The 56,550-nt window shown below is 71.4% G+C and carries 55 protein-coding genes (2 of these 55 running past the window's edge); 17 read left to right on the top strand and 38 right to left on the bottom strand.

Annotated features, from left to right (window positions below):
- The 3 genes in view from dhaK to dhaM are tightly spaced (at most 2 nt apart) and all read left to right on the top strand, a layout consistent with a single transcriptional unit that may run on beyond the window.
- Positions 1-531 carry the 3' portion of a dihydroxyacetone kinase subunit DhaK gene (dhaK, locus tag E4K62_RS05815; protein WP_135064765.1) on the top strand. It extends 462 nt beyond the left edge of the window, so 531 of the gene's 993 nt are visible here — the last part of the coding sequence; its start codon lies off the left edge, out of view; it ends in the stop codon at positions 529-531.
- A gap of 2 nt (positions 532-533) precedes the next feature.
- A complete protein-coding gene (gene dhaL, locus E4K62_RS05810) occupies positions 534-1,172 on the top strand; it encodes a dihydroxyacetone kinase subunit DhaL (RefSeq protein WP_135064762.1) in 639 nt (212 codons plus the stop codon).
- The gene (dhaM, locus tag E4K62_RS05805) at positions 1,169-1,909 is read left to right on the top strand and encodes a dihydroxyacetone kinase phosphoryl donor subunit DhaM (RefSeq protein WP_135064759.1); all 741 of its coding nucleotides are present in this window, start codon (positions 1,169-1,171) and stop codon (positions 1,907-1,909) included. The genes dhaL and dhaM overlap by 4 nt, the downstream gene beginning before the upstream one ends.
- A 9-nt stretch (positions 1,910-1,918) precedes the next feature.
- On the opposite strand, the gene E4K62_RS05800 is transcribed toward dhaM, so the two are convergent.
- Positions 1,919-2,887 (bottom strand): sugar-binding transcriptional regulator, encoded by a 969-nt coding sequence (locus E4K62_RS05800; RefSeq protein ID WP_135064756.1) that lies wholly within the window; start codon positions 2,885-2,887, stop codon positions 1,919-1,921.
- 107 nt (positions 2,888-2,994) lie between these two features.
- Between E4K62_RS05800 and E4K62_RS05795 the strand changes: the two genes are divergently transcribed.
- The 3 genes from E4K62_RS05795 (at position 2,995) to glpK (ending at position 7,180) form a co-directional block, all read left to right on the top strand.
- Complete coding sequence (locus E4K62_RS05795) at positions 2,995-4,719, top strand: glycerol-3-phosphate dehydrogenase/oxidase (protein ID WP_135064753.1); 1,725 nt, start codon at positions 2,995-2,997, stop codon at positions 4,717-4,719.
- A gap of 117 nt (positions 4,720-4,836) precedes the next feature.
- Positions 4,837-5,589, top strand: a complete 753-nt coding sequence (locus tag E4K62_RS05790) for an MIP/aquaporin family protein (RefSeq protein ID WP_135064750.1) — start codon at positions 4,837-4,839, stop codon at positions 5,587-5,589.
- 76 nt (positions 5,590-5,665) lie between these two features.
- Entirely contained in the window at positions 5,666-7,180 is a 1,515-nt protein-coding gene (gene glpK, locus E4K62_RS05785) for a glycerol kinase GlpK (RefSeq protein WP_135064747.1), read from the top strand.
- Positions 7,181-7,307: 127 nt separating this feature from the next.
- On the opposite strand, the gene E4K62_RS05780 is transcribed toward glpK, so the two are convergent.
- A complete protein-coding gene (locus tag E4K62_RS05780) occupies positions 7,308-7,775 on the bottom strand; it encodes an OsmC family protein (RefSeq protein WP_135064744.1) in 468 nt (155 codons plus the stop codon).
- A gap of 62 nt (positions 7,776-7,837) precedes the next feature.
- Between E4K62_RS05780 and E4K62_RS05775 the strand changes: the two genes are divergently transcribed.
- Entirely contained in the window at positions 7,838-8,821 is a 984-nt protein-coding gene (locus E4K62_RS05775; RefSeq protein ID WP_135064741.1) for an asparaginase, read from the top strand.
- 36 nt (positions 8,822-8,857) lie between these two features.
- Positions 8,858-9,973 (top strand): alanine dehydrogenase, encoded by a 1,116-nt coding sequence (gene ald, locus E4K62_RS05770; protein WP_135064738.1) that lies wholly within the window; start codon positions 8,858-8,860, stop codon positions 9,971-9,973.
- Between the two features lie 195 nt (positions 9,974-10,168).
- On the opposite strand, the gene E4K62_RS05765 is transcribed toward ald, so the two are convergent.
- From E4K62_RS05765 to prmC, 19 genes are all read right to left on the bottom strand, one after another.
- A complete protein-coding gene (locus tag E4K62_RS05765; RefSeq protein ID WP_135064735.1) occupies positions 10,169-11,389 on the bottom strand; it encodes a saccharopine dehydrogenase family protein in 1,221 nt (406 codons plus the stop codon).
- A 3-nt stretch (positions 11,390-11,392) separates the two neighbouring features.
- Positions 11,393-12,925, bottom strand: coding sequence for an APC family permease (locus tag E4K62_RS05760; RefSeq protein ID WP_135064732.1), 1,533 nt, complete (start codon positions 12,923-12,925; stop codon positions 11,393-11,395).
- 38 nt (positions 12,926-12,963) lie between these two features.
- The gene (locus tag E4K62_RS05755) at positions 12,964-15,753 is read right to left on the bottom strand and encodes an FtsK/SpoIIIE domain-containing protein (RefSeq protein WP_135064729.1); all 2,790 of its coding nucleotides are present in this window, start codon (positions 15,751-15,753) and stop codon (positions 12,964-12,966) included.
- A gap of 92 nt (positions 15,754-15,845) precedes the next feature.
- Entirely contained in the window at positions 15,846-16,619 is a 774-nt protein-coding gene (locus E4K62_RS05750; protein ID WP_135064726.1) for a PP2C family protein-serine/threonine phosphatase, read from the bottom strand.
- A 106-nt stretch (positions 16,620-16,725) separates the two neighbouring features.
- A complete protein-coding gene (locus tag E4K62_RS05745) occupies positions 16,726-17,703 on the bottom strand; it encodes an aldo/keto reductase (RefSeq protein ID WP_135064723.1) in 978 nt (325 codons plus the stop codon).
- A gap of 64 nt (positions 17,704-17,767) precedes the next feature.
- A complete protein-coding gene (locus E4K62_RS18655; protein WP_167747743.1) occupies positions 17,768-18,541 on the bottom strand; it encodes a DUF5684 domain-containing protein in 774 nt (257 codons plus the stop codon).
- Positions 18,542-18,658: 117 nt separating this feature from the next.
- The gene (locus tag E4K62_RS05735; RefSeq protein ID WP_135064720.1) at positions 18,659-19,408 is read right to left on the bottom strand and encodes a YaaA family protein; all 750 of its coding nucleotides are present in this window, start codon (positions 19,406-19,408) and stop codon (positions 18,659-18,661) included.
- Positions 19,409-19,508: 100 nt separating this feature from the next.
- Positions 19,509-19,769 carry a F0F1 ATP synthase subunit epsilon gene (locus tag E4K62_RS05730; RefSeq protein WP_135064717.1) on the bottom strand — a complete coding sequence of 87 codons (261 nt, stop codon included), beginning with the start codon at positions 19,767-19,769 and terminating at the stop codon, positions 19,509-19,511.
- Position 19,770: 1 nt separating this feature from the next.
- Positions 19,771-21,213: a F0F1 ATP synthase subunit beta gene (atpD, locus tag E4K62_RS05725; protein WP_135064714.1), complete on the bottom strand. Its 1,443-nt coding sequence runs from the start codon at positions 21,211-21,213 to the stop codon at positions 19,771-19,773.
- A 22-nt stretch (positions 21,214-21,235) separates the two neighbouring features.
- Entirely contained in the window at positions 21,236-22,135 is a 900-nt protein-coding gene (locus E4K62_RS05720; RefSeq protein WP_135064711.1) for a F0F1 ATP synthase subunit gamma, read from the bottom strand.
- A gap of 22 nt (positions 22,136-22,157) precedes the next feature.
- Positions 22,158-23,795, bottom strand: a complete 1,638-nt coding sequence (atpA, locus tag E4K62_RS05715) for a F0F1 ATP synthase subunit alpha (protein ID WP_135064708.1) — start codon at positions 23,793-23,795, stop codon at positions 22,158-22,160.
- A 71-nt stretch (positions 23,796-23,866) separates the two neighbouring features.
- Positions 23,867-24,658, bottom strand: a complete 792-nt coding sequence (locus E4K62_RS05710) for a F0F1 ATP synthase subunit delta (RefSeq protein WP_135064706.1) — start codon at positions 24,656-24,658, stop codon at positions 23,867-23,869.
- Positions 24,658-25,230: a F0F1 ATP synthase subunit B gene (locus E4K62_RS05705; RefSeq protein ID WP_135064703.1), complete on the bottom strand. Its 573-nt coding sequence runs from the start codon at positions 25,228-25,230 to the stop codon at positions 24,658-24,660. Before E4K62_RS05705 ends, E4K62_RS05710 begins: the two co-directional genes overlap by 1 nt.
- Positions 25,231-25,258: 28 nt before the next feature.
- The gene (atpE, locus tag E4K62_RS05700; RefSeq protein ID WP_135064700.1) at positions 25,259-25,495 is read right to left on the bottom strand and encodes an ATP synthase F0 subunit C; all 237 of its coding nucleotides are present in this window, start codon (positions 25,493-25,495) and stop codon (positions 25,259-25,261) included.
- Positions 25,496-25,541: 46 nt separating this feature from the next.
- The gene (gene atpB, locus E4K62_RS05695; protein WP_374108142.1) at positions 25,542-26,411 is read right to left on the bottom strand and encodes a F0F1 ATP synthase subunit A; all 870 of its coding nucleotides are present in this window, start codon (positions 26,409-26,411) and stop codon (positions 25,542-25,544) included.
- A gap of 69 nt (positions 26,412-26,480) precedes the next feature.
- Positions 26,481-26,951: a Cg1360 family ATP-synthase-associated protein gene (locus tag E4K62_RS05690; protein ID WP_135064695.1), complete on the bottom strand. Its 471-nt coding sequence runs from the start codon at positions 26,949-26,951 to the stop codon at positions 26,481-26,483.
- On the bottom strand, positions 26,948-28,102 hold the full coding sequence (locus tag E4K62_RS05685) for an MraY family glycosyltransferase (protein ID WP_135064692.1): 1,155 nt from the start codon (positions 28,100-28,102) through the stop codon (positions 26,948-26,950). The genes E4K62_RS05690 and E4K62_RS05685 overlap by 4 nt, the downstream gene beginning before the upstream one ends.
- A complete protein-coding gene (locus E4K62_RS05680) occupies positions 28,099-28,788 on the bottom strand; it encodes an L-threonylcarbamoyladenylate synthase (RefSeq protein ID WP_135064689.1) in 690 nt (229 codons plus the stop codon). The genes E4K62_RS05685 and E4K62_RS05680 overlap by 4 nt, the downstream gene beginning before the upstream one ends.
- Positions 28,789-28,847: 59 nt before the next feature.
- Positions 28,848-29,723 (bottom strand): peptide chain release factor N(5)-glutamine methyltransferase, encoded by an 876-nt coding sequence (prmC, locus tag E4K62_RS05675; RefSeq protein WP_135064686.1) that lies wholly within the window; start codon positions 29,721-29,723, stop codon positions 28,848-28,850.
- Between the two features lie 109 nt (positions 29,724-29,832).
- Between prmC and cysK the strand changes: the two genes are divergently transcribed.
- Genes cysK through E4K62_RS05660 form a run of 3 tightly spaced genes read left to right on the top strand, consistent with a single transcriptional unit; the run spans position 29,833 to position 32,783 of the window.
- The gene (gene cysK / locus E4K62_RS05670; protein WP_135064683.1) at positions 29,833-30,771 is read left to right on the top strand and encodes a cysteine synthase A; all 939 of its coding nucleotides are present in this window, start codon (positions 29,833-29,835) and stop codon (positions 30,769-30,771) included.
- Positions 30,772-31,341, top strand: coding sequence for a serine O-acetyltransferase EpsC (epsC, locus tag E4K62_RS05665; RefSeq protein ID WP_135064680.1), 570 nt, complete (start codon positions 30,772-30,774; stop codon positions 31,339-31,341).
- A 44-nt stretch (positions 31,342-31,385) separates the two neighbouring features.
- Complete coding sequence (locus E4K62_RS05660) at positions 31,386-32,783, top strand: amidase (RefSeq protein WP_135064677.1); 1,398 nt, start codon at positions 31,386-31,388, stop codon at positions 32,781-32,783.
- 10 nt (positions 32,784-32,793) lie between these two features.
- Here E4K62_RS05660 and prfA read toward each other — a convergent pair whose 3' ends face one another.
- From prfA to E4K62_RS05615, 9 genes are all read right to left on the bottom strand, one after another.
- Positions 32,794-33,873, bottom strand: coding sequence for a peptide chain release factor 1 (prfA, locus tag E4K62_RS05655; RefSeq protein WP_135070978.1), 1,080 nt, complete (start codon positions 33,871-33,873; stop codon positions 32,794-32,796).
- A gap of 22 nt (positions 33,874-33,895) precedes the next feature.
- Positions 33,896-35,983 (bottom strand): transcription termination factor Rho, encoded by a 2,088-nt coding sequence (rho, locus tag E4K62_RS05650; RefSeq protein ID WP_135064674.1) that lies wholly within the window; start codon positions 35,981-35,983, stop codon positions 33,896-33,898.
- A gap of 158 nt (positions 35,984-36,141) precedes the next feature.
- Positions 36,142-37,071, bottom strand: a complete 930-nt coding sequence (gene thrB / locus E4K62_RS05645; RefSeq protein WP_135064671.1) for a homoserine kinase — start codon at positions 37,069-37,071, stop codon at positions 36,142-36,144.
- Entirely contained in the window at positions 37,068-38,150 is a 1,083-nt protein-coding gene (gene thrC / locus E4K62_RS05640) for a threonine synthase (RefSeq protein WP_135064668.1), read from the bottom strand. The genes thrB and thrC overlap by 4 nt, the downstream gene beginning before the upstream one ends.
- Position 38,151: 1 nt before the next feature.
- Positions 38,152-39,516 (bottom strand): homoserine dehydrogenase, encoded by a 1,365-nt coding sequence (locus E4K62_RS05635; RefSeq protein ID WP_135064665.1) that lies wholly within the window; start codon positions 39,514-39,516, stop codon positions 38,152-38,154.
- Complete coding sequence (gene lysA / locus E4K62_RS05630) at positions 39,513-40,925, bottom strand: diaminopimelate decarboxylase (RefSeq protein WP_374108140.1); 1,413 nt, start codon at positions 40,923-40,925, stop codon at positions 39,513-39,515. The genes E4K62_RS05635 and lysA overlap by 4 nt, the downstream gene beginning before the upstream one ends.
- A gap of 128 nt (positions 40,926-41,053) precedes the next feature.
- On the bottom strand, positions 41,054-41,860 hold the full coding sequence (locus E4K62_RS05625) for an LmeA family phospholipid-binding protein (protein ID WP_240742832.1): 807 nt from the start codon (positions 41,858-41,860) through the stop codon (positions 41,054-41,056).
- A 2-nt stretch (positions 41,861-41,862) separates the two neighbouring features.
- Positions 41,863-43,530 carry an arginine--tRNA ligase gene (gene argS, locus E4K62_RS05620; RefSeq protein ID WP_135064662.1) on the bottom strand — a complete coding sequence of 556 codons (1,668 nt, stop codon included), beginning with the start codon at positions 43,528-43,530 and terminating at the stop codon, positions 41,863-41,865.
- Between the two features lie 209 nt (positions 43,531-43,739).
- On the bottom strand, positions 43,740-44,543 hold the full coding sequence (locus E4K62_RS05615; protein WP_135064659.1) for a transglutaminase-like domain-containing protein: 804 nt from the start codon (positions 44,541-44,543) through the stop codon (positions 43,740-43,742).
- 88 nt (positions 44,544-44,631) lie between these two features.
- On the opposite strand from E4K62_RS05615, the gene E4K62_RS05610 reads away from it, so the two are divergent.
- On the top strand, positions 44,632-45,459 hold the full coding sequence (locus E4K62_RS05610; RefSeq protein ID WP_240742831.1) for an SGNH/GDSL hydrolase family protein: 828 nt from the start codon (positions 44,632-44,634) through the stop codon (positions 45,457-45,459).
- Positions 45,460-45,465: 6 nt separating this feature from the next.
- On the opposite strand, the gene E4K62_RS05605 is transcribed toward E4K62_RS05610, so the two are convergent.
- From E4K62_RS05605 to E4K62_RS05595, 3 genes are read right to left on the bottom strand one after another with little or no spacing between them, the layout of a single operon-like run.
- Positions 45,466-45,876 (bottom strand): VOC family protein, encoded by a 411-nt coding sequence (locus E4K62_RS05605; protein WP_135064656.1) that lies wholly within the window; start codon positions 45,874-45,876, stop codon positions 45,466-45,468.
- A 10-nt stretch (positions 45,877-45,886) separates the two neighbouring features.
- On the bottom strand, positions 45,887-46,327 hold the full coding sequence (locus tag E4K62_RS05600; protein ID WP_135064653.1) for a helix-turn-helix transcriptional regulator: 441 nt from the start codon (positions 46,325-46,327) through the stop codon (positions 45,887-45,889).
- 40 nt (positions 46,328-46,367) lie between these two features.
- Entirely contained in the window at positions 46,368-46,526 is a 159-nt protein-coding gene (locus E4K62_RS05595) for a hypothetical protein (protein ID WP_135064650.1), read from the bottom strand.
- A 153-nt stretch (positions 46,527-46,679) separates the two neighbouring features.
- Between E4K62_RS05595 and E4K62_RS05590 the strand changes: the two genes are divergently transcribed.
- Together E4K62_RS05590 and E4K62_RS05585 are read left to right on the top strand one after the other, a co-directional pair.
- Complete coding sequence (locus E4K62_RS05590; protein ID WP_135064647.1) at positions 46,680-46,865, top strand: hypothetical protein; 186 nt, start codon at positions 46,680-46,682, stop codon at positions 46,863-46,865.
- Positions 46,862-47,047: a hypothetical protein gene (locus tag E4K62_RS05585; protein ID WP_135064644.1), complete on the top strand. Its 186-nt coding sequence runs from the start codon at positions 46,862-46,864 to the stop codon at positions 47,045-47,047. Before E4K62_RS05590 ends, E4K62_RS05585 begins: the two co-directional genes overlap by 4 nt.
- Here E4K62_RS05585 and helR read toward each other — a convergent pair.
- From helR to E4K62_RS05565, 4 genes are all read right to left on the bottom strand, one after another.
- Positions 47,039-49,228 (bottom strand): RNA polymerase recycling motor ATPase HelR, encoded by a 2,190-nt coding sequence (helR, locus tag E4K62_RS05580; protein WP_205805886.1) that lies wholly within the window; start codon positions 49,226-49,228, stop codon positions 47,039-47,041. The two genes, E4K62_RS05585 and helR, sit on opposite strands and share 9 nt — an antisense overlap.
- A 133-nt stretch (positions 49,229-49,361) precedes the next feature.
- A complete protein-coding gene (locus E4K62_RS05575) occupies positions 49,362-50,441 on the bottom strand; it encodes a DNA glycosylase AlkZ-like family protein (protein ID WP_135064638.1) in 1,080 nt (359 codons plus the stop codon).
- Between the two features lie 38 nt (positions 50,442-50,479).
- A complete protein-coding gene (locus E4K62_RS05570; protein ID WP_135064635.1) occupies positions 50,480-51,145 on the bottom strand; it encodes an SDR family oxidoreductase in 666 nt (221 codons plus the stop codon).
- Between the two features lie 60 nt (positions 51,146-51,205).
- Complete coding sequence (locus E4K62_RS05565; RefSeq protein WP_135064632.1) at positions 51,206-51,544, bottom strand: sugar ABC transporter ATPase; 339 nt, start codon at positions 51,542-51,544, stop codon at positions 51,206-51,208.
- A gap of 159 nt (positions 51,545-51,703) precedes the next feature.
- Between E4K62_RS05565 and E4K62_RS05560 the strand changes: the two genes are divergently transcribed.
- The gene (locus E4K62_RS05560) at positions 51,704-52,543 is read left to right on the top strand and encodes an SDR family oxidoreductase (protein WP_135064629.1); all 840 of its coding nucleotides are present in this window, start codon (positions 51,704-51,706) and stop codon (positions 52,541-52,543) included.
- A 47-nt stretch (positions 52,544-52,590) separates the two neighbouring features.
- On the opposite strand, the gene E4K62_RS05555 is transcribed toward E4K62_RS05560, so the two are convergent.
- On the bottom strand, positions 52,591-53,340 hold the full coding sequence (locus E4K62_RS05555) for a LuxR C-terminal-related transcriptional regulator (protein ID WP_135064626.1): 750 nt from the start codon (positions 53,338-53,340) through the stop codon (positions 52,591-52,593).
- A 335-nt stretch (positions 53,341-53,675) separates the two neighbouring features.
- Between E4K62_RS05555 and E4K62_RS05550 the strand changes: the two genes are divergently transcribed.
- Both E4K62_RS05550 and E4K62_RS05545 read left to right on the top strand, forming a co-directional pair.
- Positions 53,676-55,106 (top strand): thioester domain-containing protein, encoded by a 1,431-nt coding sequence (locus tag E4K62_RS05550; RefSeq protein ID WP_135064622.1) that lies wholly within the window; start codon positions 53,676-53,678, stop codon positions 55,104-55,106.
- An 11-nt stretch (positions 55,107-55,117) separates the two neighbouring features.
- Positions 55,118-56,550: the 5' portion of a thioester domain-containing protein gene (locus tag E4K62_RS05545; protein WP_135064619.1), read on the top strand. It continues 52 nt past the right edge of the window; only the first 1,433 of its 1,485 coding nucleotides appear in the window; it begins with the start codon at positions 55,118-55,120; its stop codon lies off the right edge, out of view.

The following is a 56,550-nucleotide window of genomic DNA, read 5'->3' as shown; positions in this document are numbered from 1 at the left end:
ATCCTGGAGAAGGTCGTCGGTGCCGCCGCCGAGGAGGGCGCCGACCTGGATGCGGTGGCGGCGCTGGCGCGGCAGGTCAGCGCGAGCGGGCGGTCGATGGGCATCGCTCTCACCAGCTGCACGGTCCCCGCCGCCGGCAAGCCCACCTTCGACCTCCCCGACGACCAGATGGAGGTGGGCGTCGGGATCCACGGCGAGCCCGGGCGCGAGCGCGTGCCGCTGGCCTCGGCGCACGACATCGCGCGCATGCTGGTGGACCCGATCCTCGCCGACTTCGACGCGGCGGGTCCGGCGATCGTGCTGCTGTCGGGCCTGGGCGGCACGCCGCTGATCGAGCTCTACCTCATGTACGGGGAGGTCGCTGCGCTGCTGACCGAGGCGGGGATCGACGTGCGTCGCTGCCTGGTGGGCGACTACATCACGAGCCTGGACATGGCGGGATGCTCCCTCACCGTCGTGAAGGCCGATGACGAGCTGATCCGCCTGTGGGATGCCCCCGTGGTGACACCGGGGCTGCGGTGGGGGGCGTGAGCATGTCGGTCACGCCAGCGGAGCTGACGGCCTGGATCACGCGTTTCGACGCCCTCATCGCCGAGCACGAGGCGGAACTCACCGCCCTGGACTCCGAGATCGGCGACGCCGACCACGGGTCGAACATGGCCCGCGGCATGAATGCCGTCGTGGCCAAGCTCTCCACCGACCCGCCGGCGACGCCGGCCGAGCTCGGCAAGACGGTCGGCATGACCCTGGTCTCCACGGTGGGCGGGGCCAGCGGACCGCTGTACGGCACGCTCTTCCTGCGCCTGGGCACCTCCGCGGGCGATCGCACCGAGCTGGACGCCGCCGAGCTGGGCGCGGCCCTGCGCGCGGGAGTGGAGGGCGTCGTGGCACGCGGCAAGGCGGAGCCCGGTGACAAGACCATGATCGACGCCCTCCTGCCCGCCGTGGATGCGTGGGATGCGGCCGTCGGCGCAGGGGCGGACGCGGCCCCTGCCGCGGCAGCCGCTCTGGAGGCGGCGGAGAAGGGGCGCGACGCCACGATCCCCCTCGTGGCGCGGAAGGGCCGGGCCAGCTACCTCGGCGAGCGCAGCGCCGGCCATATGGATCCGGGGGCGGCGTCCTCGACGCTGCTCATCGCGGCGCTGCGCGATGCGCTGGAGGCGGCGGCGTGATCGGCATCGTCGTGGTCTCCCACAGTGCGCCCCTGGCCGCGGCTGCCGTGGATCTGGCCCTGCAGATGGGGGGCGACTCCCCGCCGCCGATCGACGTGGCCGCCGGCACCGCCGATGCCGGCTTCGGCACCGACGCGGCCGAGATCGCCGCCGCCATCGACCGGGTCGCCTCCGACGACGGCGTGCTCGTGCTGATGGACCTCGGCTCCGCCATCCTCAGCGCGGAGATGGCGCGGGAGTTCGTGCAGACCGACGCGCGCATCGTGCTCAGTCCCGCCCCCTTCGTCGAGGGGCTCGTCGCCGCCGTCGTGGCCGCCGCGGCGGGGTCGCCTCTGGAGACCGTGGCGACGCAGGTGCGCGGGGCGCTGGATGCCAAGCGCGCTCAGCTGGGCGAGGACTCCGGTGCGGCGGGCGCCGAATCCGCCGCACCCGGGGGCTCCCCCGCGCCGTCCTCCGACGGCCAGGCGTCGTTCGAGGCGGTCATCCGCAACCCCTCCGGGCTGCACGCGCGCCCCGCCGCGGCCTTCGTCCGGGCCGTCGGGCGCTTCGACGCGCGCGTGCAGGTGGCCGATCTGGACGCGGGCTCGGCGCCGGCGGCCGGCGACAGCCTCCTGGCCCTCATGTCGCTGGGGGTGCGACCGGGCACACGCATCCGCGTGAGCGCCACGGGTCCGCAGGCCCAGGAGGCCGTGGACGAACTGCGGACGATGGTGGAGGACGGCTTCGGCGAGCTGTGACGCGCGCGCTCAGCGCGCCGTGCCGACTTCCAGCAGCCGCCGGGCGAGGGATTCCTCCACGACGAGTTCGGTGATCAGCCCGGCCGCCAGCGCACCGCGGAGGCTGTCGAGCTTCGACAGGCTGGACACGACGCAGAACCGCCGGGGGATGCGGCGGACCGCCTCCAGGTCGGGACCGCTGGAGCGCTCGTTCAGCTCGATGCCATCCGACGTGCCGTCCAGGCGGTAGAAGACGGTGGCGCAGTCGCCGACGACGCCGGAGCGCTCGATCGAGCGACGGTCGGCGTCGTCGAAGTAGTCCCCGGCGTACACGTGGGAGGGGACGTCGGCATGCGGGGAGCCCAGGCCGAACACGAACACGCTCACGCGCTCCTGGATCTCCAGCACGGCACGGACGGAGCGCTCGCGCCACATCGCCTGCTTGGTGAGGGGATCGTCGAACAGTGCCGGCACGGGGAACTGATGCACCGACGCCGACCACGCCGACCCGAACCGGGTGAGGATCTCACCGGCGTACGGGATGCCCGACGTGCGCACGTTCGCGGCGCCGTTCATCTGCACGACGCGCGAGTCGTGCGTGCGCTTGGTGGGAAGGTGACGGGCGACGGCGGACAGGGTCGACCCCCACGCGATCCCGACCGTCATGGCCGAATCCACGCGGCCGGTGAGGATGCGGGCGGCTGACAGCGCGGTGCGCTCGAGTCGCTCGGCCTCGCTGATGCGGTCGGGGGTGGGCACGACGTGGGCGGTGATCCCGAACCGGTCGGCCACGCGACTCTCCAGCTGGTTGCGGGCATCGTGGGGCGAGTGGATCGAGATCGTCACCAGCCCGCTGTCTCGCGCGAAGGAGAGCAGGCGTGAGACGGAGGACCGCGAGACGTGCATCTCGCTCGCGATCGCTTCCATCGTGAGGTCCTGCAGGTAATACAGCTGCGCGGCGCGCAGTGCGTCCTGCGGTCGCGTGGCTGCGGATGGCATGACGTCCTCCTCCGGACACCTCCATCCTTGCACGTTTGTGCAACTGGCTTGCAACTCCGTGCACGGCGGGCGAGGGTGGGAGGACGCACCCACGAAAGGCCGCATCCGTGACTTCGCCGACGCCGTCCTCCTCCCTTCGCCCTGACGTTCTTGCCCTCCGCGAGCGCGGGGATGTCGACATCCTCGTGGTGGGCGGCGGCATCAACGGCATCGCGACCTTCCGCGATCTCGCCCTGCAGGGCGTGGACGTCGCCCTCGTCGATCGCGCCGATTTCGTCTCCGGCGCATCGTCCGCCTCGAGCCACATGGTGCACGGCGGGATCCGGTACCTGGAGAACGGCGAGTTCCGCCTCGTGAAGGAGGCGGTCACCGAACGCAATGCGCTGCTGCGGACCGCCCCCCACTACGTCCGACCGCTGGAGACGACGATCCCGATCTTCAAGACGCTCTCGGGCATCCTCTCGGCCCCGTTCCGGCTGCTCGTGACCCACGGCCGCGGCAAGCCGCGCGAGCGCGGTGCGCTGCTGATCAAGACCGGCCTGATGATCTACGACACCTTCTCGCGCGGCGGCGGCGCCGTGCCGCGCCACCGCTTCCGCGGCCGGAAGGCGTCGCTGGCGGAGTTCCCCGACATGAACCCCGGGGTGAAGTACACCGCCACCTATTACGACGCGTCGATGTGGGATCCCGAGCGCCTCGCCCTGGATGTCCTGCACGACGGCCTGGAGGCGGGCGGACCACGCGCCACCGCCGTGAACTACGTCGGCGCCGTCGGGATGCGCGACGGCGCGGTGCAGCTGCGCGACGAGCTCAGCGGCGAGGAGTTCTCGATCCGGGCCAAGGTCGTCGTGAACGCCAGCGGCCCGTGGACCGACCTCACCAACGACGCGATGGGCATGCCCACGCGTTTCATGGGTGGCACGAAGGGCTCGCACATCGTGCTGGACCACCCCGAGCTGCTCGCGGCGACCAAGGGGCGGGAGATCTTCTTCGAGCACTCCGACGGCCGCATCGTGCTGATCTATCCGCTCAAGGGACGCGTCCTGGTGGGCACGACCGACATCGACGCCGATCCGACCGAGCAGGCGGTGTGCACGGACGAGGAGATCGACTACTTCTTCGACCTCATCGCACAGGTGTTCCCCGACATCGCGGTCGAGCGCTCGCAGATCGTCTACACGTTCTCGGGCATCCGCCCCCTCCCCCGTCACGACGACACCGCACCCGGGTTCGTCTCGCGCGACTACCGCATCGTCGACGACACCCACCAGGGCACGCCCATCCTGAGCCTCGTGGGCGGCAAGTGGACGACGTTCCGGGCGCTGGCGGAGCACCTGAGCACACGCACCATGCAGACCCTCGGTCGCCCGCACCGCCTGAGCACCGCCGGCATCCCCATCGGCGGGGGCAAGGGCTTCCCGCGCACCGACGCCGACCGCCGCCGCTGGGTCCAGGCTCACGCATCCGGTCACCCCGAGGAGCTGGTCGAGCGGATGCTGGCCCGCTACGGCACGCGTGCCACCGAGGTGCTCGCGGCCATCCCCCCGGACGCCACGCCCCTCCCGCACGCCGACGGGTACTACCGCGAGGAGCTCGCACACCTGGCGGCGACGGAGCAGGTGGTGCATCTGCTGGATGTCGTGCTGCGGCGCACGTCGCTGGCCTTCACGGGCACCGTGAGCCACCAGACCCTCCGCGAGGTCACCGACGCCATCGCCGGCGTGCTGGACTGGGACACGCAGCGGTGCGAGCACGAGCTCGCACGCACCGTGGAGATCCTCCGCAGCGCCCACCGCGTGGAGTTCGAGGAGGTCGACAGCGCGTCCCGGTGAGCTCGCGCCGACCCCCCTCGCCTGCGGCCCGTGTGATCGCTAGCCTCGCACTCACAAGGGCCCCGGCCGAGGCTTGTGGGCGCAGAGCGGGAACTTCACGGAAAGGTCGACGTCGACATGCAAGAAGTGAATCTGGGTCTGTATTTCCTGTCCGAGTTCGTCGGCACCGCAATGCTCGTCCTCCTGGGCTGCGGCGTGGTGGCCAACGTCGTCCTGGCCCGCACGAAGGGCAACGGCGGCGGCTGGCTCCTGATCAACTGGGGATGGGGTCTCGCTGTCTTCGCCGGTGTCCTGGTCTCGGCATACTCCGGCGCAATGATCAATCCGGCCGTATCGATCGCGCTGCTGATCGCCGGGAGCATCGAGTTCGTCTGGTTCCTCATCGCCGTCCTCGCGCAGCTGGTGGGCGCCTTCGTGGGCGCCGTGCTCACGTGGGTCGCGTACAAGCAGCACTTCGACGAAGAACCCGATCCCGCCCTCAAGCTCGCGGTCTTCTCGACCGGGCCGGCCATGCGCTCGTACGGATGGAACCTGGCCACCGAGGTCATCGGCACCTTCGTGCTGATGTTCGTCATCTTCGCCTTCGCCGACTACGGTGACATCGATGTCGGCGTTCCCGGCGGGCTCGGGCCGCTCACCGCTGTACCGGTCGCGCTGCTCGTGGTCGGCATCGGCGCATCGCTGGGTGGCCCCACCGGCTACGCCATCAACCCCGCCCGCGACCTCGGCCCCCGTCTCGCCCACGCCGTCCTGCCCATCAAGGGCAAGGGCTCCAGCGACTGGGCGTACTCGTGGGTCCCCGTCGTCGGCCCCCTTCTGGGCGGCGCCATCGCCGCACTCCTGGCGCCCGTGCTCCTGAGCCTGGCCTGACCCGGTGGGCGCCGCCTCGGCGGCGCCCACCACCCTCCGATATCCGAACCCTCACATATAGACAAGGAAGTCCCACATGGCCGACTACGTCCTCGCCATCGATCAAGGCACCACCTCCACCCGAGCGATGATCTTCGACCGCAACGGAAGCGTCGTCTCCGTCGGGCAGAAGGAGCACGAGCAGATCTTCCCGAAGGCGGGATGGGTCGAGCACGACCCATCCGAGATCTGGCACAACACGCAGGAAGTGATCGGTCTCGCCCTCAGCCGCGCCGACGTCACCCGCCACGACATCGCCGCCGTGGGCATCACCAACCAGCGCGAGACCGCCGTCGTGTGGGACAAGAACACCGGCGAGCCCGTGTACAACGCGATCGTGTGGCAGGACACCCGCACCCAGCCGATCGTGGACCGTCTCGCCCAGGACGGCGGCGTGGAGCGGTTCAAGGAGATCGTGGGCCTGCCGCTGGCGACGTACTTCTCCGGCACGAAGATCATGTGGATCCTCGAGAACGTCGACGGGGCGCGGGAGCGCGCCGAGGCCGGCGACCTGCTGTTCGGCACGACCGACTCCTGGGTGCTGTGGAACATCACCGGCGGACCCGACGGCGGCGTGCACGCGACCGACGTGACCAACGCCAGCCGCACGCTGTTCATGGACCTGGAGACGCTGCAGTGGCGCGACGACATCCTCGAGGTCTTCGGGGTGCCGCGCTCCATGATGCCGGAGATCCGCTCGTCCTCCGAGGTGTACGGCCACGCCGAGTCCTCCTCGCTGCTGCGCGAGACGCCGGTGGCCGGCATCCTCGGCGACCAGCAGGCGGCCACGTTCGGACAGGCCGCGTACGACCCGGGCGAGAGCAAGAACACCTACGGCACGGGCAACTTCCTCATCTTCAACACCGGCGAGGAGATCGTCCGCTCCAAGAACGGGCTGCTCACCACGCTCGGCTACAAGCTCGGGGACGGCCCGGCGCACTACGCGCTGGAGGGGTCGATCGCCGTGACCGGTTCGCTCATCCAGTGGCTGCGCGATCAGCTCGGGATCATCTCCTCCGCCCCCGAGGTGGAGCAGCTCGCCTCGGCGGTGGAGGACAACGGCGGCGTCTACTTCGTCCCGGCGTTCTCGGGTCTGTTCGCGCCGTACTGGCGCCCCGACGCGCGCGGGGCGATCGTGGGCATGACGCGCTACGTGAACCGGAACCACATCGCGCGCGCCGCACTGGAGGCCACCGCCTTCCAGACGCGCGAGGTGCTGGATGCCGTCAACGCCGACTCGGGCGTGGAGCTGGAGGAGCTCAAGGTCGACGGCGGCATGACCGCGAACGACGCGCTCATGCAGTTCCAGGCCGACATCCTGGGCGTCTCGGTGATCCGCCCGGTGGTCGCCGAGACCACCGCACTGGGTGCCGCGTACGCGGCGGGCCTCGCCGTCGGCTTCTGGGACAACCTCGACGACCTGCGCGCGAACTGGCAGGAGGACAAGCGCTGGGAGCCCGACATGGATCCCGAGGAGCGCGAGCGCCAGCTGCGCCTGTGGAAGAAGGCCGTCACCAAGTCGATGGACTGGGTCGACGACGACGTGCGCTGACCCGCCCCGCCCGCCCCATCCCACCCCCATCCGGCCTGCCCCGCCGCGAGACTGCACCGCACCGGCGAGACCGCGACATCATGTCGCGGTCTCGCCGCGTGCGTGCAGTCTCGCGGAGTGCGGAGGGTCAGGCGGCGACGACGACCGGATCGACGTGCACGGGGAAGTTCACGGAGTTGGCGATGAAGCACCACTCGTGGGCGTCCGCGTGGGCGGAGACGGCCGCATCCACCATCGCGGCCTCGGCCACCACGACCCGCGGATGCAGCACCACTTCGCGGAACGCGCCGCCGTTGCCCTCCACCACGACGGTGCCGACGGCCTGGTCCTCGTAGGCGGTCACCACGACCCCCGCCTGAACGCACGCGTACAGGTACGACAGCAGGTGGCACTCCGCCAGCGCCGCGATCAGCAGGTCCTCCGGGTTCCACTTGGCACCGTCGCCGCGGAAAGGCCGGTCGGCCGACACCGGCAGCGCCGGCTTGCCGGCCACCTCCACCGTCACCGACCGGTCGTAGTCGCGGTACCCGCTCGTGCCGGTGCCGCGATCCCCCGTCCACGTCGCCGACACCCGGTACGTGTGCTCACCCGTCATGCCGCCAGTCTCCCACCGTGCGTCGCCGCCGGCGCCGACGCCCCCGGCGTTAGTGTGGAGGGGTGCCGTTGACCTCCGCCGCATCCGTGGATCTCGCCCTCGTCGAGCGCAATGGATTCGTCGAATCACGCCACAGCGGAGCGGCTCTCGTCCTCGCCCCCGACGGCACCGTGGCCGACCGGCTCGGTGACGCGTCGGCGACGATCCTGCCGCGCTCGAGCATGAAGCCGCTGCAGGCCCTCGCGTGTCTGACCGCCGGCGCGCCGCTGGAGGGCGTGCGCCTGGCTCTCGCGACCGCCAGCCACTCCGGCACCGATCGGCACGTCGCCGTGGTCCGCGACATCCTCGCCGCCGCGGGCGTGGGCGAAGAAGCGCTGGCCTGCCCGCCCGCGTGGCCGTCGGACGCCGCCACGCGCGACGAACTGGTGCGCGACCGGGCCGAGCCTGCCCGCATCCGCATGAACTGCTCCGGCAAGCACGCCGCGATGCTGCTGACGTGCGCGACCAACGGGTGGCCCACGGACGGCTACCTCGATCCGGCCCACCCGCTCCAGACGCACATCCGCGAGCTCGTGGAGCGGCTCACGGGTGAGAAGTCCGCGGCGATGGCGGTGGACGGATGCGGCGCCCCGGTGTACGCCATGACGCTGACCGCCCTCGCCCGCGCGATCCAGCGCGTGGGCACGTCGTCGGAGCGGTCACCGTTCGCCCTGCACCGCTCCGCCGGTGCCCTCGTGGGCGCCGTGCGGCAGAATCCGTGGACCATCGATGGGCCCGGACGCCCCGACACGATCATGATCGAGCGGCTCGGCGTCTTCGCCAAGGCCGGCGCGGAGGGCGTGCAGGTCGTCGTCGCACCCGACGGCACCACGGTGGCCCTGAAGATCCTGGACGGCAGCGGCCGAGCCGCATCCGCCGTCGCCCTGCGGCTGCTCGAGCGGGTCGGCGCGCTGGCATCGGCCGATGTGGCCGAGACGATGTCACACCTTCCGCTGTCGGTGTCCGGCGGCGGAAGAGAGGTCGGGGTCATCCACCCCGCGTTCTAGAGCGCGGCCCACCCGGCTGCGCGGAGAGGTCGATCGATGAGGATCTGCGTTCCCACCGAGGTCAAAGACAACGAGTACCGCGTGGCCCTGACTCCTTCGGGGGTGCACGACCTGGTCGCGGCCGGACACGAGGTGTTCGTGCAGCGGGGTGCGGGGCTCGGTTCGTCCATGACCGACGCCGACTACGAGCACGCGGGTGCACGGCTCCTGGACGACGCCGCCGAGGTGTGGTCGCGCGCCGAGCTGCTGCTGAAGGTCAAGGAGCCGATCGCGAGCGAATACGCGTATTTCCGCGACGACCTCGTGGTCTTCACGTACCTGCACCTCGCCGCCGACCGCCCGCTCACCGACCGGCTGCTCGCCGACGGGGTCACCGCGATCGCGTACGAGACCGTGCAGCTGCCCGGCGGGAGCCTCCCGCTCCTGGCGCCGATGAGCGAGGTCGCCGGACGTCTGGCACCCACGGTCGGTGCTCACACGCTGCTGCGCTCGGAGGGCGGGCTGGGCCTGCTCATGTCGGGGGTCCCCGGCACCCGGCCCGCGCGCGTGACGGTGATCGGCGGCGGTGTGGCCGGGGCCAACGCCACCGTCATCGCGGCAGGGCTCGGTGCGGAGGTGACCGTCTTCGACACCAACGTGCAGCGGCTCCGGTATCTCGATGATCATTTCCAGGGCCGCATCCGCACCGCAGCCTCCAACCCCCTCGACTTGGAGCGCGCCGTCGTGGACTCCGACCTCGTGATCGGCGCGGTGCTGATCCCGGGCGCACGGGCCCCCAAGCTCGTCTCGAACGAGACCGTCGCGCGGATGCGGCCGGGCAGTGTGCTCGTGGACATCGCGGTGGACCAGGGCGGATGCTTCGCCGACACGCGTCCGACCACCCACGCCTCCCCCACCTTCGAGGTGCACGGGTCGGTGTTCTACTGCGTCGCGAACATGCCCGGGGCCGTGCCGAACACCTCCACGTCGGCGCTCACCAACGTCACGCTCCCCTACGTCCGCCAGATCGCCGCACGTGGGTGGCGCGAGGCGCTCCGTGCCGACGCCGCCCTCGCGGCGGGATTGAACACCGCCGGCGCCGCTGTGGTGAACGCCGGGGTGGCCACCGCGCACGGCCTGGCCGCGGCATCCCTCGCCGACGTCCTCGCCTGAGCCGCGTCGTCGGGCCGCGGGACCGGGTCGCGGCACCGGCGGCCGCGTGGCCCGGGTGGGGCACCCCTGCCGTTCAAAACTCAGGAGATCCGGGGCTGTAGAGGCCGCGCCGAGGCGTCGGTGCGGCGTGTCTCCTGAATTCTGAACGGGAGAGACCTGCCGACGACGACAAGACGGGCGCCTCGGGACGGCGGGCTACCTCTCCTGGATGCCCCACGGCGATCCGTAGCCGGCCGGTGCGGGGGCGGACAGCAGGTCGAGGAACGGCGTCGCGGGGAACGCCTCAGGGCCGAGCACCCCCGTACCCGACCACGTCCCGGCGGCCAGCAGCTCCAGGGCGATCAGGGGGTTCAGGGCCGTCTGCCACACGACGGCCTGCGAGCCGTACTCGGCCATCGTCCGCTCGTTGTCGGCGACGTGGTACAGGTAGGTCGAGCGCGGGGAGCCGTCCTTCCCGGTGCCGGTCACCCACACCCCCGCGCACGTCTTGCCGCTCATCTTGTCCCCGAGCGTCGCCGGGTCGGGCAGGCACGCGGCCACGACATCGCGCGGCGACACCTCGACGCCTCCCACGGTCACGGGATCGGTCCGGTCCAGGCCGAGCTTGGCGAGGACCTTCAGCACCTGGATGAACTCGTCCCCGAGCCCGTACTTGAACGTCACGCGCTTCGCTTTCGTCCACCGCGGCATGAGGAGCACCTCCTCGTGCTCGACGTTGACGCACTCCACGGGCCCGATGCCCTCGGGGAAGTCGAACACCTCGGGCTCGCTGAACGGCTCGGTCGTGTACCACCCGCGGTCGCGCTCGTAGACGACGGGCGGATTCAGGCACTCCTCGATCGTCGTCCAGATCGAGAACGACGGCGCGAAGCCGTACCCCGCCACCACGAGGTTCGCACCGTCGCGCACGCCCAGTTCGTCGATCTCGGCGAACAGCTCGTCCTCGGCGTAGCGCGCGAACACGTCGCTGAGCCCCGGCTCCACGCCGATCCCGACCAGCGCCAGGAGGCCGCTGCGCTCCCACGCGTCGGCACGGGCGAACTGCTCATCGCCCAGCTTCACACCCGGGAGCTCGAAGGGGCGCTCGGGATGCCGCGCCGACAGGCTCATCGCCATGTCGAGGTAGGTGACGCCCGCCGCGAAGCACCCGTCGAAGATCGGCAACACGAATCGCGGGTCCACGGCGTTCAGGACGTGCGTGATGTCGTGCGCGCGGATGAGGTCTGCCACCGACTCGGAGCTGCCCGCATCCACCTGCGCCGCGCTCAACCGCCGGTCGCCGAGCTCGGCGACGAGTGCCGCGGGGCGCGCGGCGTCGTAGTCGGCGATCACGAGCGCGTCGAAGAACGATCGGCGCACCGCGATGCGGGCCGCTGCCGAACCGACGCCGCCCGCGCCGATGATGAGGATCCGCATCCCCTACGCCAGCCCGCCGTCGACCGAGCGCACATAGTCCGCGGGGTCCTCCGGCACGAGCACGGGAGTGTCGCGGTTCAGGCTCTCACCGCGGAAGAACGGCTTGGATCCGGGGAACAGGAACCACAGGATCATCAGGACGACACCCACCGCGAGCGCCCCGATGCCGACGACGAAGGTCCCGCCGATCCCCAGCAGGACCGTGTAGCCGTAGTCGACGTCGTACATGTCGACGGCCGACTGCACGAACGCGTACGTGAGCATGAGCGCGCCCGCCAGCGGCAGGATGCCGCGGTAGACGAGGTTGCGCGCGGAGGTGAACAGGTCGCGGCGGAAGTACCACACGCACGCGTAACCCGTGATGGCGTAGTAGAACGCGATGGCAAGACCCAGCGACAGGATCGAGTCCTGCAGGATGTTGTCGCTGATGAGGGTCATGCCGACGTAGTACAGGCTCGCGACCACGCCCATGACCAGGGTGGAGAACGAGGGCGTGCGACAGCGCGGATGCACCGTCCCGAACCGCGCCGGCAGCGCCTTGTAGGCGGCCATCGCCAGCGTGCCGCGCGCAGTGGGGAGGATGGTCGTCTGCGTGGAGGACACGGCCGAGATGAGCACCGCCACCACGAGCACCCACCCGAACGGGCCGAACAGCCCGTCGCGGAGGGCCAGGAAGACATCGTCGGCGTTGGCCTCGTTCCCCAGGCCCGAGCCGGTCTCGCCCAGGCCCGCGTACATCATCGCCGCCACCGTGACCCCCACGTAGGTCAGCAGCAGGATGACGGTCGTCAGCACTGCGGCCCGCCCGGGGATGCGTGTGGGATCCCGGGTCTCCTCATTCAGCGCGAGACACGTGTCCCAGCCCCAGTAGATGAACAGCGCCAGCAGCACGGCCTCGGTGAAGCCGCTCCACTCGGTGAAGGCGAACGGGTTGAACCACGCGATGTCGAATGGCGTCGGATCGGGAGCCGAACCGTCGAAGAACTGCCACAGCGCGGCGACGACGAAGACGGCGAGGACGACGTACTGGAGGGCGAGGAGGATGTTCTGGAGGCGCTCGCCCAGTTCCACGCCCCGCCAGCTCACCCAGGTCATCACGGCGATGAAAGCCACGCCCGTCGCCGTCACCAGCGGGACGTTCTCCGACAGCGACCCGTCGCCGAACAGCGACCAGAAGTAGATGCCCGCGATCTGAGCGAGGTTGGCGAGGACGACCATGCCGGCCACCGCCACGCCCCACCCGCCCATCCACCCCACCCAGGGGCCGAACGCCTTCGTCCCCCACGTGAACGTCGTACCGCAATCGGGGACGGCGTTGTTCAGCTCCCGGTACGCGAAGGCGATGAAGAGCATCGGGAGGAAGGCGAGGACGAACGCGATGGGCGCCTGCGCTCCGACGGCGAGGACGACGAAGCCGAGCGTCGCGACGAGGGAGTACACCGGTGCCGTCGAGGCCAGCCCGATGACCACGGATCCCCACAGCCCCAGGGTCCCCGTCGCGAGGCCCTTGCCGTCGGTGGGGGTGCGTTCGGTCATGGCCACACGCCGAACGTAGGGCTCGGTGGCGCGGGGGGTCAAGTGTCTGCGGTGGGCGTCACGGCGACCCTGCGGGGCGGCCGCCCGCCGGCGAACTCCCACGCCCGGCCCCGCTGCGGCTTGGCGTAGGGCGGCAGGTCGCGTTCACCTGTCAGCAGCCGCAGGTCGCGGCCGCACGCCGCATCCACCACGAGCACCGATCCCGACCGCATCCGCTCGAGCAGGCGCGGTCGCGCCATCCACTGGTCCGGATCGCCGACGAGGACGACCCGTCCGCCCGGCTCGGCGGCGGTGGGATCGTCGGCGGCGTCCACGGCGCGCACGCGCACCCCCGTGCGCTCCCACCGCTCGAGCGGTTCGGTGACGCCTCGGCGCGTGACGAACCCGGACACGCCCTCCGGCGGCTGCCACAGGGCGACTCCCGGGGGGACGCGGGAGTCGACAGCGGGAGCCACAGCGACCTGCACGACCAGCCCGTCGAGCACGCCCCGCCCGGGCGGGGAGTGCGGCACGAAGCCCGCGGCCTGGCCGCCGGCGGCGATGTGCTCGGCGCGGCTGGGGGTGGGCAGGACGAGCCTGCGGGGGAAGAGCTCGGCGATGCGCCCCGCGATCCCGGTGAGCCGCTGTGCGGTCGCGAAGACGCGGATGCCGAGAGCCCCGGCATCGCGCACCAGCCGCTCGATCGCGTCTGCGGCGGCGCGTCCGTATTCGTCCGGGAGCCGCCCGGCCACGGCGTCGACGTCGTCCAGGAACACCGCGGTGCCGGGGGGCGGGGGTTCCAGCGCGAGCGCCGAGAGTGCGTCCCACGCGTGCTCCGGATCCGATCCCACCCACACGCGCGCGGGAACCTGCGCGGCGATCGTGCGCAGGGTCGTGGTCTTGCCGGCACCGGGGCCGCCGACCACGAGCAGACCCCGGCCGTCGGGCGGGAGGAGCACCGGGTCCTGACGCTGCCGGGCGGGTTGGTCGCCCAGGCCCAGGACGATGCCGGGCGCCGCGGAGCGCAGGTCGTCCAGCCCCACGCGGGAGGGCAGCTCGGGCAGCCACGTGGCACGGGGCGCGGGACCAGCCCCCCGTGCGGCGTCGGCGATGTCCTCCGCTCCGGCCAGCGCGACGCGCACCCGCGTGGCCCGCGTGTCGGTGCCGCGCCGTATGAGCGCGAGCCCGCGCGCCGCCGGCTCGCCCGGCAGCGCCGCCGCATCCGGGGTGCCCACGACGGCGGTGCTGTCGTGCGCGTCGGCCACGCGCAGGCTGATCCGCAGTGCGCAGTTGGCCAGCAGCCCGTCGCGGATGACACCGGCGGCGCGTTGCGTCCCCAGGACGAGGTGGATGCCGAGGGCCCGGCCGCGCGCGGCCAGGTCGGCGAAGAGCGGTTCGAGATCGGGATGCGCGTCCCGCAGCGCCGCGAACTCGTCGACGACGACCACGAGGCGGGGCAGGTCGACCGCCGCGATGTCGCGTTCACCGGCGCGGGCGAGGATGCTCTCGCGATGTCGCACCTCCGCGCGCAGGCTGTCGATCGCCCGCCCTGCGCTGCCGGCGTCGAGGTCGGTGATCACGCCGGTCACGTGCGGGAGGGTCGCGAGCGGTTCGAACGCCGTCCCGCCCTTGAAATCGGCCAGCAGGAACGACACATCGGCGGTGGAGTACCGCGCGCACAGTGCCGTGACCCACGTGACGAGCAGTTCGCTCTTGCCCGCGCCGGTCATCCCGACCACGACGGCATGCGGTCCGTCCCGCACGAGGTCGATTGAGTACGGCGCTCCCCCCGCGACGCCGATCGCCACCGGGAGACCCGCGCGCGAGGGCTCCCGCGCCGGCGCCGGCGCCGGCAGCGTCGCAAGCGGCACGATGCGGTTTTCGTCGGCCGCCCCCGCCCCGGCGGCCGCGTACCGTGCCGTCAGCTCTCCCGCGATGAGTGCTGCTTGGGCCCGTCCGACGGCCTCGACATCCACCTCGTGCACGTCCGCCCCCGCCTCCACGCGCGCCGTCCCGGGTCCCGTCAGCGTCATCAGCAGCGCGCGCCCGGGTGGCAGCGGGTCGCCGGGGTGCGCGCACAGCACGACGACGTCGGCCTCGGGCGGCGGGAAGCCGGCGCGCGCCCACACGATCCGCCGAGCGCCCGTGCGCGCAGCGTGCGGCAAGGCGTCGATCCACTCCGCTTCGGCGCCGTCGGATGCCGCGATCTCCACCTCCCCCGGCGGGTGTGCCAGGGCGACCTGCAGCAGCAGTGCGCGCAGCACCGCTCTGGCCGCGACCTCCGGGCCGACCACGACGCATCCGCCCGCCAGCGGCAGCGCGACCGGGGCGCCGGTGAGCGTGCGAGCGGCCTGCGCGACGTGCAGGTCGTCGGGGTGGGACCCCGACGTCGACACCCGCGTGACGCTGGCGAGGTCGCCGGTGCCGACGACGACGCGCCCCTCCCCCGCGCTCCCGCTGCGCCAGATCCGGTCAGGGCGGGCGAGATGGCCGGCGACGTCGGGATGCCGCGTGCGCAGCGTCTCCCGTTCGGCGTCGTGCCGCCGCTCGACGTCGGCACGCACGCGGGCCAGCGCCTCAGCCGCCTCCCGCTCCGCGGCACGCCGCGCACGCCGCGTCGCCCGGACGCCGTCGGCGATGCCTGCGACGGCGATGAGCGGCCCCAGCACGGCGAACCACAGCGCGAAGACGGATCCGGTGAGCGCCCAGAACCCGAGTGCTCCCACGACCGGCACCGCCGATGCCAGCCAGGGCACGGGCGGCCGCGCCGGGGCGCCCGGGCGCGGCGGGAGGGAGAGCGTCGACGCATCCGCCGTGTGCAGCGGAGGGGGCGGGGAACCGGCGCTCATCGCCCCAGTTCATCGCGGCCGCCGCCTCTCCGCACGAACGGACGAGGAGGCTGGGGACGACCCGGGCGATGTGCCCGGCTGGGGAGGAGGAGTCAGTCGGCGATGCGGCGGACGTCGAGCACGACGATCGTGACGTTGTCGCGTCCGCCGTTCTCCAGTGCGGCGTCGAGCATGGCCTCGACGGCGTCGGCGGGGTCGGGGTTCTCGTCCAGGAAATGCCGGATGCCGTAGTCGGTGAGCTCTTTGGTCAACCCGTCGGAGCAGATGACGAAGCGGTCGCCGGTGACCACGTCCAGTCGCACGTAGTCGGGCTTGACGCTCTCGGTCGGGCCGACCGCGCGGGTGATGACGTTCCCGTAGGGGTGGTTCTCGGCTTCTTCCGGGCTCAGCCGGCCGGCGGCGACCAGCTCCTGCACGACCGAGTGGTCGGTGGTGATCTGCACGAGGTCGCCGTCACGCAGGAGGTACACACGCGAGTCGCCGATGTTCAGCGTCACCCAGTGCGGCGGGTTCTGCGACGTGTCCAGGAACAGGCCGGTGAGCGTCGTGCCGGTGCCCTCGTCGGTGGCCTCGGGGTGGGAGAGGATGTCTTTCACGGCCCGCACGAGGGCTTTCTCGATCGCCTTGGGTGTCACGGTGCCGTCATCGACCATCGCGCGCAGGCGGTCGACGGTGCTCGCGCTGGCGATCTCCCCGCCCACGTGCCCGCCCATCCCGTCGGCGACGACGAACAGCGGGAAGCTCGTGAGCACCGCGTCCTGGTTCACCTCGCGGCGGCGGCCGGTGTCGGTGACCCCGGCCCACGAGAGCTCGATCGTCGCGTCCTGCACGCGGACGGAGCGGGTGCTGGTGGTCACCTGTGGCACGCCACGTCCTCCGGTTGCCGAGAGCGGTCATCGCGAAAGAGCCTCGCGACGTCCTCACATCTTAGTGGAACGCACCGCCGGCGCTGAGGATCGGGGGCGGGAACGCTCACGCGGCGGGGTCCGCCGGCAGCGGCAGGATCTCATCGATGGCCGCAAGATCCTCGGCCGTGGGCGTCCATGCCGTCGCCGCCTCGGCGTTGGAGCGGACCTGGTCGGGGGTCGTGGCGCCCGCGATGACGCTGGAGACCGGCTGCTGGGCCAGGAGCCATCCGAAGGTCGCCTGCAGCATCGTGATGCCCCGCGCGTCGGCGAAGTCGCGATACGCCTCGAGCCGGTCCCACGGCGCATCCGACCACAGGTGCGGACGCTGGCGCAGGATGCGGCTGTCCTGCGGTCCGCCCTCCCGCGTGAACTTGCCCGTGAGAAGCCCGTTGTGAAGGGGGAAGAACGGGAAGAACCCGAGGCCGAAATGCCGCGCCGCCGGCAGCACCTCACGCTCGGCCGCGCGGGCGAGGAGGCTGTACTGGTTCTGCGCGGACACGAAGCGGATGCCGCGGCGGGCGGCGGCGTCGGCCTCGGCGATCTGCCAGCCGGCCAGGTTGGAGTGCCCGATGTAGCGGACGAGGCCCGCACGCACGAGGTCTTCGAGGGCGTCCAGGGTCTCTTCGATCGGGGTGCCGGGGTCGGGGGTGTGCAGCTGGTACAGGTCGATCCAGTCCGTCTGCAGGCGACGCAGCGACGCCTCCACCGAACGGCGGATCGTCGTGCGGGATGCCTTCGTGCCGCCCACCACCGACGGCGCCAGCTGGGCGTGACCGAACTTGGTGGCGAGGACGACCTCGTCGCGGCGCCCCTGCAGCGCCTCCCCCATGAGGGTCTCGCTCAGCCCGAACTCCTTGCCGTAGACGTCGGCGGTGTCCAGGAACGTCACGCCGGAATCGATCGCGGCATGCAGCACTGCGCGCGTCCCCTCCAGGGTCTCGGTGCGGGTACCGGACCGGCCGAAGTTGTTGCAGCCCAGCCCGACGGCGGACACGAGGAGGCCGGATGCGCCGACCTGACGAAGGGGAACCGAGTGCGTCATGCCTCCACGCTATCCCGGACGCGATGAGCCCCCGCCGGGGCGGGGGCTCATCGGATGAGGCGGGTCAGCCGCGCGGCGGCTCAGCCGGCGGGGCCGGAGGCGTCGCGGGCGGCTCCTGCGCGGGCGGCGGGGTGGCTGCCGGAGGCGCCGCGGGCGGCGGCGTCGTCGGCGGGCCGGCCGGCGGGGGCGTGGGCGCCCCGGGTGCCGGGTAACCGCCGGGTGCGGGCGGGGCGGGGTAGCCGCCGGAGGGCTGGCCGTAGCCGGCGGGCGGCGGGTAGCCGCCGGGGGCCGGGTAACCGGGCGCGGCGGGCGGAGCGTATCCGGCGGCGCTCTGGGGCGGGATGCCGGGCCACACCGTGTTGTCGGCGAGGAAGTTGCGCGCCCACGGGGCGGGCGCGACGGCGGTGGTCCAGCGCGACCGGTCGAAGGCCATGATGCCCAGCCACACGAGGGACAGGAAGATCGCGAGGATGATCCACGGAGCGTCCTTGCCGAGCTTCGTCTGGATGCGGTACGCCGCGAGGATGAAGTACACGGTCGCCGCCACGCTGGGGATCCAGCCGATCAGGACGCCGATGTACGGAATGAGGTTCAGCACGAAGGCGGCGCCGATGAGGACGAGCAGCCACCACGGGTTCAGGTCACCCAGCTTGACGAAGATCAGCTCCCGGTAGAAGGGAACCCATCCGCGCCATGCGCCCTCGACCCCCGCCTTGGCGAAGAGCTTGGCGTAGAAGATGGACGACACGACGTACGCCGCTGCCGCGACGATCAGCCAGATGAAGAGCCCGGCGACGATCAGGCCGATCACCGCGCCCGAATTGTCGTAGTTATACACGAGTAGTCCTTCCGAACGGGTTGTCGTGCCCGCGCACCGCGGGGGACACCCCGCGTCGTCATGCTAGCGAAGCTGTGTATTTCCTGGCAGACGCCGCGCGGGTGCGTCGCCTGCCGGTCACACGACGAGGTCGATCTCACCGGGCCGCCCGCGACGGGCGGTCCGGCCCGCACGTGCGGCCCAGTCGAGGAATCCGTCCGTGGAGGTCAGGCGCGGCCGTTCGGTGGTCAGCGCCCGCACGAGGTCACCCTTCGCGTGCTTGTTGAAGTGGTTCAGGGCACGGGCCGCTCCTCCGTCGCCCTCGGTCACCACGCGTACGTACGCGGTGTCGATCCCGGCGGGCACGGGCCCGAGGGCGACGTACGCCTCGGACCGCAGATCCAGGACGAACCGCGGCGATGCGGCCGACAGCGCTGCCGTCACCGGCGCCGCCCACAGCCGGCGCAGCGGCGGAACGCCCGGGAGCGCGGTGCCGGCGGCCAGCCGGTACGCGGGAATGAGATCATCGGCCCCGACCGGGCCGAACGGGGCGGAGTGGATGAGCACGTGCTCCCCCAGCCACCGGCGGGATGCGGCGTCCAGCGTGTGCGCCCCGAGTGCGTCGAAGAGCACACCGGTGTAGCGGTCGACCGCGGGCATCGTGGGCGACTCGAGCAGCGCGGCGTTGACGGCGATCTCGCCGCGTTGCCGTGCGCTCAGCCGGAGTACGCGGGCGGCCGCATCCTCGTCCGACGACAGCTCCACGAGGGCCTCGACCACCGCAGCGCGCTCGGGGCGCAGGGCGGGCAGGGCGAGCGCATCGAGGCGCAGCGGCGGCCCGTCGCCGCCGGGGCGCTTCGTCTCGGACGGCGGCAGCAGGATCAGCATCCGCCGATCTCCTCCTTCATGCGAAACACCACATTCCGTCTGAGACACCGCGCGAAGCGGGGCGTCTCGGACGGAATGTGGTGTTTCGGGGTGTAGCGACTTAGGAGACGAGGGCGGCGTTACCGGCGACGACCGTCACGGTGTCGCCCTCCATCGACAGGAACCCGTCCTGCGCGTTGGCGATCACCTTGGAGCCGTCGGTGCGCGTGATGCGCACCTGGCCCTCGGCGAGGATCGCGAGCACCGGCTCGTGACCGGCCATGAAGCCGATCTCGCCCTCGACCGTCTTGGCGATCACGAGGGACGCCTCACCGGTCCACACCTCGGCGTCGGCCGAGACGAGGTGCACGTCGAGCGGCATGTCAGCCGTTCTCCTTCTGGATCTGGGCCCACTTGGCCTCGACGTCGGAGATGCCGCCGACGTTGAAGAAGGCCTGCTCGGCGACGTGGTCGAAGTCGCCCTTGACGATCGCGTCGAAGGACTCGATCGTCTCCTTGATCGGGACCGTGGAGCCCTCGACACCGGTGAACTTCTTCGCCATGTAGGTGTTCTGCGAGAGGAACTGCTGGATGCGGCGTGCACGCGACACGACGATCTTGTCCTCTTCGGAGAGCTCGTCGACACCGAGGATCGCGATGATCTCCTGCAGTTCCTTGTTCTTCTGCAGGATCTGCTTGACCGACGTGGCCACGCGGTAGTGGTCCTCACCGATGTAGCGGGGGTCCAGGATGCGGCTGGTCGAGCTGAGCGGGTCGACGGCGGGGTACAGACCCTTCGACGCGATCTCGCGGGAGAGCTCGGTCGTGGCGTCGAGGTGGGCGAACGTGGTCGCCGGGGCCGGGTCGGTGTAGTCGTCGGCGGGCACGTAGATCGCCTGCAGCGAGGTGATCGAGTGGCCGCGGGTGGAGGTGATGCGCTCCTGGAGCACACCCATCTCGTCGGCGAGGTTCGGCTGGTATCCCACGGCGGAGGGCATGCGGCCCAGGAGCGTGGAGACCTCGGAGCCGGCCTGCGTGAAGCGGAAGATGTTGTCGATGAACAGCAGCACGTCCTGCTTCTGCACGTCGCGGAAGTACTCCGCCATCGTCAGGGCCGACAGGGCGACGCGCAGACGCGTCCCCGGCGGCTCGTCCATCTGGCCGAAGACGAGGGCGGTCTTGTCGAAGACACCCGCCTCCTCCATCTCGGCGATGAGGTCGTTGCCCTCACGGGTGCGCTCGCCCACACCGGCGAACACCGACACGCCACCGTGGTCCTGCGCGACGCGCTGGATCATCTCCTGGATGAGGACGGTCTTGCCCACGCCCGCCCCGCCGAACAGGCCGATCTTGCCGCCCAGCACGTACGGGGTCAGCAGGTCGATGACCTTGATGCCGGTCTCGAACATCTGCGTCTTCGACTCGAGCTGGTCGAAGTTGGGGGCCTTGCGGTGGATGGGCCAGCGCTCGGTGATCTCGATCTGCTCGCCGGGCTCGGCGTTGAGGATCTCGCCGGTCACGTTGAACACGCGGCCCTTGGTGACATCGCCCACCGGGACGGTGATCTGGTCGCCCGTGTCGCGCACTTCCTGGCCGCGGACGATGCCGTCGGTCGGCTTGAGCGCGATGGCGCGGACGAGGTCGTCACCGAGGTGCTGCGCGACCTCGAGCGTGATCTCGGTCGACTCGTCGCCGATCGTGATCGTCGTCTTCAGCGCGTTGTAGATGTCGGGGATGCTGTCGTGCGGGAACTCGATGTCGACGACCGGCCCGGTGACGCGCGCGACGCGCCCGACGACCGCGGTCTTCTCGGCGGTGAGGCTCATGGCTTCTTCTCTTTCTCTGGGTCTACTTGCCCGACGCCAGGGCGTCGGCGCCGCCGACGATCTCGGCGATCTGCTGCGTGATCTCGGCCTGGCGTGCGTTGTTGCGCAGGCGCGTGTAGTCGGTGATGAGCTTGTCGGCGTTGTCACTGGCCGACTTCATCGCCTTCTGCGTCGCGGCGTGCTTGGCCGCCGAGGACTGCAGGAGGGCGTTGAAGACGCGGCTCTGGATGTACACCGGCAGGAGCGCGTCCAGCACGGTCGCGGCCTCGGGTTCGAACTCGTAGAGCGGGTACACCTGAGCGCCCGTGGGCTCTTCCTCGGCCTCGACGACCTCCAGCGGAAGCAGGCGCACCGTCTCCGGGCTCTGGGTCATCATGCTGACGAAGCGGTTGTACACGAGGTGGATCTCATCCACGCCACCCTCGCCGCCGCCACGGTTGTAGGCGTCGATGAGGGTCGCGGAGATCTCCTCCGCGGTGCGGAACTGCGGGGTGTCGGTGTCGCCGGTCCACTCGGCCTCGGTGGCGAGGCGACGGAACTGGAAGTAGCCCACCGCCCGCCGGCCGACGAGGTAGTACGCCACCTCTTTGCCCTGGGAGCGCAGGAGGGCAGCCAGCTCCAGACCCTCGCGGAGGATCTGCGAGTTGAACGCGCCGGCCAGGCCCCGGTCGGAGGCGAAGATCACCACGGCCGAGCGCCGGATCTCGGCGCGCTCGGTCGTGAGGGGGTGATCGATGTTGGAGTGCGTGGCGACCGCCGAGACGGCCCGCGTGACGGCACGCGCGAACGGCGATGACGCGCGCACCCGCGCCATCGCCTTCTGGATGCGCGAAGCCGCGATGAGCTCCATCGCCTTCGTGATCTTCTTGGTGGTCTGAGCAGAACTGATCTTCTGCTTGTAGACCCGCAGTTGTGCGCCCATGGTGTGTGTCCTCGCGTCGCTGTTAGCGGCGGCCCTTGACGATCTTCTCCTGGTTGACGTCCTCCACCTCGGCGGCCTCGACCGCCTCGTTCCCGGGAGCGCCGATGCCCTGACCGTCGCCGGCCTGGAACTCCAGGACGAACGCGTCGACCTTCTTCTCCAGCTCGGCGGCGGTGTCATCGTCGAGGACGTTGGTGTCGCGCAGGGTCTCGAGGATCGTGGAGTTGCGGCGCAGGTAGTCCAGCAGCTCGCGCTCGAAGCGCAGCACGTCGGAGACCTCGATCGAGTCGAGCTTTCCGTTGGTGCCGGCCCAGATCGACACGACCTGCTCCTCCACCGGGTACGGCGAGTACTGGGGCTGCTTGAGGAGCTCCGTCAGACGCGCACCGCGGGCCAGCTGGCGCCGGGACGCGGCGTCCAGGTCGCTCGCGAACATCGCGAACGCCTCGAGCGAGCGGTACTGGGCCAGCTCGAGCTTGAGCGTGCCGGAGACCTTCTTGATCGACTTGACCTGGGCGTCACCGCCGACGCGCGACACCGAGATGCCCACGTCCACGGCCGGACGCTGATTGGCGTTGAACAGGTCGGACTGCAGGAAGATCTGGCCGTCGGTGATCGAGATGACGTTCGTCGGGATGTAGGCCGAGACGTCGTTGGCCTTCGTCTCGATGATCGGGAGGCCCGTCATCGAACCCGCGCCCAGCTCGTCGGAGAGCTTGGCGCAACGCTCCAGCAGACGCGAGTGCAGGTAGAACACGTCGCCGGGGTAGGCCTCACGGCCCGGCGGACGACGCAGCAGCAGCGACACGGCGCGGTACGCCTCAGCCTGCTTGGACAGGTCGTCGAAGATGATCAGGACGTGCTTGCCGCGGTACATCCAGTGCTGGCCGATGGCCGAACCGGTGTAGGGGGCGAGGTACTTGAAGCCGGCGGGGTCCGACGCCGGGGCGGCGACGATGGTGGTGTACTCCATCGCGCCGGCGTCCTCCAGGGCGCCCTTCACCGAGGCGATCGTGGAGCCCTTCTGCCCGATCGCGACGTAGATGCAGCGCACCTGCTTGTTGACGTCGCCGGATTCCCAGTTGGCCTTCTGGTTGATGATCGTGTCGATCGCGATGGCCGTCTTGCCCGTCTGGCGGTCGCCGATGATGAGCTGACGCTGGCCGCGGCCGACGGGGATCATCGCGTCGATGGCCTTGATGCCCGTCTGCATGGGCTCGTGCACGCTCTTACGCGCCATGACGCCGGGGGCCTGCAGCTCGAGCGCGCGGCGCCCCTCGTTGGCGACCTCGCCGAGGCCGTCGATGGGGTTGCCCAGCGGGTCCACGACGCGACCCAGGAACCCGTCGCCGACGGGCACGGAGAGGACCTCACCCGTGCGGGTGACTTCCTGACCGGCTTCGATGCCGGAGAACTCCCCGAGCACGACGACACCGATCTCGTGCTCGTCCAGGTTCAATGCGAGACCCTGCGTGCCGTCCGCGAAGCGGACCAGCTCGTTGGCCATGACGCCCGGCAGTCCCTCGACGTGCGCGATGCCGTCTGCGGCGTCGACCACGGTGCCGACCTCGGTCGCGGCGGCGCCGGTGGGCTCGTAGGCGGCGACGAAGTCTTTCAGCGCGTCACGGATGACGTCGGGGCTGATCGTGATATCTGCCATTGTCTTCCTTCGTGTTGTGGGGCGATACGCCCCGAGATGTGCGGTCCTCGCGGACGGCAAAGCCTTGTAGTTTAACCCGCCAGGCGCTGGCGGAGGCCGGCCAGGCGGGTGGAGATGCTCGCGTCGATGACGTCATCGGCGATCTGCACGCGCAGGCCGCCCACCACCGACGGGTCGATCACGACGTTCAGTGAGACGTCGGATCCGTAGCGCGCCGACAGGGCGCCCGACAGGCGGGTGCGCTGTGCGTCGCTCAGCGGCGCGGCGGAGACCACCGTCGCCACCGTGCGTCCGCGCTGGTCGCCGACGAGCCGCATCGCGCGGTTCAGAAGACTCCGAACGCGGCGGTCGCGGGGCTGCTGGACGAGCGAGGAGATGATGAGCGTCGTGGCTGCGCTGGCGCGCTCCCCCAGCAGCGTGGTGATGAGCGCCCCCTTGGCGGAGGCGTCACCCAGGCGGCTGCCGAGGGCCAGTTCGAGTTCGGGGTTCTGTGCGACGGTGCGCGAGAAGGAGAACAGCTCCGCCTCGACGTCGGAGCCGGTCGCACCGATCGCCGCCGCGCGGACGGCGAGCTCCTCGATGCCGTCGACGAGATCCGATGCGCGTGACCACCGCTGGTCGACCAGCGAGCTCAGCAGCGAAATCGTGACGGGGCGGAAGGACGCACCGAAGACGTCGGTGATCACTTTCGCGCGGGACTCCGGCGAGGCCGACGAGTCGGCCAGCGCGGAACCCAGCTGCAACGACCCGCCGATGGCGCGCGCCGCAGCGAACAGCTCGCCGGCGACCTCGAGGTCCACGCCCTCAGCGGCGCTGAGCGCCGCGGTCGTGGCCTCGAGGGCCTGAGTGGTCGCACTGCCCATTACCGAGCCGCCTTGGTGTTCTCCGACGCTTCCAGGTCGGCGAGGAAGCGGTCCACGACCGCCTGCGCCTTCTGGTCGTCGGAGAGGGTCTCACCGATGACGTTGCCGGCGAGGTCGAGCGCGAGCGAACCGACCTCCGAGCGCAGCGACACCAGCGCCGCCTGGCGCTCGGCCTCGATCTGCGTGTGCGCGGTCGCGGTGATGCGCGCGGCCTCGGCCGATGCCGCGTCGCGGGCCTCGGCGACGATCTTCTTGCCGTCCTCGCGGGCGGCCTCCCGGATCTCGCCGGCCTCCTTGCGGGCTTCGGCGAGCTGGGCGGTGTACTGCTCCAGCGCGACCTCGGCCTGCCGCTGCGCCTCGTCGGCCTTGGCGATGTTCCCCTCGATCGCGGCGCCGCGCTCGTCGAGCAGCTTCTGCATCCGCGGCAGCACGACGCGCCAGAAGACGAAGAGGATGACGACGAAGCAGACCGCCGACCAGATGATGTCGTAGTACGCCGGAAGCAGCGGGTTGTGCGCCGCCTCTTCGCCGTGAGAGTCCTCTGCAGCGAGAGTGACAAGAGCGTTCAGCATCCTGTCTCCTTACGTCGGAAGTCGAGGATCAGAAGCCGAAGATGAAGCCGGTGGCGATGCCGATGAAGGCGAGCGCCTCGGTGAAGGCGATACCGATCCACATCAGGACCTGCAGGCGGCCGGCGAGCTCGGGCTGGCGGGCGACGCCCTCGATCGTCTTGCCGACGACGATGCCCACGCCGATGGCGGGGCCGATGGCGGCGAGGCCGTAGCCGACGGTCGCGATGGAACCGGAGACCTGGGCGAGAACCGTAGTTGCGTCCACGGGTATTTCCTTTCGGGGTTGGGTGGTTCGGCGTGCGCCGAACCGCTCAGTGCTCTTCCGCGACCGCGAGCTGGATGTAGACCGCGGTGAGGATGGTGAAGACGTACGCCTGGAGGAAGGCCACCAGGAGTTCGAACAGGGTGAAGGCGAAGCCGAACGCGAGCGTGCCGGCTCCGAGAGCCGACCACCACCCGCCGAGGCTGAAGATGAAGAACTGCGTCGCCGAGAAGAACAGCACGAGCATGAGGTGGCCGACGATCATGTTCATCAGCAGTCGCAGCGTCAGGGTGACGGGGCGGATGATGAAGGTCGACAGCAGCTCAAGCGGCGTGACGATGATGTACAGGAACGGCGGCACGCCCGTGGGGAACAGCGAGTTCTTGAAGAAGTTCTTCGGGCCCTTCTTCAGACCCGCGTAGATGAACGTCACGTACGAGACCAGCGCGAGCAGCAGCGGCACGGCGATGACGCTCGTTCCGGCGATGTTGATGCCCGGGATCACGCCGGTGATGTTCATGAACAGCACCATGAAGAAGATCGTGCTGAGGATCGGCAGGAACCGGTCGCCGTCCTTACGGCCGAGCAGGTCGTGCGCGATGTTGACCCGGACGAAGTCGAGCCCCATCTCGACGATGGACTGGAAGCGCCCGGGAACGAGCTTCATGCGGCGCGTGCCGATGATGAAGAGCGTGATCAGCACGACCGTCGCCAGGATCTGGACGAGGTTGATGCGGGTGAAGGCGAACGGGGTCCCCTCGAAGAACACCGGCGGGAAGAAGTCGGCGATCGACGGCGGGTGGAACTCGTTCCCGTACGTCGCGGCATTCGCGATCAGGGTCGCAGCTTGAGTGAACAGCGGTGGCTCCAGCTTCGGGGCATCGGCGAGGACCGTTGCGACGATGGTCGGTGAGAGCACCCCGAGGGCGCTCTGAGAGCGTGCGGGCGCAGGTCAACCCTATCAAATGACGGGGCCGGCCGATGCCGCTCAGTCGGTGCGGTCTCCCGCGTCGGGGTCGGTGGGCAGCGAGACGTCGCTCGCGTGCGGGATCCGCATCCGCATCATGACGACCATGTCGACCACGAGCGAACCGAGGACACTGGCCACCAGGGCGAGGAAGAACACGGTGGTGTCGATCCACGGCTGATCCCGCAGGAGCACGAGCGCGATGATGAACAGGACGAGCTTGAGGATCCACCCGCCCAGGACGACGCCGAAGAAGATCGGCACGTACAGGTCGTCACCGAACCACCGGTTGGCGATGAGGATGCTCGCGGCCGTCACCGCGGAGAAGAACCCGCCCACGAGCACGCCCACCAGCGCGCTGGCGACCCCGTCTCCCCCGCTCACGGCGTAGCCGATGAGGGCGCCGACGACGGCCAGGACCCCCGCGACGATGCCTCCCCAGGTCAAGGCGGTGCGCAGCACCGGCGTGCTGGAGACGGGACTGGAGGTCATGCGGGCTCCTTGAGGGGGGCGGGACGCGTCTGGCGCCGGGAGGGGAGGAAGGTGAGGACCAGGCACGCGGCGACCCCGACGACACCGAACACGATGCCCAGGGCGTAGTCACCCGGCCAGCTCTGGTCGGTGCCGATGTACATCAGGAGGAACGCGAATCCCACGACCGCCGTCCACGCGTAGAAGATCAGCACGGCATCGCGGTCGGAGTGGCCCATGTCGAGCATGCGGTGGTGCAGGTGCTTGCGGTCGGGCGAGAAGGGGGATTTGCCCGCCCGCATGCGGCGGATGATCGCGAGGCCGAAATCCAGCAGCGGCAGGAGCACCACGACCACCGGGAGCAGGATCGGGATGAACGCACCGAGCAGCTGCGAGCGGCCGAGCTGCTCGGGGTCGAGGACGGCCGGGTCGATCTGGCCCGTGATCGCCACCGCGGAGGAGGCCATCAGCAGCCCCAGCATGAGCGCGCCGGCGTCGCCCATGAAGATCTTGGCGGGGTTCCAGTTGAACGGCAGGAATCCGATGCACGCGCCGATCAGCACCGCGGCGAGGAAGGAGGCGAGGTTGAAGTACGTGCTGGCGCCGGTGTCGCGCACGAGCAGGTAGGAGTACGCGAAGAAGACGCCGTTGGCGATGAGGCACACCCCCGCGACGAGGCCGTCGAGCCCGTCGATGAAGTTCACGGCGTTCATCACGACCACGATCGCGAACACCGTGAGGGTGAAGCTCATCCACCCCGACCCGACCGTGAGACCCCCGATCGGGAGCGAGAGGATCTGCAGTCCGCCCAGCAGCGTGATGATGCCGGCGGCGACGAACTGCGCGCCGAGCTTGATCATCCAGTCCAGGTCCCACAGATCGTCGGCCACGCCGACCAGCACGATCACGAGGGTCGCCCCCAGCACAGCGAGGACGGGTCCCGGGTTGGCCCAGATGACGGAGAAGAACGGCTGCTGGCTGGAGAACAGGAAGGCCGCGGCCACCGCCAGGAACATGGCCACGCCGCCCAGGCGGGGCGTCGGGGTCTTGTGCACGTCGCGCTCGCGGATGCCGGGATACAGCTTGAACCGCAGACTCAGGCGCCACACCGCCCACGTCAGGACGAAGGTGACCACCGCGGTGAACAGCACCAGCAGGAGGTACTGCTTCACCCGGCACCGCCGGATTCGTCCTCGTCCGGCTCGAGCAGGTCACCCAGCACCTCACGCAGCCGCTCCCGCGGCACGGCGCCTTCGCGCAGCACGCGCACGAGCGGCTCGTCGCCGCCCACCAGGCGCGTGGCATCCACGATGGTCGAGGCGATGCCGGTGTGGCTCGGCCCGTCGTCGAGGTACACCCCGACCGACTCCCCCAGCATGTCGCGCGCCTCGTCGATCGTGACCGCCGCCGGCGCCCCGGTGCGGTTGGCGCTGGAGACGGCCAGCGGCCCGGTCTCCTCCAGCAGCTCCAGGGCGATGCGGTGCGCGGGCATCCGCACCGCGACCGTGCCCCGGGTCTCCCCCAGATCCCACGACAGCGACGGCTGCGACGGCAGGACGATCGTGAGGCCACCGGGCCAGAAGGTCTCCACGAGGCGCTCGACCGGCTCGGGGAGGTCGGCCACGAGAGCGCGGAGCGTGCTCACCCCGGCCACCAGCACGGGCGGCGGCTGCTGCCGCCCGCGGCCCTTCGCGGCCAGCAGGCCCGCGACCGCGCGCGCGTTGAAGGCGTCTGCGGCGATGCCGTAAACGGTGTCGGTGGGCAGCACGACCAGCTCGCCGCGACTCAGCGTCTGGCGTGAGTGTCGCATGCCGGAGAGCAGCTGGGCCTCGTCACGGCAGTCGTAAACGGGTGACATGTCCCGCCCAGTCTACGTGCGGCGCCTGCGACTCCCGCGAGAGCCGCCACCTGGTCGGCTCATGGGCGCAGCGCTGTGGTGGCCCGGTCGCGCATCGTGAGGTCGGGGTGGGTCGCCGCGGCGCGCCATCCGTCCGCCGTCAGCAGCTCCCGGATCGCCGCGCCCTGCCATTCGCCGTGCTCGATCACGAGAACCCCACCCGAATGCGCCAGCCGCAGCCCCACGCGGCTGAGCACACGCACGACGTCGAGCCCGTCCGGGCCGCCGTACAGCGCTGCGGGCGGGTCGTACCGGCGCACCTCGGGATCGCGCGGGATCGCGTCGTCGGGCACGTACGGGGGGTTGGACGCCACGACCGACACCGTGCCGTCGAGCTCGCCGAACGCGTCGGCCAGATCCGCGCACACGACCGTGAGGTTGGCCGCTCCCACCCGCCGCGCGTTCTCCTTCGCCCACACGAACGCGTCGGCGGACTTCTCCGCCGCGAACACGCGCGCGTGCGGCACCTCGGTGGCCATCGCCAGGGCGATCGCCCCGCTGCCGGTGCCGAGGTCCACCGCGACCGGCTCGGGCACGGCGGCGGCGACCAGGGCGTCGATGGCCAGCTGCGCGACCATCTCCGTCTCCGGCCGCGGCACGAACACTCCCGGCCCCACCGCCAGCTCGAGGTGCCGGAACGGGGCGCGCCCGGTCAGGTGCTGCAGCGGCACGCGCGCGCACCGGCGCTGCACGAGCTCCTCCAGTGCGGCAGCGGCCGCCGCATCCATGCCGTCCCCGCGGATGGCGGCGGCCTGCACCGCTCCCCGGCCGGCACCCAGCACGTGCGCGGCGAGCAGCTCGGCGTCCACGTCGGGATCGGGGACCCCGGCGGCGGCGAGGCGCGCGGCGGCGTCTCGGACGAGGGCGGCGACGGACGCGGCGGCGGGTGCGGGCATGGCTCTGTCCACCCTACGACCCGCGCACCCGGGCGCGTCATACTCGCGCGACGCCCAGGCGGCCCTCGGTAGGCTGGGACCCACACCGTCCGACGGCGAAAGGCCCGCCATGCCCGGCATCCACCCCGACATCACGTCCGCGTTCGGCGACACCCCGCTCGTGCGCCTGAACCGCGTCGCCGAGGGGGTGGACGCGAACATCCTCGCCAAGCTGGAGTTCTACAACCCCGCCGGCAGCGTCAAGGACCGCCTGGGGATCGCGATCGTGGATGCCGCGGAGGCCTCCGGCGAGCTGAAGCCCGGCGGCACGATCGTGGAGTCCACGAGCGGTAACACCGGCATCGCCCTCGCGATGGTCGGCGCGGCGCGCGGCTACCGCGTGATCCTCACGATGCCGGCATCCATGTCGAAGGAGCGGCGCGCGCTGCTGAAGGCGTTCGGCGCGGAGGTCGTGCTGACCGACCCGACCAAGGGCATGTCGTATGCGGTGGACGAGGCCAAGCGCATCGTGTCGGAGACGCCCGGTGCGGTGTGGGCGCGCCAGTTCGAGAACGAGGCGAACCCCGAGGTGCACCGCAAGACCACCGCCGAGGAGATCCTCCGCGACACCGACGGCAAGGTCGACTACTTCGTCGCCGGCATCGGCACGGGCGGCACCATCACCGGCGTCGGCCAGGTGCTCAAGGAACGCGTCCCGGGCGTGAAGGTCGTCGCCGTCGAGCCCTCCGACTCCCCCGTGCTGACCAAGGGCCACCCCGGCCCGCACAAGATCCAGGGCATCGGACCGAACTTCGTCCCCGCCATCTTGGACCGCGACGTGATCGACGAGGTCATCGACGTCGAGTTCGACGACGCCATCCGCCTGGCCCGCGACACCGCGACCAAGGACGGCATCCTCGTGGGCATGTCCAGCGGAGCGGCCATCTGGGCGGCCCTGGAGATCGCCAAGCGGCCAGAGGCGGCGGGCAAGAACATCGTCGTGATCATCCCGTCCTTCGGTGAGCGCTACCTCTCCACCGCTCTGTACGAGCACCTGCGCGAGGACTGAGTGGGACCCCTCTCGCGCCTGCGCGAAGACATCGCCGCGGCCAAGCTCCGCGACCCCGCCGCCCGCGGCACCCTCGAGCTGGTCCTGCTGTACTCGGGGCTGCACGCCGTATGGGCGCACCGCGTCAGCCACCGGCTGTGGCGCCGCGGCTTCCGCTTCCCCGCGCGGCTGCTGTCGCAGCTGACCCGCTGGCTCACCGGGGTGGAGATCCACCCCGGTGCCGTCATCGGACGGCGCCTGTTCATCGATCACGGGATGGGCGTGGTGATCGGTGAGACCGCCGAGGTGGGCGATGACGTCCTGATCTACCACGGCGTGACCCTCGGCGGGCGTCAGCGCGAGGGCGGCAAGCGCCATCCCACCCTCGGTGACGGCGTGGCCGTCGGCGCCGGCGCGAAGATCCTCGGCCCCATCACGATCGGCGACCGCACCGTCGTCGGAGCCAACGCGGTCGTGACCAAGGATGCCCCGGCCGACTCCGTGCTCGTCGGCGTTCCCGCCAAGCCGCGCGCGCGCCGCGCCGGCGAGGACACCCGGGCCGTCCTCGCCGCCCCCGAGTACTCCATCTAGCCGCGCCGTCCGGAGCGGGGGGCGAGGTGGCTACGCTCGGGAGGATGAGCGCGTTGCACGAGCTGTCGGCCGTCGAGCTGGCGGGGATGCTGCGCCGGCGCGAGGTCTCCGCCGCCGAGGTCGCCGCGCATTACCTCGCGCGCATCGCCGCGCACGCCGAGCTGGGCGCGTTCGCCGAGGTCACCGCGGATGCCGCGCTGCAGCGCGCCCGCGCACTCGATGCCGCGTCGCCGGCCGGGGCGCTGTGGGGCCTCCCGCACGCCGACAAGGATCTCGTCGCCCGTGCGGGCGTACCCACGCGGTACGGGTCGCGCTCGCGGGTCGGCTTCGTGCCCACCGCATCCGACCCGCTCGCCGAAGCGCTCGACGCTGCGGGGGTGGTGAATCTCGGCAAGACGGCCACGAGCGAGTTCGGGCTCACCGGCTACACCGAGCCGCGCACCGCTCCCCCGGCGCGCGACCCGTGGAACCCCGCGCACGGCGCGGGCGGCTCCAGCGGCGGGGCCGCCGTCGCGGTGGCGGCGCGGATGCTGCCGGTCGCGGTCGCCTCCGACGGCGGCGGGTCGATCCGCATCCCCGCGGCCACCGTGGGCGTCGTGGGGCTCAAGCCCTCGCGGGGGCGGCTGCCGCTGGGCTCCGGGTTCGACGCGCCGGACGGCCTCGCCGTCACGGGCCCGGTGGCCCGCACCGCCGAGGACGCGGCGTTCCTCCTGGACGCCCTCGTCGACCTCGCGCCCTTCCGCTACGCCACCGCCGCGCCGGGGTCGGGCCCGTTCCTGGCGGCGGCCCGCCGTGAGCCGGCTCGGACGCGCATCGGCGTGACGACGGTGTCGCCGTGGGACGCGGACGAGCGCATCGTGCTCGACGACCAGGCCGGAGCCGCCGTGCGCACCGCCGCCGGGTGGCTCGCGGGCGACGGGCACGCCGTCGACGACGCGCAGTGGCGCCCGCGGGGGTACGCGGCGCTCTTCCGCGTCCTGTGGCGCGCGAGTGCCGCGCGGATCCCCCTGACGGAGGCGGACCTGGCCGTCGTCGAGCCGCTCACGGCGTGGCTCGTGCGCGAGGGACGCGGGCTGACCGCATCCGATGTCTCGGGGGGCCTCTCGGCCGCCCGCGTGTTCGAGCGCGAGACGATCGAGGCGTTCGCGCCGTTCGACGCCGTGCTCATGCCGGCTCTCGCGCAATCGCCGCGCCCGGTGGGCTGGTACGGGGGGCACGACCCCGAGCGCACGTTCGCGCTGCAGGTGGAGTACGCGCCCTACTCGAGCTTCGTCAACGTCGCGGGGCTGCCGGCCCTCACCGTGCCGGTGACCGCCGACGCCGCCGGACACCCCGTGTCGGTGCAGCTGGTCGGACGGCCCGGCGGGGAGGCGGCGCTGCTGTCGCTCGCGGCGCAGCTGGAGCGGCACCGCGGGCCCCTGCCGCATCCGCCGTCCGGCTGAGCGGGGTCGGTCAGGCGTCGCCGGCGAGTGCGGCCAGGCGCTCTTCCTCGTCGGTGGCGACGAGCGAGGCGATCACCGGCTCGAGGGCGCCGTCCATGACCTGGTCGAGGTTGTACGCCTTGTAGCCGGTGCGGTGGTCGGCGATGCGGTTCTCGGGGAAGTTGTAGGTGCGGATGCGCTCGGAGCGGTCCATGCCGCGGATCTGCGACTTGCGGGCGTCGGATGCCGCGGCATCCTGCTCCTCCTGCTGCTTCGCGAGCAGCCGGGCGCGCAGCACGCGCATCCCCGCTTCGCGGTTCTGCAGCTGCGACTTCTCGTTCTGCATCGACACGACGATGCCGGTGGGAACGTGGGTGATCCGCACGGCGGAGTCGGTCGTGTTGACCGACTGACCGCCGGGCCCGGACGAGCGGAAGACGTCGATCTTCAGGTCGTTCGGGTCGATCTGGATCTCTTCGGGCTCGTCGACCTCGGGGAAGACCAGCACCCCGGTCGTGGAGGTGTGGATGCGCCCCTGCGACTCGGTCGCCGGCACCCGCTGCACGCGGTGCACGCCGCCTTCGTACTTCAGGTGCGCCCACACGCCCTGCGCGGGATCGGTCGAGGATCCCTTGATCGCGACCTGCACGTCCTTGTAGCCGCCGAGGTCGGATTCGTTGCGCTCGAGCAGCTCGGTCTTCCAGCCCTTGGATGCGGCGTACTGCAGGTACATGCGCAGCAGGTCGGCGGCGAACAGCGCCGATTCGGCGCCGCCCTCCCCCGCCTTGATCTCCATGATGACATCGCGCGCGTCGTCGGGGTCGCGCGGGATCAGCAGGCGGCGGAGGCGCTCGTGCGTCTCCGCGGCACGCGTCTCCAGGGCCGGCACCTCCTCGGCGAACGCGGCGTCCTCACGGGCGAGCTCGCGCGCCGCCGCCAGGTCTTCGGATGCGGCGAGCCAGTCCTCGTGCGCCTTCACGATGCGGGAGAGCTCGGCATACCGCCGGTTCACCCGCTTCGCGCGGGCGGCATCGGCGTGCACCGCGGGGTCGGAGAGCTCCTCCTGCACCGCGCGGTGCTCGTCGATCAGCGCCTCGACCGAGGCGAACATGCCGGTCTCGGACACGTCCAGGTCAGCGGATGCTGTTGTCGTGCCCGTGCGCGCCGCCCGCACCGTGCGCGGGAGCCGGGATCGACTTCTGCATCTGCACGAGGAACTCGACGTTGGACTGCGTCTCCTTCAACTTGCCGAGGACGACCTCCAACGCCTGCTGAGTGTCCAGGCCCGCGAGGGCGCGGCGCAGCTTCCACGTGATCTTGACCTCATCGGGCGAGAGGAGCATCTCCTCGCGCCGCGTGCTGGAGGCGTTGACATCCACCGCGGGGAAGATGCGCTTGTCCGCCAGCTGGCGGCTCAGGCGCAGCTCGCTGTTGCCGGTGCCCTTGAACTCCTCGAAGATGACGTCGTCCATCTTGGACCCGGTCTCCACGAGCGCCGTCGCCAGGATCGTGAGCGATCCGCCGTTCTCGATGTTGCGCGCAGCACCGAAGAAGCGCTTGGGCGGGTAGAGCGCGGATGCGTCCACGCCACCGGTGAGCACACGGCCCGAGGTCGGCGCCGAGATGTTGTAGGCACGGCCCAGGCGCGTGATCGAGTCCAGCAGTACGACGACGTCGCGGCCGAGCTCGACCAGGCGCTTGGCGCGCTCGATCGCGAGTTCGGCGACCGTGGTGTGGTCTTCGGCCGGGCGGTCGAAGGTGGATGCCACGACCTCGCCGCGCACGGTGCGCTGCATGTCGGTGACCTCCTCCGGACGCTCGTCGACGAGGACCACCATGAGGTGGACCTCGGGGTTGTTCTGCGCGATGGCGTTGGCGATCTGCTGCAGGACGATCGTCTTGCCGGCCTTGGGCGGGGCGACGATGAGGCCGCGCTGACCCTTGCCGATCGGGGCGACCAGGTCGATGATGCGCTGCGTCAGCTTCTCCGGGGCCGTCTCCAGGCGGAGGCGGTCCTGCGCGTACAGCGGCGTCAGGTTGCCGAACTCCACGCGGGTGGCGGCGTCCTCGATCGACAGGCCGTTGATCGCGTCGACCTTGACCAGCGCGTTGTACTTCTGCCGGCCGGACTGCTCGCCCTCGCGCGGTTGCTTGATGGCGCCGACGACGGCGTCACCCTTGCGCAGGTTGTACTTCTTGACCTGTCCGAGCGAGACGTAGACATCGCTCGGCCCCGGCAGGTAACCGGTGGTGCGCACGAACGCGTAGTTGTCGAGCACGTCGAGGATGCCGGCGATCGGGATGAGGACGTCGTCCTCGGTGATCTCGGTGTCGAACTCGTCGGTGGGGGTCTGACCGCCGCGGCGCTTGTTGCGCTGACGGTTGCGGCCGCCGCCCTGCTGATCGGCGTCGTCCGCCGGCTGCTGCTTCTCCGGCTGCGGGCGCTCGGGCTGCTGACGCTCGTTCTGCTGCTTCTCGGGCTGCTTGTCGCCCTCGCCGCCGCCCCCGCGGTTGCGGTTGCGGTTGCGGTTGCGGTTCCGGTTGCGCCCGGACGACGAGCCCTCCTCGCCGGAGTCGTCGTTCGACCCCGCCTCGGCGGTGGGCTGCGCGGTGTCGGCAGCGGCCTGCGGCTCGGCTGCCGGCTCGGCGGACTCCGCCGCCGGCTCGGCAGACGCGCGACGGCGTCCGCCCCTGGCGCGCGTGCCCTCGGCGACCGGAGCCTCCGCCGGAGCGGAGGACGCCTCGGGAGCCGGTGCGTCGGTGGTGGGAGCGGGGGCTTCGGCGGCGACGGGTGCCTCGGCGGCCGGCTCGGCGGCGGGCGCCTCGGCGGCGGGTGCCTCGGCCGCGTCGGCGGGTGCTGTCTCTGCGGCGGGCGCCTCGGCGGGGACGTCGGTGCTCTTGGCACGGCGCGGCGCGCGCTTGCGCGGGGCCTTCGCGGGCTTCTCGGTCGCCGGCGCCTCCTCGGCGGGCGCGGCCTCAGCGGCGGGCGCCGCCTCAGCGGGCGCGGTCTCCGCGACGGCGGCGGGCGCCTCGTCGACCGGAGTGGCGTCCACCGCGTCGGCGGCGACCTCCTCGGCCGGCGCGTCCTGGCCGGCAGCCTCCGCGGCAGCGGGCTGCGCGGCGGTGTCGAAGGTCTCGGCCGCAGCGGAGACGGTGTCTTCGGTGTTCGCCGCGTCGTTCGAAGACGCGTCGACACCCTGGATCTCGGAGATGGACTCCACGAGTACTCCCTTGTGAAACGGATGATCAGGCCGCAGCCGACGCCGGAAGAGACAGGCGTCGATGCTCCGCGCGATTCGCTGGCCGGAATGGCCGATTCGGGTTGCGGGTGCGTGCGGTGGTGGTTCGCAGATTTGCGCCGGAGGCCAGAGTCACGTGGTTACGTGGAACCCTCCGAGTACTCCTTCACTGTACCACCCCTGACGTCCACGGCGAGCATGAGCGCCTCCCACGGGGTGTCGACGAGGGATGCGGCGAGCTCCGCCGCCTCCAGGCGGCGGCCGGGTCCGTCCGCGAGCACGAGCACGCTGGGCCCGGCACCGGAGACGACCGCGGCGAAGCCCTCGGCACGCAGCGCGCGCACGAGCCGGTCGGTCTCCGGCATCGCCTGCGCGCGATAGCTCTGATGCAGCTTGTCCTCCGTGGCGGCCATGAGCAGCTCGGGGCTCTGCGTGAGGGCGGCGATGAGCAGCGCCGAGCGCGACACGTTGAACACCGCATCCTCACGGGGCACCTGCAGCGGCTGGAGGCTGCGGGCGACCTTGGTCGACATCGTGAACTCCGGCACGAGCACGAGCGGCGCGACGCCGCGGTGGACGATCAGCTGCTTGTGCTGCGGTCCGGTCTCATCCATCCACGCGATCGTGAGGCCGCCGAAGAGGGCGGGCGCGACGTTGTCGGGATGCCCCTCCAGCTCGGTGGCCAGGCGCAGCAGCGCGTCGGGTCCGATCTCGACATCGCCGGCGAGGAGTCCCTTGGCCGCGAGGAGGCCCGAGACGACGGCCGCCCCGGATGACCCCATGCCCCGTCCGTGCGGGATGACGTTGCGCGATTGGAGGTGCACGCCCGGAAGCGCCCGCCCGACCGACGCGTAGGCGTGCGCCATCGCTCGCACGACGAGGTGGGAATCGTCCCGCGGCACGTCCGCCGCGCCCTCCCCCGTGACCTCGATCTCGAGGCCGTCCTCGCCCCGCTCGGTGACGACCAGTTCGTCGTAGACGCTCAGGGCGAGGCCGAGGGTGTCGAACCCGGGGCCCAGGTTGGCGCTGGTGGCGGGGACCCGCACCAGCACCCGACGCCCTTCGCTCATGCCGACGCCGGGACGAGGTCGAGGACCGCGGCGACCTCGCTGGTGGCCGCGTCCACGACGGTGGGCTCGACGGTGCTGCCGTCGGCGTTGCGCAGCGCCCACTGCGGGTCCTTCAGGCCGTGTCCGGTCACCGTCAGCACGACCCGCGCCCCGGGCGGGACGATGCCGGCCTCTGCACGGTCGAGGAGCCCGGCGACGCTGATGGCCGAGGCCGGCTCGACGAAGATGCCCACCTCGGCGGCCAGCAGCTTCTGGGCGGCCAGGATGCGGTCGTCCTCGATGGCGCCGAAGTACCCGTTCGTCGCGTCCCGCGCCTCCAGGGCCAGCTCCCACGACGCGGGGTTGCCGATGCGGATGGCGCTGGCGACGGTCTCGGGGGCGCGGACGATCTCGCCGCGCACGAGCGGCGCGCTGCCGGCGGCCTGGAAGCCGAACATGCGGGGCACGCGCGTGGCGACACCGCGCTCGGCCTCCTCGCGGTAGCCGCGGGAGTACGCGGTGTAGTTGCCGGCGTTGCCGACGGGGATGAAGTGGAAGTCGGGCGCATCCCCGAGGGTCTCCACGACCTCGTAGGCAGCGGATTTCTGCCCGTCGATGCGGTCGGGGTTGACGGAGTTCACCAGGTGCACGGGGTAATGATCGGCGAGCTCCCGGGCGATCTCGAGGCAGTCGTCGAAGTTGCCGCGCACCTGGATGAGGCGGCCGTTGTGGGCCACGGCCTGGCTCAGCTTCCCCATCGCGATCTTGCCCTCGGGCACGAGCACGGCCGCGGTGATCCCGGCGTGCGCGGCGTACGCGGCGGCGGAGGCGGACGTGTTGCCCGTGGAGGCGCAGATGACGGCCTTGGCACCGTGCTCGACGGCGCGGGAGAGCGCCACGGTCATGCCGCGGTCCTTGAACGACCCGGTGGGGTTCATTCCCTCGTACTTCACCCACACGTCCGCGCCGGTGCGACGCGAGAGTGCGGGCGCGGGCAGCAGGGGCGTGCCGCCCTCGCCGAGGGTGACGACCGTCGAGGCGTCGGTGACACCCAGCCGATCGGCGTATTCGCGGAGGACTCCGCGCCAGACGTGTGCCATGTCAGTCTCCTTCCACGCGCAGCACCGAGACGACGCGTTCGACGACGTCGCTCTCGGCAAGTCGCGCGACGGTTTCGCTCAGGTGCTGTTCGCGTGCTCGGTGGGTGCCGATGACCAGTCGCGCCATCGGGATCGCGGGGGCGGATGCATCCGCGGGGGCATCTGCGAGCGCAACCGGCGACGCGGGCGCCGCCTCGATGACGGTCTGCTCGACGGTCGCGATCGACACGTGCCCGTCGCTGAGGATCCCCGCGACGGTGGCGAGCACGCCGGGGCGGTCGTCCACCTCCAGCGTGATCTGGTACCGCGTCGTGACGTGCCCGATCGGGGCGACCGGGAGGTTGGCGCGCGTGGATTCGCCCACGCCCTTGCCCCCCGCGATGTGGCGGCGGGCCGCCGAGACGACATCCCCCAGGACCGCGGAGGCCGTCTGCACTCCCCCGGCGCCGGCACCGTAGAACATCAGGTCGCCGGCGGCCTCGGCCTGCACGAACACGGCGTTGTTGGCACCATGGACGCTCGCGAGCGGGTGCGCACGATCCACGAGAGCGGGGTACACGCGCACCGAGATCGATTCGCCGGATCCCTCCTCGCCGGGGAGGCGCTCGCACACGGCGAGGAGCTTGATGACGTAGCCGGCGTGACGGGCGGCGTCGATCATGTTCTTGTCGATCGCGGTGATGCCCTCGCGGTGCACCTTGTCCAGCGGCACGGTGGTGTGGAAGGCGAGGCTGGCCAGGATCGCGGCCTTCTGCGCGGCGTCGTAGCCCTCGACGTCCGCCGTCGGGTCGGCTTCGGCGAACCCGAGGGCCTGAGCCTGAGCGAGCACGTCGCCGAACTCGGCACCCTCGGTATCCATGCGGTCCAGGATGTAGTTCGTCGTGCCGTTGACGATGCCCATGATGCGCTGCACCCGGTCGCCGGCGAGCGAGTCGCGGAGGGGGCGGATGATGGGGATCGCGCCGGCGGCGGCGGCTTCGTAGTAGACCTGCGCCCCGACCTGATCGGCGGCGTCGAAGATCTCCGGGCCATGGGTGGCCAGCAGCGCCTTGTTGGCCGTGACGACGTCGGCGCCGGCGTTGATCGCCTGCAGCAGGCTCGTGCGCGCCGGCTCGATGCCGCCCATGAGCTCGATCACGATGTCCGAGCCCACCAGCAGCGGCTCGGGGTCGGTCGTCAGCAGCTCGCGGGGCAGGTCCGCATCGCGGGGGGCGTCGAGGTCGCGCACGGCGATCCCGACCAGTTCCAGCGAGGCCCCGGCACGGTCGGCGAGTTCGTCGGCGTGGCGCAGCAGCAGAGCCGCGACCTGCGAGCCCACGGCGCCGGCTCCCAGGAGAGCCACGCGCAGACGGCGGTAGTCGGTCATGCGTTCCCTTCATTCGGCCCCGCGCCCGTGTCGCGGGCGAGGAGGTCGGCGACGGTCTCCCGCCGGACGAGCACGCGCGCCCGGCCGTCGCGCACGGCGACGACCGGCAGACGCGGCGTGTAGTTGTAAGTGCTGGCCAGCGAGAAGCAGTACGCGCCGGTCGCCGGCACGGCCAGCAGGTCGCCCGGCGTCACATCGCCCGGCAGGTACTCGGCGTCCACGACGATGTCGCCGGACTCGCAGTGGGAACCGACGACGCGCACGAGCGCCGGCTCGGCGTCGCCGGCGCGGGAGGCCAGGCGCGCGGAGTACTGCGCGCCGTAGAGGGCGGGACGGGCGTTGTCACTCATCCCCCCGTCGACGCTGACGTAGAGGCGCTCGAGGTCCGCGGTCACCTGCACCGGCTTGACGGTGCCGACTTCGTACAGCGTGACCCCCGCCTGTCCCACGATCGCGCGGCCCGGCTCGAAGGCGAGCTCGGGCAGGGGGATGCCGCGCACCGCGCACTCGTCGGCCACGGCGCCGACGATGCCGGCGGCGACCTCTTCGAGGGGACGGGGGTCGTCCGCGGAGGTGTAGGCGATGCCGAAGCCGCCCCCGAGGTTGAGGAGCGGGATGTCGCCGCGCTCCAGGAGCTCGGCGTGCAGCTCGACCAGACGTGCGGCGGAGGCGACGAAGCCGGCGGCGTCGAAGATCTGCGATCCGATGTGCGCGTGCAGCCCCGCGAACTGCAGGCCCGGCAGCTCCCGGATGCGGGCGACGGCCGCGCGGACGTCGTCGAGGGCGAACCCGAACTTCTGGTCTTCGTGGGCGGTGGCCAGGAACGCGTGGGTCTCGGCGTGCACGCCGGTGCGCACCCGGACGAGCACCGGCTGCACGGCGTCGTGGCGCTCGGCGATGGCTGAGAGCCGCTCGATCTCGATGTCGCTGTCGACGATGACCGTCCCCACGCCGACCTCGACGGCGCGCTCGAGCGCGGCCGGGGACTTGTTGTTCCCGTGGAAGCCCAGCAGGGCGGGCTCGGCCCCGGCAGCCAGCGCGACTTCGAGCTCGCCTGCGCTGCAGACGTCCACGCGCAGGCCCTCCTCGGTCACCCACCGCACCACATCCGTGGTCAGCAGCGCCTTGCCGGCGTAATAGACGCGCGCGCGGCCGCCGTGCGCCGCTGTGGCATTCCCGAACGCGGCCAGCGCGCGACGGGCGTGCGCGCGCACTTCCGACTCGTCCATGACGTACAGCGGCGTGCCGTAGGTGGCGGCCAGCTCACGCGCGGAGACCCCGCCGATGTGCAGCGCACCCTCGTCGTCCCGACGCGCGGAGGCGGGCCAGATCGCCGGGCTCAGGTCGTTGGCGTCGGCCGGCATGCGCAGCCGATCGGGCACCGGCGGGACGGAGTGCGAGGCGGACACGGGCAGGACCAATCGGGTGGATGCGGCGGCGCGGTCGGCCGCGGGAGGCAGCGGGTGCCGCGGCGGAGACGATCACACCGGGCAGTGCTTGCAGTCTAGCGGGACGCCCGCGGCGCCCCGCGCGAGGGTCAGGAGCAGGAGCCGGACGCCCTCAGATCGGGATCGATCACGACGGCGCCGTCGATGTCGAAGCCCGCCACGAGCGTGTCGCGGTCGACCTGCACCGACGTGAGGGTGAGGGCGGCGGGCAGATGCTCGGCGATGCAGACATCCCACGTGCGCAGCACCGCGTCGGCCAGCCCGCCGAACCGCGCGCGGAGGGCATCGGCGTCCACCTCCGTCTCCCCGAGAGTGAATCGCGTCGGGGTCAGCGTGAGATCGCCCTCGGCCGCGCCGGGCTGCAGGGCGACGCCGATCGGGAAGGAGGCGCCGAGCACCGACAGCTCGGTGCCGATCGTGAGGTCGGGGGCGGCGATGCCGAGGGTGTCGGCAGGGAAACCGTCGATCGTTGCCAGCAGCGCCCGGAGCTGGTCCTCGTCCAGGCGCACGGTGGCCGTCCCGGGCCCGGCGGCGGCGTCGGCCGACAGCGGCACGTCGGTGAGCGCGACGCGCACGTCGCCGGCGACGGGGCCAAGTGCCACGTCGTCGGAGGCGACGGCGATCCGATCCAGCCGGCCCGACAGCAGCTGCGGCAGCACGAGGCCGTCCACCTCGACGTCGACCTCCTGGTCGGCGGGCAGGTCCAGCTGCATCACGATGACCTGTCGCACGCCGGCCTGCACGGCACCACGGGCCAGCGCCTCGGCGCCGACGGCCGCCGCCGCGACCAGGGCCAGGACGACTCCGAGCGTGACGATCCACGGCCACCTGCGCGACCGGCGCCGGGGGCCCTGCTCTTCCACCGGGAAGGGCAGGAACGGCGCCGGGTCGCTCATCGTCACATCCGCTCGGGCGCGCTGACGCCGAGCAGGTCGAGCCCGTTGCGCAGCACCTGACCGGTGGCGTCGTTGAGCCACAGGCGCGTGCGGTGCACCGCCTCCACCGGCTGGTCGCCGAGGGGGATGACGCGGCAGTTGTCGTACCAGCGGTGGTACAGCCCGGCGAGTTCCTCGAGGTAGCGGGCCACGCGGTGCGGCTCGCGCACCTCGGCCGCGAAGGCGACGGTACGCGGGAACTCCTGCAGCGCGCCCAGCAGCGCCGACTCCGTCTCGTGCACGAGCAGCTCCGGCGCGAACTCCGAGCGGTCGACGCCGGAGTCGGCGGCGTTGCGTGCGACGTTGTGCGTGCGGGCGTGCGCGTACTGCACGTAGAAGACCGGGTTGTCGTTGGTCCGCTTCTGCAGGATCTCCGGGTCCAGCGTGAGGGGCGAGTCCGCCGGGTAGCGTCCCAGCGAATACCGCAGGGCGTCGGTGCCCAGCCATTCGCGGAGGTCGTCGAGCTCGATGATGTTGCCGGCGCGCTTGGACAGGCGTGCGCCGTTGATCGAGACGAGCTGGCCGATCAGCACCTCGATGTCGGCGTCGGGGTCGTCACCGGCGGCGCCGGCGAGCGCCTTGAGGCGGTGCACGTAGCCGTGGTGGTCGGCTCCCAGGAGGTAGATCTTGTGCGCGAAGCCGCGGTCGCCCTTGTTGAGGTAGTACGCCGCGTCGGCGGCGAAGTAGGTGTACACCCCGTTGGCGCGGCGGATGACGCGGTCCTTGTCGTCGCCGAAGTCGGTCGTGCGCACCCACACCGCGCCGTCCTGGTCGAACACGTGCCCCTGCTCGCGCAGGCGGTCCACCGCCTCGTCGACGAGGCTCGGGCCGCCGTCCTCGGGCGCGGCGTGGAGCTCCCGCTCGGAGAACCACACGTCGAAGTGCACGTTGAACGCTTCCAGCGAGGCCTGGATCTCCCCGAGCTGGAACCGGTAGGCGAGGTCGCGCGCGAGGATCAGCTGCTCCTCGGCGGGGAGTTCGGCGAGGTCGGGCCGCGCGGCGAGCACCCGGCGGCCGAGCTCGTCGATGTAGGCGCCGGCATACCCGTCCTCCGGCGTGGGCGCACCCACCGCCGCGGCCAGCACGGATGCTCCGAACCGGTCCATCTGCGCGCCGGCGTCGTTGATGTAGAACTCGCGCACGAGCGTCGCGCCGCTGGCCAGCAGAAGGCGTGCGATCGCGTCGCCGAGGGCAGCCCACCGGGTGTGGCCGATGTGCAGGGGCCCGGTCGGGTTCGCGCTGACGAACTCGAGGTTGATGGTGTTCCCGCGCTGGGAGTCGTTGCTGCCGAAAGCCGCGCCGGCCTCGACGATCGTCTTGGCCAGCGCGCCGGCGGCTGCCGCTTCCAGGCGGATGTTGATGAAACCGGGACCGGCCACCTCGACGCTCGCGATGCCCTCGACGGCGGTGAGGGCATCGGCGACCTCGGCCGCCAGTTCCCTCGGGTTGGCGCCGGTCTTCTTGGCGAGCTTGAGGGCGGCGTTGGAGGCCCAGTCCCCGTGGTCGCGGTTCTTCGGCCGCTCCAGGGGCAGGTCGGCGGCGGTCAGGCCGGCGCTGGATCCTTCGCGTCGCGCCTCCGCGATGGGCGTCAGGACGGCGAGCAGGGCGGCGGAGAGGGCATCAGGATCCATAGCCATCTCATCCTAGGGTCGCGGCGCCGTGAGGCCACCGAGAGCAGGACCGGGCCGCGGGGGCGGAGCGAGCGGTCCGCCGGTCCCCCGACGGCGGACCGCTCATTTCCCCCCTCGATCACGAGGACCGATGACCACAGGCTGTCAGTGCACCCGCAACGCCAGCGCAAGACCAGCGCAAGAGTTCTTCAAGAATGCCCCGGCGCGCGTCAGGCGATCGACACGAGGGCGAGGTGGTCGTCCGGCTCGGTGGCTGCGTGGTCGGATGCCTCGGCCGTGACGCTCATCCGCTCGAGGACGACGTTCCCGCCGTGGTAGCTGAGGAAGGCGCAGTCGGCCGCATCCCGGCCGGTGGCGATGCGCACGAGCGACCGGCGGTCGGCCAGGCGGGTCGCGTCCACGGCGTACCAGCCGCCGTCCACGAACGCCTCCGCGACGGCGTGGAAGTCCATCGGCTCCAGCCCCGGCGCGTAGCAGGCGGCATATCGAGCGGGAACGTCCATCGCCCGCAGCAGGGCGATCACGGCGTGCGCATAGTCGCGGCACACCCCCTGCCCTGTCTGCAGCGTCGTGACGGCGCTGTCGGTGCCGAGACTGAGCCCGGGGGTGTAGGTGACCGACGCCGAGACGAAGGAGGACACCGCCGCCACGAGCGCGGCCCCCTCCAGTCCGCGGAACTGCCGGCGCGCCTGCGCGAACAGCTCGTCGGACTGGCAGTACCGGCTCGGCCGCAGGTACGTGATGGTCTCCAGTGCATCGCCGCCGCTGGACGCGGCACGCCCGGCCACCGTCGCGGAGTACCGCACTTTCAGGAGGCCGGCGTCGGCGGGAAAGCGATGCAGACGGCTGCCCGCACCATCCACCAGTTCGGCGGCGGTGTACTCCCGGTCGCCCTGCGTGAAGGCGAGGTGCTCGGTCAGCCCGGCGCCCCCGCGGGCGACGGCGATCTGGAAGATCAGGTCCACCGGCGCCCTCAGATCGAGGTCGAGTTCGGCGGTCATCAGGCGCAGCACCGAGCAATCCTCGCACGCGCGCAGCCACCGGCATCACGGCGTGGGAATCGCTGCCCGCCGGGGCGCCGGGATGGCTTAGGCTCTGCGCGTGAGCACCCCCGCCCCGCGCCGCCCGCGCCGCCCCCGGTGGCCGCTGGCCGTCCTCGCGGTCGCGGTGGCCGCACTGTGCGCGCTGGCGGCCTGGCGCCCGTGGGCGCCCACCGGCCCGGCGGTGTCGGCCGGTGCGGATGCCGCGTCCGTGGTGGCACCCGCAGCCCTCGCGCTGCCGGAGGATCCGCGCGTCCTGATCTTCGGGGATTCGTGGACCTACGGCTCGGCCGCATCCGACCCTACGCTCGGTTACGCATACGTGCTGGGACGCACTCTGGGCTGGGACACCGTCGTGGACGGCGTGCGCGGCAGCGGCTACCTCAAGCCCGGATGGGACGGCGGATCGTTCGGCGAGCGGATCGCGGCCCTCGACCCGGCGTCGGCTCCCGACCTCGTGATCGTGCAGGGGTCGATCAACGACCGCCGCCTCCCCGCCGACGGGTACCGGGATGCCGTCTCGGCCGGCTGGGACGCGCTGGCCGCGCGGTTCCCGGACGCCGCGATCGTGATCCTCGGGCCGGCACCGCAGGTGCTGCCCGTGGAGACGGCAACCGCCCGGATCGACGCGGACCTGGCCGCCCTCGCCGCCGCGCGCGGCTGGTGGTACATCTCCCCCATCACCGAGGAGTGGATCACCCCGGCCAACTACCTGTCGGTCATCGACACCGGCGACATCGGCCGGGATCACCCCTCGACGGCCGGGCATGCGTATCTTGCCGAGCGCGTGGCGAGCGCTGTGACGGCGATGTCCACCCCGGCCGACGTCGTCGCCGATGCTCCGGTGGATTCCACCTCGGACGGCGTGCTGGAGCCGGTCGGTCGCTGACGCGCCTCAGCCGGACTGCTGCATCCGGATCATGTTCCCGGCGGGATCGCGGAACGCGCAGTCGCGCAGGCCGTACGGCTGATCCGTGGGCTCCTGCACGACCTCCGCGCCGGCCTGCTCGAGTGCGGCGAAGGCCGCGTCCACGTCGGGCGTGGCCAGGTTGACCCCGAAATAGCTGCCCTTGGCGACCAGCTCCAGCAGGAGCCGCTGCTCCTCCTCGGTGAGTCCGGGCGCGGCAGTGGGTGGCTGCAGGACGATGGCGGTGTCGGGCTGGTCGGCCGGCCCGACGGTGATCCACCGCATCCCGCCGTAGCCCACGTCGCCGCGGACCTCGAAGCCCAGGACGTCGCGGTAGAACGCCAGGGAGGCGTCGGGATCGGTGTGCGGAAGGAACGAGGAGTGGATGGTGATGTCCATGCGCCTCACGCTAGGCCGACGCGGCCCCGGACGCTTCTCTATTCCTGACCGGTCGCGTGGCCTGCTTGGCGGTGCACGCCGGCATGCCTGCCGTGGCCTCCGCCGCGCTCTCACGGTAGACGCTCGGCGGCATGCCGACCAGTTCGCTGAAACGCGTGCTGAAGGAGCCGAGAGAGGAGCACCCCACCGCGAAGCACACGTCGGTGACGCTGAGGTCTCCGCGGCGCAGGAGCGCCATCGCCCGCTCGATGCGGCGGGTCATGAGGTACGCGTACGGCGACTCGCCGAACGCCGCGCGGAACTCGCGACTCAGGTGGCCCGCCGACATGTGCACGTCGCGGGCGAGGGACTCCACGCTCAGCGGCTGCGCGTACTCCCGGTCGATGCGGTCGCGCACGCGCCGCAGGAGCGCGAGGTCACGCACCCGCTCGGGAGAGAGGGCGACGCTCATGACACCGATGGTGCCAGAGCGGGGCGCGACGCGCGAGGCGTCAGGTCTGGCGGCGGATGTAGCGCATGAGCCACGCGATGACCCCGAGGATCAGGAGCACCGCGCCGACCCACAGGAGGAACTTTACCGCCTGGACGAAGATGCCCAGAAGCAGCAGAACGAGACCGACGAGGACAAGGACGACTGCGACTCCGACCATGCTTCCAGCGTGGCCGGTGCGCGCGCCGGGTCTCCAGGGGTTGACACCCGGCGGCCGACCGGACAGGGTCTACACCCGCGGCCCGGCCCGGGACAACCCCGCCCGCAGGTGCGGGTGCTCACCGTAGCGTCGGGGGGAAGGAGAGGAGCTCTCATGACGAACAACCCGCTGCCCCCCATCGTCCCGGGTGGGGAGGACTCCGCCGCGCAGGACGCCGACGTCGACGCCACCCGCACCGTCGAGGGCGACGAGGTGCTGGACGAGGACGTCAACGACGACCTCGTCAACAGCGCCGACGCCGACGCGATCGCCGCCGACCAGGACGGAGCGGCCTCATGAGCACGCCCGAGCAGGAGAACCCCGGCTCGGCGGAGCCCACGACGCCCTCGGGTGAGGGCGCGCCCACGGGCGACGACGCCCCCACCGGCGGCGATGAGCGCACCGAGGACGAACTCGACGCCGACAACGCCGTCGAGGAGGACATGCTGCGCTCCTTCGATCCGGGCGCACCGTCAGCCTGACGCCCGTGCGGGCTCGGCGCGCGCCGCGCCCGTCCCGGTATCGCTGAGGATCACCAGTTCGCGAGTCGCTCGCGCCATGGCGACGTACCGGTCGACCGCGCCGGTGACACCGGCCGGCCACGTCTCGGGCGCCACCACGATGACGAGGTCGAACTCGAGCCCCTTGACCGCTTCCGCACGCAACGACCGCACCCGCACCGAGTCGGGGAAGGTGGCGTCGCCGATCACGCACGCCGTTCCCTCGGGGTGCTCCCCGAGCCACTCGCGGACGATCCGGTCGCGTTCGGCGACGGCGGCCCGACGCACCGGGATGCCGCTGCGTCGCACCGACACCGGAATGACGGCGTCGGGGACGGCCGAGCGGATCGCGGTCTCCGCCTCGGCCATGATCTCCGCCGGCGTCCGGTAGTTGATCCGCAGCCGCTCCTCGCGGACGCGGGTGAGGCCGATCCTGGCCAGGCGCTGCGTCCACGACTCGGAGAACCCGTGCCGGGCCTGCGCGCGGTCGCCGACGATCGTGAAGCTCCGTGACGGGCAGCGGGCCAGGAGCATGAGCCACTGCGCGTCGGTGAGCTCCTGCGCCTCGTCCACGACGACATGGGCGAAGGGGCCGGCGAGCGTATCGCGGTGCTCGAGTGGCTCCTCGTCCTCGCGCCCCGACAGGCTGTACTGGGCGTCCTCGCCGCGCAGCATCGTCATGAGCTTCAGGTCGCTGTCATCCGCCGCGATCAGATCGTCTACGACACGGGATCGCTCGTCGCGTTCGGCTGCCACCTCCGCGGCGCGGCGTCGTCTGCGCGCAGCGGCGTCGGGGTCACCCAGACGCCGGCGGGCGGCATCCAGCAACGGCAGGTCATCCGCCGTCCATGCCTCCGGGTCGGTGCGGCGCAGCAGTTCGAGCTCCGCGGCGCCGAGCTCCGGCGCGCACCGCCGCAGCAGGGCCGGCACGCTCCACAGGCTCGAGACGACGAAGCCCGGGTCCAGGAGCGGCCATGCGCGGGAGAACACGCGTACGAGCTGTTCGTCGCGGGCGAGGAAGCGCCGCAGCATCCGCTCGGGGACCTCGTCGGTCTCCACGCGCGCGAGGACGGTCTCCACGAGGGCGTCCCACACCTGCTCGCGGGCCTCGTTGTGCGGCGTCCCCGGTTCGGCGGCGGCGAAGGCGTCCGCCCAGTCGGTGGGCGTGAGCACCACCTGTGCGGCGGGCGTGTCCACCACCAGCGCAGTCCCGGGAGGCTCTTCGAACACCCGCACGGCCGCCTCGACGGCACGGACGAGGGTCGCCGACGCCTTCAGGCGCGAGACCTCCGGATCGCTCTCCTCGCGCGCGTACGCGCCCTCGGGGACCAGGTCGCGGACGGTGCAGGTCAGCACGCCGTCCTCCCCCAGGCTCGGCAGCACGTCCGCCACGTAGGCGAGGTAGGGCTCGTGCGGGCCGACGAAGAGCACGCCGCCGCGGCCGGGCGCCAGCCGCGGATCGGCGTACAGCAGGTAGGCGGCGCGGTGCAGCGCGACGACGGTCTTGCCCGTGCCGGGGCCGCCGTCCACGACGAGCGCGCCGTCGGAGGGCGCTCGGATGATCGCGTCCTGATCGGCCTGGAGGGTCGACAGCACATCACGCATGCGCGGCGTGCGCGCCGCGCCGAGGCCCGCGAGGAAGGCGGACTCCTCGTCCAGGGCGGCGTGCCGCGCCTCGGCGTCCTCCGCGCCGAACACCTCGTCCCAGTAGTCGTCGACCCGCCCGCCCAGCCAGCGGTAGCGGCGGCGGCTGTGCAATCCGAGCGGATGGGCATGCGTCGCAGCGAAGAACGGCTCCGCCGCCGGGCTGCGCCAATCGATCAGCAGCTGCCGTCCGTCGCCGTCGGTTAGGCCGAAGCGGCCGATGTACTCCGGTTCGGGGTCGCCGGTGCGCACGATCCGTCCCAGGGCGAGGTCCGGTCCGTACCGACTCAACGTGCGCAGACGTGCGCTCACGCGGTGGATCTCGAGGTCGCGCTCCAACACGGCCTGACCGCTGCCTCCCGGCTGGCGGCGGAGGGCGTCGCGGCGAGCCGAGAGGGCCGCGACCGTGGTGTCCAGGTGCGCGGCGATGGCGGCGAAGCGCCGTTCGTCATCGGCGATCAAATGCGGGTCGGCCTTGGCCGACCGCGACGCGGGCAGGGCGAAAGCAGTGGGGGTCACGGGTGCTCCAGCATCCTGGCTGCCCCGGGGCGGGCAGGCAGGGCAACGAGTCTCGACCCCCAAGGGGGTCTTGCCGCAAGCCCCGGCCCCCGCGATATCCTGGACGTGGCGGGAACGACAGGTCAGACCCGGCTCACCGCAGACCCGTGACCGTCAGCCCGAGCCACTCCCCCAGCTCGGCGATCTCCGCCCGTATCATCTCGTCCTCCTCCGGCTCGAAGGGGAGGAACTCGTGCACGGCGTTGACTCGCAGGACGTCCTGCGCACGGTCCACTTCCGCGTCCAGCATCCCCACGAAGCGGTCGCCGAGCAGGATCGGGTGCGCGAAGTAGCCGTACCGGCGCTGCGGCTTCGGCTTGAACTGCTCGAGCACGTACGCGAATCCGAACACGTCGCGCAGCCTCGGGCGATCGAACAGCACACTGTCGTAGGGGTTGAGCAGCGCCGCCCGCCCCCCGGCATCCTCCTCCAGTGCGGCCACCGCCTCCGGGTCGACGCGCCACTTCGAGCGCAGGCCCTCGATCACGGCCGGCTCGCCGGCGTCGCCGACACGCGTCCACGGCGACTTCTCCCTGGCCAGGCCCGCCGCCTGCAGGCGCCGCTCGTGGCGCAGGTGCTCCGCCTCCTCATCGGAGTACTGCGGCAGATCGGAGGGGTACACGCGCTCGGCGAGATCCCACCGGCGGTGCCGGCCCTCCCGTCCGCTGACGGCGACGACGCCCTGGCGCATCAGGAACTCCAGCATGTGCGGCACGGAGCGCGAGCCGGACCATCCGTCCGGCGCCTTGGCCACCTGTGCGGTGTCGGGGATCTGGGTGCTCAGCAGCGGCCCCTCCGCCCGCAGCCGGGCGATCACGTCCGTGCGGAAGCGGTCGTTGGCCTCGAGCCATTGCCTACTGCTGTCGCGCCGGGGCCACGTGCGCATCTCTGGGAGCAGGAGGGGCAGCGCGCTCATCGGCTGGAATGTGCCGTCGAACTCGAACAGAAGCCGGTCGGATTCGACCGCCTTGCGCAGCTGTCCGCTTTCGTACGACCATCCGATCCGTGACCACAGCACGGTGTGCTCGCACGGCGCGATCGTCGCGGTGGGGTCGATGCCGATGTACCCGAGCTGTTCGGCCACTTCCACGACGTCGCCGGGCCGCTCGGCATCCAGCAGCTGGGCGCGCACGATGATGCGCCGGGCCTGGTCGAGCGTGAGGCGGTGCGTCACACCCCCACGCTAGCGCCGGGGTGTGACACGCCGCGGCATCAGTAGCGCGCCGAGAACGCGCCGTCGGCGTGCAGCAGCTGTCCCGACACCCACCGGCCGGCCTCGGAGACGAGGAACGCGACGACCTCGGCGATGTCGGCGGGGGTGCCGAGCCTGCCCAGAGGCTGCGCGGCCGTCAGCGCCGCGCGCGTGTCGTCGTCCATCCAGCCGGTGTCGATGGGGCCGGGGTTCAGGACGTTCGCCGAGATGCCGAGGGGGCCGAGTTCGCGGGCCGCCGAGATCACGATGCGATCCAGAGCGCCTTTGGACGCCCCGTACGGGAGGTTGCCGGTCGTGTGGTCGCTGGTCAGGGCCACCACGGCGCCTCCGGAGGGCGGCACCTGACGGGCGAACGCGGCCACGAGCAGGAGGCTCGCGCGGGCGTTGACGGCGACGTGCCGGTCGAAGCTCTCCGCCGTGGTGTCGAGGACCCCCGACTCGACGTCGTGCGCGTGACTGAGGATCAGCGCGCTGATCGGGCCGTGCACGCGGCCCACCTCACGCATGAGTGCCGGCGGGCCCTCCGCCGTGGCGAGATCGCACGGGACGTCGCCGGAGTCGAGGTCGCTCGTGACGACGCGCCACCCGTCCGCGCGGAGCCTGGGAGCGATCCCCTCGGCGATGCCACCGGTGCGGGCGATGCCGGTGATCAGGGCGGTGCGCATCGTGTCAGGCTAACGCGGGCGCCCGCCCGGCGGCGCGACGCGCGCCGCCGGGGAGGTCCGTCAGTAGTCTTCGGGGGCGAGGTCGCCCTCCCCCTCCTCGCCGAGGTCGGCGATCTCCGGGTCCAGGCCCTGCGTCTCGGGCTGCTGCCAGTCGGCCACCCGGTCTTCGGCCGGGATCTCGTCCGTGTCGCTGGGGATCTGGGCGGGATCGTCCCCCGTCGCGGTGGCCGGGTGGAGGTCTTCCGGCGACGCGCCTTCATCCAGCGCGATCGTCTCCTCCCACTCCGCCTGGGCCGGATCGGCCGCCGGGTCCGGTTCGATCGAGGTGTCTCCGTCACGCAGCGGCTGGATGCCGGCCTCCTCCGTCTCGGCGATGGAATCGCGGTTCGTGTCGCTCATCGTTGCTCCTCTCGGTTCCCTCCATCGAACGCCGTCGTCGCCGGGGCAAGGGGGCCCTTGACAGGGAGGGCTCCCGCCGTCCGTGTCAACCCCACTGAAGAAATCGCCGGCATGTTGTCGCATCGAAGGGTCAGAAATCCACGAACGAGGAGGTCGCGCATGAGCCAGCCCGCGCAGCAGCAACCGGTGCCCGGATCCGATCAGGTGATGGACCCCAAGCCCGACTACGGGCAGGACAGCTATCGCGGCTCCGGCCGACTGGAGGGGAAGGTCGCGCTCATCACGGGTGGTGACAGCGGCATCGGCAAGGCCGTCGCCCTGGCGTACGCCCGCGAGGGTGCGGACGTGGCGATCAGCTATCTCGACGAGCACGAGGATGCCGCGGAGGCCAAGGCCTTCGTCGAGGAGGCCGGCCGCAAGGCGATCCTCCTGCCCGGGGACATCTCCAATCCCGCCCACTGCCGGGAGCTCGTGGCACGCACGGTCGAGGAGCTGGGGGGTTTGGACATCCTGGTCAGCAATGCCGCGTTCCAGATGGATCATCCGACGCTGGAAGAGGTCACCGACGAGGAGTGGGACTACACGTGGGCGACGAACGTCAGCGCGTTCTTCCACCTCGTGAAGGCGGCGCTGCCCCACCTCAAGCCGGGCGCGTCGATCATCGGGTCGTCCTCGGTGAACTCCGACCAGCCTTCACCGACGCTGCTGCCGTACGCGGCGACGAAGGCCGCGATCGCGAACATGACCGCCTCCCTCGCGCAGCTCCTGGCCGAGCGAGGGATCCGTGCCAACAGCGTCGCGCCGGGTCCGGTGTGGACTCCGCTCATTCCGGCGACGATGCCGCCGGACAAGGTCGAGAGCTTCGGCCAGCAGGTGCCCATGAAGCGCGCTGGGCAACCATCCGAACTCGCACCCGTCTACGTCCTGCTCGCCTCGGATGAGGCCAGCTACGTCTCGGGGGCGCGGATCGCGGTGACCGGGGGCAACCCGATCCTGTGAGACCGGGTCGGTGGCGGGTCGTCGAGGTCTCGCCACCGACCCCTCGTTCATCTCGCGACTGCGCGATTCACCATCGGCAACGGGTCCGCGTCGAGGCCCGGCTTGTGGGTCATCTCGTAGATCGCCGCCTGAGTCCGGCGCTGCACGTGCAGCTTCGCCAGCAGAGCGGAGACGTAGTTCTTCACGGTCTTCTCCGCCAGGCCCAACTGCTCGCCGATCTGCCGGTTGCTCATGCCCGAGGCGATCAGCCGCAGCACCTGCCGCTCTCGCGTGGTCAAGTGCGGATCCCGATCAGGATCACCGCCGGGCGCCCTGGTCGCTTCCGGCTCGGGCCTGGGCGACACGGCGATGCGCGCGGCGACCTGCTCCCCGCGTGCCACCCGTCGGATCACGTCGAGCAGGATGCGGGCCTGCACATCGTCCGGCAGGTAGCCGTGGGCTCCGGCGGCCGCCGCATCCCCGCGCACCTCCTCACGGCCGGGTCGGCCGAGTATGAGGCAGCGGGCGCGGCGGTTCTTCGCGCGGATGCTGCGGGCGAGCTCGATCCCGTTGCCGTCGGGAAGGACGGCGTCGACGATGACCACATCGGGGAGGCTCACCGCGATCCGGCGGGCGCTCTCATGCACCGATCCGGACTCGCCGACGACCACCAGGTCGCGCGCCGCACCGATGAGATCTCGTAAGCCTCGTCGGAATATCTCGTGGGAATGAATCAGGAAAATCCTGATGAGGACCGATTCTTGGCCGGCAGTACGCTGCCGGACCACCGCAGGCGCGGTTACCGATTCTCCGAACATGGGGGCACCTCCCGTCCAGGTCCAGACACCATAAGCACCTCAGCACCGATTGCAAGAGGGGCTTGCGGAAGTTGCCCGGAAGGGAGCGGATCGCGGGCCCGGGACTTTATGCCCTACCGGGGGTTTGTTCGGAGCAATTCACTGGAACCGACCCCCGGAGGCGCCATGGACGAGCACATTCGCAGGTGTCCTCACACGCCGACGAGGCCACCGCCGCGGATCCTCCGCGTAGGTCCCCGCCGCCGACGAAAGGCCGCTCCGTGACCTCTCTAAGACCCTTCCCTCTGCGCCCGCGGCGGCGCGGACGATCCGCGAGAGCTGGCCTGGGAGCGGCGTTGGCGACACTGACCGTGGCGCTCCTCGCTCTCGGCGGGGCCGCCTATGCGCACGTGCCCGACGAAGGGACCCCCATCGCCGAGTCCCCCGACGGACCGGCCACCGACATCGAGCTCGTCTCGACCGGAAGCGGCCGCAGCGTCGCCGGCGCGTACCCGCCCAGCGTGATCACACAGGACCCCGCAGCGGCCTATCCCGCGGCACCGCCGGCGGATTACACACCGCACAACGCGTTCGCCGGCCTCCTCAACGCCGTCAGCGTGTCCGACCCGAGCCAGACCGCCGAGGTGTTTTGCATCGACATCCGGACGCCGACGGGGCCGGGCCTCGGTTACGAGAACGGCACGTGGGACGAGTCCACCGTTCCGAACCTCGGACAGGTCACGTACATCCTCAACAACTTCTATCCGGCCGTGCCGGACGCACCGGCCAGCGCGACCACGGCAGGTGATCGCGCCGCGGCGGTTCAGGCCGCCATCTGGTATTTCACCGACGGCTTCGTTCTCAACGCCGATTCCCCCGTGCGCGCGGCGACGGCGGAGGTCATCGCCGCCACGCAGGCGGTCGGTCCGCTCGACGAGCCGCAGCCACCGGCCGTCTCCATCACCCCGTCGTCCGACGTCGCGGGGGCGGGAACCCTCGCCGGACCGTTCACAGTGATCACCGACGCCGCGTCGGTCACCCTCTCCGTGCCCGACGGCTACACGATGTACTCGGATGCCGCGGGATCGGCGGTGCTTCCCAATCCGTACACGACGACATCGGGGACGCAGGTCTGGGTGGGCAGCGACACGCAAGCCGTCGACGAGACCGTCCTCTCGGCGCGGGCGGTGGTGACCGTCCAGAGCGGCCAGGTGTACCTGTACGACGGCCTTTCTCCGGGCATCACCGAGGCACAGTCCGTGATCCTCGCCGACACCGCCGAGCTCGACGCCACCGCGCAGGCCACCGCGCAGTTCGTCCCGGCCGCCTCCCTCACCGTCGACAAGACGTTCGCCGGCGACGGCGCCGGTGAGCAAAGCGCGGTCCAGCTCGTCATCGACTGCGGCGACGGTGAGTCCCGCGTCGCCGACATCCCGGCAGGGGTGAGCACGACGCAGACATTCACCTTCGAGGGCATCCCCGTGGGGGCCACATGCGTGGTCACCGAGCCCACGACCGGCGAAAACCCGGCGGCGGCGGTGACCACCGATGCCCCGCAGAGCGTAGCGATTCCCGAGGCAGGCGCCACGGCGACGGTCACGAATACCGTGACACGGCGTGCGGATGTGCCCGGAGTTCTCCCGGCGAGGCCCGGAGTTCTCCCGGCGACGGGCACGGAGACTCCGTTGCCGCTCTTGTGGGGTGGCCTCGCGGGGTTGCTCGGGGGCGCCCTGCTGGTGACGGCGAGCCGGTTCCGACGTCATCCGCCGGTCCCCCCTCACCAATGAAAGGCCACCCCGTGACCGACTCGCGCCCTCGTCTTCGATCCCGGAACCGCCGCAGACGTCTCCCCGCGTCCGTCCTCTGGGCGGCGGCCGCGCTGGCCGCGCTCACCTTCGTCCTCCTCTGGGCCGGCGGGTCCACCCAAGCGAGGCTCACCGAGGAGTCTCCCATCATCGAATCGCCGGACGGACCGAACACCGATATCGAGGTGACCGGCGTCGGAGCCGGAGCGAGGTTGACGGGAGGGTATCCGGCCAACCCGACGCCGCAGGACCCGACGGCGCCCTACCCCGCTGCACCCCCCGCGGAATACACCCAGGGCGGCGGCTTCACCGCGCTGATCAACACCGCGAGCGTGACGGATCCTGCACTGACCGCGGAGATGTACTGCATCGACATCCGCGTCGGGACCCAGATCGGCGGCGGTTACGAGAACGGAACGTGGGACGAATCGAACGTCCAGAACCTCGGGTACGTCACCTACATTCTGAACAACTTCTACCCCGCGGTCCCCGGCGAACCGGCGGGTCTGTCCGAAGGCGAACAGGCCGCCGCCGTGCAATCGGCCATCTGGTACTTCACGGACGGCTTCATCCTGAACGCAGGTTTGCCGATACGGGCAGCGACGGCAGGAATCATCGCGGCCGCGCAGCTCAACGGCCCTGTGACCGAGCCGCCTCCCCCGGCGGTGTCCATCACTCCGCCCGCTGCCGCCGCGCCGGTGGGGTCGGCGGCCGGCCCGTTCACCGTGGCAACGGACGCGCCCAGCGTGACCCTCTCCGTGCCCGACGGGTACACGATGTACGGCGACGCGGCGGCCACCGCTCCTCTCCCCAACCCCTATACGACCACCTCGGGGGCCCAGGTGTGGGTGGGCAGCGGAACCGACGCGGTAGACGAGACGCTGCTGAGCGCTCGAGCGGTCGTGACAGTCCAGCGCGGGCGGGTGTACCTCTATGACGGTCTGGCACCGGGCGTCGATGAGTTGCAAAAACTCATCCTCGCCGAAACCGCCACGTTGGAGGCCACCGCCCAAGCGCCTGCCCAGTTCTTCGCGGCGGCCAGTCTGACCGTCAACAAGGCTTTCACGGGCGCCGGAGTGGGCCAACAAGGGGCAAGTCAGCTGACCGTCGATTGCGGTGACGGCGTGGCGCGGGTGGCGGACATCCCGCAGGGCGCATCCACGACCCAGGTCTTCACCTTCCCGGGCATCGCCGTCGGAGCGACCTGCGTCATCGCTGAGCCCGCGACCGGTGCGACGTCCATGGTGGATGTGACGACCGACGCGCCACAGGAGGTCGTCATCCCCGAGACGGGGGCAACGGCGACGATCACCAACACGGTGACGCGCCGCGCAGAGGTGCCCGGGGTGCTCCCGGCCACGGGAGCGGAGACTCCCGCGCCTCTCCTCTGGGCCGGCGCCGGCGGCCTCGTGGTCGGCTCGCTGCT

This window comes from Microbacterium wangchenii (genome assembly GCF_004564355.1).
Classification (GTDB): Bacteria; Actinomycetota; Actinomycetes; order Actinomycetales; family Microbacteriaceae; genus Microbacterium; species Microbacterium wangchenii.
Note: the sequence above shows the minus strand (reverse complement) of the source record. Positions and strands in the feature narration are given on the sequence as shown.

Excerpts from the sequence above, each read along its gene's own strand:
- dhaL (WP_135064762.1), top strand. The coding sequence starts at position 534 with ATGTCGGTCACGCCAGCGGAGCTGACGGCCTGGATCACGCGTTTCGAC.
- E4K62_RS05800 (WP_135064756.1), bottom strand. The coding sequence starts at position 2,887 with ATGCCATCCGCAGCCACGCGACCGCAGGACGCACTGCGCGCCGCGCAG.
- E4K62_RS05790 (WP_135064750.1), top strand. The coding sequence starts at position 4,837 with ATGCAAGAAGTGAATCTGGGTCTGTATTTCCTGTCCGAGTTCGTCGGC.
- glpK (WP_135064747.1), top strand. The coding sequence starts at position 5,666 with ATGGCCGACTACGTCCTCGCCATCGATCAAGGCACCACCTCCACCCGA.
- E4K62_RS05780 (WP_135064744.1), bottom strand. The coding sequence starts at position 7,775 with ATGACGGGTGAGCACACGTACCGGGTGTCGGCGACGTGGACGGGGGAT.
- ald (WP_135064738.1), top strand. The coding sequence starts at position 8,858 with ATGAGGATCTGCGTTCCCACCGAGGTCAAAGACAACGAGTACCGCGTG.
- E4K62_RS05765 (WP_135064735.1), bottom strand. The coding sequence starts at position 11,389 with ATGCGGATCCTCATCATCGGCGCGGGCGGCGTCGGTTCGGCAGCGGCC.
- E4K62_RS05760 (WP_135064732.1), bottom strand. The coding sequence starts at position 12,925 with ATGACCGAACGCACCCCCACCGACGGCAAGGGCCTCGCGACGGGGACC.
- E4K62_RS05755 (WP_135064729.1), bottom strand. The coding sequence starts at position 15,753 with ATGAGCGCCGGTTCCCCGCCCCCTCCGCTGCACACGGCGGATGCGTCG.
- E4K62_RS05745 (WP_135064723.1), bottom strand. The coding sequence starts at position 17,703 with ATGACGCACTCGGTTCCCCTTCGTCAGGTCGGCGCATCCGGCCTCCTC.
- E4K62_RS05735 (WP_135064720.1), bottom strand. The coding sequence starts at position 19,408 with ATGCTGATCCTGCTGCCGCCGTCCGAGACGAAGCGCCCCGGCGGCGAC.
- E4K62_RS05730 (WP_135064717.1), bottom strand. The coding sequence starts at position 19,769 with ATGCCGCTCGACGTGCACCTCGTCTCGGCCGACGCCGAGGTGTGGACC.
- atpD (WP_135064714.1), bottom strand. The coding sequence starts at position 21,213 with ATGAGCCTCACCGCCGAGAAGACCGCGGTCGTCGGGCGCGTCGCGCGC.
- E4K62_RS05720 (WP_135064711.1), bottom strand. The coding sequence starts at position 22,135 with ATGGGCGCACAACTGCGGGTCTACAAGCAGAAGATCAGTTCTGCTCAG.
- atpA (WP_135064708.1), bottom strand. The coding sequence starts at position 23,795 with ATGGCAGATATCACGATCAGCCCCGACGTCATCCGTGACGCGCTGAAA.
- E4K62_RS05710 (WP_135064706.1), bottom strand. The coding sequence starts at position 24,658 with ATGGGCAGTGCGACCACTCAGGCCCTCGAGGCCACGACCGCGGCGCTC.
- E4K62_RS05705 (WP_135064703.1), bottom strand. The coding sequence starts at position 25,230 with ATGCTGAACGCTCTTGTCACTCTCGCTGCAGAGGACTCTCACGGCGAA.
- E4K62_RS05690 (WP_135064695.1), bottom strand. The coding sequence starts at position 26,951 with ATGACCTCCAGTCCCGTCTCCAGCACGCCGGTGCTGCGCACCGCCTTG.
- E4K62_RS05680 (WP_135064689.1), bottom strand. The coding sequence starts at position 28,788 with ATGTCACCCGTTTACGACTGCCGTGACGAGGCCCAGCTGCTCTCCGGC.
- prmC (WP_135064686.1), bottom strand. The coding sequence starts at position 29,723 with ATGCCCGCACCCGCCGCCGCGTCCGTCGCCGCCCTCGTCCGAGACGCC.
- cysK (WP_135064683.1), top strand. The coding sequence starts at position 29,833 with ATGCCCGGCATCCACCCCGACATCACGTCCGCGTTCGGCGACACCCCG.
- E4K62_RS05660 (WP_135064677.1), top strand. The coding sequence starts at position 31,386 with ATGAGCGCGTTGCACGAGCTGTCGGCCGTCGAGCTGGCGGGGATGCTG.
- prfA (WP_135070978.1), bottom strand. The coding sequence starts at position 33,873 with ATGTTCGCCTCGGTCGAGGCGCTGATCGACGAGCACCGCGCGGTGCAG.
- thrB (WP_135064671.1), bottom strand. The coding sequence starts at position 37,071 with ATGAGCGAAGGGCGTCGGGTGCTGGTGCGGGTCCCCGCCACCAGCGCC.
- thrC (WP_135064668.1), bottom strand. The coding sequence starts at position 38,150 with ATGGCACACGTCTGGCGCGGAGTCCTCCGCGAATACGCCGATCGGCTG.
- E4K62_RS05635 (WP_135064665.1), bottom strand. The coding sequence starts at position 39,516 with ATGACCGACTACCGCCGTCTGCGCGTGGCTCTCCTGGGAGCCGGCGCC.
- E4K62_RS05625 (WP_240742832.1), bottom strand. The coding sequence starts at position 41,860 with ATGAGCGACCCGGCGCCGTTCCTGCCCTTCCCGGTGGAAGAGCAGGGC.
- argS (WP_135064662.1), bottom strand. The coding sequence starts at position 43,530 with ATGGATCCTGATGCCCTCTCCGCCGCCCTGCTCGCCGTCCTGACGCCC.
- E4K62_RS05605 (WP_135064656.1), bottom strand. The coding sequence starts at position 45,876 with ATGGACATCACCATCCACTCCTCGTTCCTTCCGCACACCGATCCCGAC.
- E4K62_RS05600 (WP_135064653.1), bottom strand. The coding sequence starts at position 46,327 with ATGAGCGTCGCCCTCTCTCCCGAGCGGGTGCGTGACCTCGCGCTCCTG.
- E4K62_RS05595 (WP_135064650.1), bottom strand. The coding sequence starts at position 46,526 with ATGGTCGGAGTCGCAGTCGTCCTTGTCCTCGTCGGTCTCGTTCTGCTG.
- E4K62_RS05590 (WP_135064647.1), top strand. The coding sequence starts at position 46,680 with ATGACGAACAACCCGCTGCCCCCCATCGTCCCGGGTGGGGAGGACTCC.
- E4K62_RS05585 (WP_135064644.1), top strand. The coding sequence starts at position 46,862 with ATGAGCACGCCCGAGCAGGAGAACCCCGGCTCGGCGGAGCCCACGACG.
- E4K62_RS05570 (WP_135064635.1), bottom strand. The coding sequence starts at position 51,145 with ATGCGCACCGCCCTGATCACCGGCATCGCCCGCACCGGTGGCATCGCC.
- E4K62_RS05565 (WP_135064632.1), bottom strand. The coding sequence starts at position 51,544 with ATGAGCGACACGAACCGCGATTCCATCGCCGAGACGGAGGAGGCCGGC.
- E4K62_RS05560 (WP_135064629.1), top strand. The coding sequence starts at position 51,704 with ATGAGCCAGCCCGCGCAGCAGCAACCGGTGCCCGGATCCGATCAGGTG.
- E4K62_RS05555 (WP_135064626.1), bottom strand. The coding sequence starts at position 53,340 with ATGTTCGGAGAATCGGTAACCGCGCCTGCGGTGGTCCGGCAGCGTACT.